The sequence below is a fragment of the Streptomyces sp. NPDC054932 genome (assembly GCF_053610205.1).
On record NZ_JBSGXU010000010.1, the window covers coordinates 1 to 56,319 of the forward strand.

At 71.4% G+C, this 56,319-nt stretch carries 51 protein-coding genes and 1 pseudogene (1 of these 52 only partly in view); 20 read left to right on the forward strand and 32 right to left on the reverse strand.

Going from position 1 to position 56,319, the window contains the following annotated elements; genetic code table 11:
* Window positions 1–137: 137 nt before the first annotated feature.
* The 3 genes from ACWGE1_RS04620 to ACWGE1_RS04630 all read right to left on the reverse strand — a co-directional run bounded on the left by ACWGE1_RS04620 (window position 138) and on the right by ACWGE1_RS04630 (window position 5,584).
* The gene (locus ACWGE1_RS04620) at window positions 138–1,583 is read right to left on the reverse strand and encodes an aldehyde dehydrogenase family protein (RefSeq protein ID WP_453419099.1); all 1,446 of its coding nucleotides are present in this window, start codon (window positions 1,581–1,583) and stop codon (window positions 138–140) included.
* 175 nt (window positions 1,584–1,758) lie between these two features.
* Window positions 1,759–3,339, reverse strand: coding sequence for a PucR family transcriptional regulator (locus ACWGE1_RS04625; RefSeq protein ID WP_453419100.1), 1,581 nt, complete (start codon window positions 3,337–3,339; stop codon window positions 1,759–1,761).
* A 148-nt stretch (window positions 3,340–3,487) separates the two neighbouring features.
* Entirely contained in the window at window positions 3,488–5,584 is a 2,097-nt protein-coding gene (locus ACWGE1_RS04630; RefSeq protein WP_453419101.1) for an ATP-binding protein, read from the reverse strand.
* Window positions 5,585–5,836: 252 nt separating this feature from the next.
* Between ACWGE1_RS04630 and gabT the strand changes: the two genes are divergently transcribed.
* Both gabT and ACWGE1_RS04640 read left to right on the forward strand, forming a co-directional pair.
* A complete protein-coding gene (gene gabT / locus ACWGE1_RS04635; RefSeq protein WP_453419102.1) occupies window positions 5,837–7,183 on the forward strand; it encodes a 4-aminobutyrate--2-oxoglutarate transaminase in 1,347 nt (448 codons plus the stop codon).
* Window positions 7,184–7,577: 394 nt separating this feature from the next.
* Window positions 7,578–8,153, forward strand: a complete 576-nt coding sequence (locus tag ACWGE1_RS04640; protein WP_453419103.1) for a phosphatase PAP2 family protein — start codon at window positions 7,578–7,580, stop codon at window positions 8,151–8,153.
* Here the strand turns inward: ACWGE1_RS04640 and ACWGE1_RS04645 are convergent.
* From ACWGE1_RS04645 to ACWGE1_RS04680, 8 genes are all read right to left on the reverse strand, one after another.
* Window positions 8,119–9,912, reverse strand: coding sequence for a chitinase (locus ACWGE1_RS04645; RefSeq protein WP_453419159.1), 1,794 nt, complete (start codon window positions 9,910–9,912; stop codon window positions 8,119–8,121). The genes ACWGE1_RS04640 and ACWGE1_RS04645 overlap by 35 nt on opposite strands.
* An 82-nt stretch (window positions 9,913–9,994) precedes the next feature.
* Window positions 9,995–10,459 (reverse strand): hypothetical protein, encoded by a 465-nt coding sequence (locus tag ACWGE1_RS04650; protein WP_453419104.1) that lies wholly within the window; start codon window positions 10,457–10,459, stop codon window positions 9,995–9,997.
* A gap of 166 nt (window positions 10,460–10,625) precedes the next feature.
* Complete coding sequence (locus ACWGE1_RS04655) at window positions 10,626–12,044, reverse strand: NAD(P)/FAD-dependent oxidoreductase (protein ID WP_453419105.1); 1,419 nt, start codon at window positions 12,042–12,044, stop codon at window positions 10,626–10,628.
* 42 nt (window positions 12,045–12,086) lie between these two features.
* On the reverse strand, window positions 12,087–12,893 hold the full coding sequence (locus ACWGE1_RS04660; protein ID WP_453419106.1) for an ABC transporter permease: 807 nt from the start codon (window positions 12,891–12,893) through the stop codon (window positions 12,087–12,089).
* Window positions 12,893–13,834: an ABC transporter permease gene (locus ACWGE1_RS04665; RefSeq protein WP_453419107.1), complete on the reverse strand. Its 942-nt coding sequence runs from the start codon at window positions 13,832–13,834 to the stop codon at window positions 12,893–12,895. The genes ACWGE1_RS04660 and ACWGE1_RS04665 overlap by 1 nt, the downstream gene beginning before the upstream one ends.
* Window positions 13,831–14,979, reverse strand: coding sequence for an ABC transporter ATP-binding protein (locus ACWGE1_RS04670; protein ID WP_453419108.1), 1,149 nt, complete (start codon window positions 14,977–14,979; stop codon window positions 13,831–13,833). The genes ACWGE1_RS04665 and ACWGE1_RS04670 overlap by 4 nt, the downstream gene beginning before the upstream one ends.
* A gap of 123 nt (window positions 14,980–15,102) precedes the next feature.
* A complete protein-coding gene (locus tag ACWGE1_RS04675) occupies window positions 15,103–16,353 on the reverse strand; it encodes a polyamine ABC transporter substrate-binding protein (protein WP_453419109.1) in 1,251 nt (416 codons plus the stop codon).
* A gap of 69 nt (window positions 16,354–16,422) precedes the next feature.
* Window positions 16,423–17,940: a gamma-aminobutyraldehyde dehydrogenase gene (locus ACWGE1_RS04680; protein ID WP_453419160.1), complete on the reverse strand. Its 1,518-nt coding sequence runs from the start codon at window positions 17,938–17,940 to the stop codon at window positions 16,423–16,425.
* A 194-nt stretch (window positions 17,941–18,134) separates the two neighbouring features.
* On the opposite strand from ACWGE1_RS04680, the gene ACWGE1_RS04685 reads away from it, so the two are divergent.
* The gene (locus tag ACWGE1_RS04685) at window positions 18,135–18,689 is read left to right on the forward strand and encodes an NADAR family protein (RefSeq protein WP_453419110.1); all 555 of its coding nucleotides are present in this window, start codon (window positions 18,135–18,137) and stop codon (window positions 18,687–18,689) included.
* Between the two features lie 481 nt (window positions 18,690–19,170).
* Window positions 19,171–20,760 carry a TROVE domain-containing protein gene (locus ACWGE1_RS04690; protein ID WP_453419111.1) on the forward strand — a complete coding sequence of 530 codons (1,590 nt, stop codon included), beginning with the start codon at window positions 19,171–19,173 and terminating at the stop codon, window positions 20,758–20,760.
* Between the two features lie 10 nt (window positions 20,761–20,770).
* On the opposite strand, the gene ACWGE1_RS04695 is transcribed toward ACWGE1_RS04690, so the two are convergent.
* Window positions 20,771–21,457 carry a DUF4190 domain-containing protein gene (locus ACWGE1_RS04695; protein WP_453419112.1) on the reverse strand — a complete coding sequence of 229 codons (687 nt, stop codon included), beginning with the start codon at window positions 21,455–21,457 and terminating at the stop codon, window positions 20,771–20,773.
* A gap of 111 nt (window positions 21,458–21,568) precedes the next feature.
* Between ACWGE1_RS04695 and ACWGE1_RS04700 the strand changes: the two genes are divergently transcribed.
* The 5 genes from ACWGE1_RS04700 to ACWGE1_RS04720 all read left to right on the forward strand — a co-directional run bounded on the left by ACWGE1_RS04700 (window position 21,569) and on the right by ACWGE1_RS04720 (window position 26,524).
* Complete coding sequence (locus tag ACWGE1_RS04700) at window positions 21,569–22,594, forward strand: adenosine deaminase (RefSeq protein WP_453419113.1); 1,026 nt, start codon at window positions 21,569–21,571, stop codon at window positions 22,592–22,594.
* A 36-nt stretch (window positions 22,595–22,630) separates the two neighbouring features.
* A complete protein-coding gene (locus ACWGE1_RS04705; RefSeq protein WP_453419114.1) occupies window positions 22,631–23,320 on the forward strand; it encodes a glycerophosphodiester phosphodiesterase in 690 nt (229 codons plus the stop codon).
* Window positions 23,321–23,340: 20 nt separating this feature from the next.
* Window positions 23,341–24,486 (forward strand): sensor histidine kinase, encoded by a 1,146-nt coding sequence (locus tag ACWGE1_RS04710; protein ID WP_453419161.1) that lies wholly within the window; start codon window positions 23,341–23,343, stop codon window positions 24,484–24,486.
* Window positions 24,483–25,160, forward strand: coding sequence for a response regulator (locus ACWGE1_RS04715; RefSeq protein ID WP_453419115.1), 678 nt, complete (start codon window positions 24,483–24,485; stop codon window positions 25,158–25,160). The genes ACWGE1_RS04710 and ACWGE1_RS04715 overlap by 4 nt, the downstream gene beginning before the upstream one ends.
* A gap of 149 nt (window positions 25,161–25,309) precedes the next feature.
* Window positions 25,310–26,524 carry a serine hydrolase domain-containing protein gene (locus tag ACWGE1_RS04720; protein ID WP_453419116.1) on the forward strand — a complete coding sequence of 405 codons (1,215 nt, stop codon included), beginning with the start codon at window positions 25,310–25,312 and terminating at the stop codon, window positions 26,522–26,524.
* On the opposite strand, the gene ACWGE1_RS04725 is transcribed toward ACWGE1_RS04720, so the two are convergent.
* From ACWGE1_RS04725 to ACWGE1_RS04735, 3 genes are all read right to left on the reverse strand, one after another.
* A complete protein-coding gene (locus ACWGE1_RS04725; protein ID WP_453419117.1) occupies window positions 26,514–27,059 on the reverse strand; it encodes a hypothetical protein in 546 nt (181 codons plus the stop codon). The two genes, ACWGE1_RS04720 and ACWGE1_RS04725, sit on opposite strands and share 11 nt — an antisense overlap.
* A 75-nt stretch (window positions 27,060–27,134) precedes the next feature.
* A complete protein-coding gene (locus ACWGE1_RS04730; RefSeq protein WP_453419118.1) occupies window positions 27,135–28,313 on the reverse strand; it encodes an ABC transporter substrate-binding protein in 1,179 nt (392 codons plus the stop codon).
* Between the two features lie 92 nt (window positions 28,314–28,405).
* Window positions 28,406–29,845: a gamma-aminobutyraldehyde dehydrogenase gene (locus ACWGE1_RS04735; protein WP_453419119.1), complete on the reverse strand. Its 1,440-nt coding sequence runs from the start codon at window positions 29,843–29,845 to the stop codon at window positions 28,406–28,408.
* Between the two features lie 168 nt (window positions 29,846–30,013).
* On the opposite strand from ACWGE1_RS04735, the gene ACWGE1_RS04740 reads away from it, so the two are divergent.
* The 10 genes from ACWGE1_RS04740 (at window position 30,014) to ACWGE1_RS04785 (ending at window position 39,831) form a co-directional block, all read left to right on the forward strand.
* Window positions 30,014–30,517 (forward strand): Lrp/AsnC family transcriptional regulator, encoded by a 504-nt coding sequence (locus ACWGE1_RS04740; RefSeq protein ID WP_007266859.1) that lies wholly within the window; start codon window positions 30,014–30,016, stop codon window positions 30,515–30,517.
* A complete protein-coding gene (locus ACWGE1_RS04745; protein ID WP_453419120.1) occupies window positions 30,502–31,881 on the forward strand; it encodes an aspartate aminotransferase family protein in 1,380 nt (459 codons plus the stop codon). The genes ACWGE1_RS04740 and ACWGE1_RS04745 overlap by 16 nt, the downstream gene beginning before the upstream one ends.
* 185 nt (window positions 31,882–32,066) lie before the next feature.
* Window positions 32,067–32,825, forward strand: coding sequence for an ABC transporter ATP-binding protein (locus tag ACWGE1_RS04750; RefSeq protein ID WP_453419121.1), 759 nt, complete (start codon window positions 32,067–32,069; stop codon window positions 32,823–32,825).
* Window positions 32,807–33,880 carry a hypothetical protein gene (locus ACWGE1_RS04755; RefSeq protein WP_453419122.1) on the forward strand — a complete coding sequence of 358 codons (1,074 nt, stop codon included), beginning with the start codon at window positions 32,807–32,809 and terminating at the stop codon, window positions 33,878–33,880. Before ACWGE1_RS04750 ends, ACWGE1_RS04755 begins: the two co-directional genes overlap by 19 nt.
* Window positions 33,881–33,906: 26 nt before the next feature.
* A complete protein-coding gene (locus ACWGE1_RS04760) occupies window positions 33,907–34,998 on the forward strand; it encodes an LOG family protein (RefSeq protein WP_453419123.1) in 1,092 nt (363 codons plus the stop codon).
* Between the two features lie 80 nt (window positions 34,999–35,078).
* The gene (locus tag ACWGE1_RS04765; RefSeq protein ID WP_453419124.1) at window positions 35,079–35,984 is read left to right on the forward strand and encodes a hypothetical protein; all 906 of its coding nucleotides are present in this window, start codon (window positions 35,079–35,081) and stop codon (window positions 35,982–35,984) included.
* A gap of 98 nt (window positions 35,985–36,082) precedes the next feature.
* Entirely contained in the window at window positions 36,083–36,724 is a 642-nt protein-coding gene (locus ACWGE1_RS04770; RefSeq protein ID WP_453419125.1) for a hypothetical protein, read from the forward strand.
* Between the two features lie 122 nt (window positions 36,725–36,846).
* Window positions 36,847–37,110 (forward strand): ferredoxin, encoded by a 264-nt coding sequence (locus ACWGE1_RS04775; RefSeq protein ID WP_453419126.1) that lies wholly within the window; start codon window positions 36,847–36,849, stop codon window positions 37,108–37,110.
* The gene (locus tag ACWGE1_RS04780) at window positions 37,107–38,510 is read left to right on the forward strand and encodes an NAD(P)/FAD-dependent oxidoreductase (RefSeq protein WP_453419127.1); all 1,404 of its coding nucleotides are present in this window, start codon (window positions 37,107–37,109) and stop codon (window positions 38,508–38,510) included. The genes ACWGE1_RS04775 and ACWGE1_RS04780 overlap by 4 nt, the downstream gene beginning before the upstream one ends.
* Before the next feature lie 73 nt (window positions 38,511–38,583).
* Window positions 38,584–39,831: a cytochrome P450 gene (locus ACWGE1_RS04785; RefSeq protein WP_453419128.1), complete on the forward strand. Its 1,248-nt coding sequence runs from the start codon at window positions 38,584–38,586 to the stop codon at window positions 39,829–39,831.
* A 19-nt stretch (window positions 39,832–39,850) separates the two neighbouring features.
* On the opposite strand, the gene ACWGE1_RS04790 is transcribed toward ACWGE1_RS04785, so the two are convergent.
* The 9 genes from ACWGE1_RS04790 to rpsB form a co-directional block, all read right to left on the reverse strand.
* Window positions 39,851–40,918 carry an ABC transporter ATP-binding protein gene (locus tag ACWGE1_RS04790; RefSeq protein ID WP_453419129.1) on the reverse strand — a complete coding sequence of 356 codons (1,068 nt, stop codon included), beginning with the start codon at window positions 40,916–40,918 and terminating at the stop codon, window positions 39,851–39,853.
* Window positions 40,918–42,534, reverse strand: a complete 1,617-nt coding sequence (locus tag ACWGE1_RS04795) for an ABC transporter permease (protein WP_453419162.1) — start codon at window positions 42,532–42,534, stop codon at window positions 40,918–40,920. Before ACWGE1_RS04795 ends, ACWGE1_RS04790 begins: the two co-directional genes overlap by 1 nt.
* Before the next feature lie 95 nt (window positions 42,535–42,629).
* Window positions 42,630–43,730, reverse strand: a complete 1,101-nt coding sequence (locus ACWGE1_RS04800; protein ID WP_453419130.1) for a thiamine ABC transporter substrate-binding protein — start codon at window positions 43,728–43,730, stop codon at window positions 42,630–42,632.
* Between the two features lie 252 nt (window positions 43,731–43,982).
* Window positions 43,983–45,095 carry a 23S rRNA (adenine(2503)-C(2))-methyltransferase RlmN gene (gene rlmN / locus ACWGE1_RS04805; RefSeq protein ID WP_033222940.1) on the reverse strand — a complete coding sequence of 371 codons (1,113 nt, stop codon included), beginning with the start codon at window positions 45,093–45,095 and terminating at the stop codon, window positions 43,983–43,985.
* A 93-nt stretch (window positions 45,096–45,188) separates the two neighbouring features.
* On the reverse strand, window positions 45,189–46,265 hold the full coding sequence (locus ACWGE1_RS04810) for a phosphatidate cytidylyltransferase (protein ID WP_453419131.1): 1,077 nt from the start codon (window positions 46,263–46,265) through the stop codon (window positions 45,189–45,191).
* Entirely contained in the window at window positions 46,265–46,822 is a 558-nt protein-coding gene (frr, locus tag ACWGE1_RS04815) for a ribosome recycling factor (RefSeq protein ID WP_030016386.1), read from the reverse strand. The genes ACWGE1_RS04810 and frr overlap by 1 nt, the downstream gene beginning before the upstream one ends.
* A gap of 94 nt (window positions 46,823–46,916) precedes the next feature.
* Window positions 46,917–47,696 (reverse strand): UMP kinase, encoded by a 780-nt coding sequence (gene pyrH / locus ACWGE1_RS04820; protein WP_030016384.1) that lies wholly within the window; start codon window positions 47,694–47,696, stop codon window positions 46,917–46,919.
* A 162-nt stretch (window positions 47,697–47,858) separates the two neighbouring features.
* Window positions 47,859–48,695: a translation elongation factor Ts gene (gene tsf / locus ACWGE1_RS04825; protein ID WP_453419132.1), complete on the reverse strand. Its 837-nt coding sequence runs from the start codon at window positions 48,693–48,695 to the stop codon at window positions 47,859–47,861.
* Between the two features lie 135 nt (window positions 48,696–48,830).
* On the reverse strand, window positions 48,831–49,700 hold the full coding sequence (gene rpsB, locus ACWGE1_RS04830) for a 30S ribosomal protein S2 (protein WP_453419133.1): 870 nt from the start codon (window positions 49,698–49,700) through the stop codon (window positions 48,831–48,833).
* Window positions 49,701–49,951: 251 nt separating this feature from the next.
* Between rpsB and ACWGE1_RS04835 the strand changes: the two are divergent.
* Window positions 49,952–50,305: pseudogene (locus ACWGE1_RS04835) on the forward strand (peptidoglycan DD-metalloendopeptidase family protein); the annotation flags it as partial.
* A 155-nt stretch (window positions 50,306–50,460) separates the two neighbouring features.
* Here ACWGE1_RS04835 and ACWGE1_RS04840 read toward each other — a convergent pair.
* From ACWGE1_RS04840 to lepB, 8 genes are all read right to left on the reverse strand, one after another.
* Window positions 50,461–51,018, reverse strand: a complete 558-nt coding sequence (locus ACWGE1_RS04840; protein WP_453419163.1) for a TetR/AcrR family transcriptional regulator — start codon at window positions 51,016–51,018, stop codon at window positions 50,461–50,463.
* Window positions 51,019–51,070: 52 nt separating this feature from the next.
* Window positions 51,071–51,907 carry an RNA polymerase sigma factor WhiG gene (gene whiG, locus ACWGE1_RS04845; RefSeq protein ID WP_453419134.1) on the reverse strand — a complete coding sequence of 279 codons (837 nt, stop codon included), beginning with the start codon at window positions 51,905–51,907 and terminating at the stop codon, window positions 51,071–51,073.
* Window positions 51,908–52,116: 209 nt separating this feature from the next.
* Window positions 52,117–53,292, reverse strand: a complete 1,176-nt coding sequence (gene dprA, locus ACWGE1_RS04850) for a DNA-processing protein DprA (protein ID WP_453419135.1) — start codon at window positions 53,290–53,292, stop codon at window positions 52,117–52,119.
* Entirely contained in the window at window positions 53,289–54,920 is a 1,632-nt protein-coding gene (locus ACWGE1_RS04855) for a YifB family Mg chelatase-like AAA ATPase (protein ID WP_453419136.1), read from the reverse strand. The genes dprA and ACWGE1_RS04855 overlap by 4 nt, the downstream gene beginning before the upstream one ends.
* Window positions 54,920–55,291, reverse strand: coding sequence for a YraN family protein (locus tag ACWGE1_RS04860; protein WP_453419137.1), 372 nt, complete (start codon window positions 55,289–55,291; stop codon window positions 54,920–54,922). Before ACWGE1_RS04860 ends, ACWGE1_RS04855 begins: the two co-directional genes overlap by 1 nt.
* Before the next feature lie 109 nt (window positions 55,292–55,400).
* Window positions 55,401–55,709 carry a DUF2469 domain-containing protein gene (locus tag ACWGE1_RS04865; RefSeq protein ID WP_005311352.1) on the reverse strand — a complete coding sequence of 103 codons (309 nt, stop codon included), beginning with the start codon at window positions 55,707–55,709 and terminating at the stop codon, window positions 55,401–55,403.
* Window positions 55,710–55,764: 55 nt separating this feature from the next.
* Window positions 55,765–56,271: an NUDIX hydrolase gene (locus ACWGE1_RS04870; protein WP_453419138.1), complete on the reverse strand. Its 507-nt coding sequence runs from the start codon at window positions 56,269–56,271 to the stop codon at window positions 55,765–55,767.
* Window positions 56,261–56,319, reverse strand: partial view of a signal peptidase I gene (lepB, locus tag ACWGE1_RS04875; protein ID WP_453419139.1) — the final stretch only. It continues 724 nt past the right edge of the window; 59 of the gene's 783 nt are visible here — the last part of the coding sequence; its start codon lies beyond the right edge, outside the window; it ends in the stop codon at window positions 56,261–56,263. Before lepB ends, ACWGE1_RS04870 begins: the two co-directional genes overlap by 11 nt.

A 56,319-nucleotide genomic window follows, 5' to 3' on the forward strand; every position in this document is an offset into this window, starting at 1 on the left:
CTACCGATCGGTGCTACCTGTGAGTCGTACCCGTTTCGGGGACCCGGGAAAAGGCCCGAGCGGGTGGCCCGGAAAAGGGGGACGGCCGGAGCCCCCGCACAGTGGGCTCCGGCCGTCGGCTCTTGGGCCGTACGAGATCAGATGTCGAGGCCGGTGAGGACCAGGACCCGCTCGTAGGTGTAGTCGTCCATCGCGTAGCGGACGCCCTCGCGGCCCACGCCGGACTGCTTGACGCCGCCGTACGGCATCTGGTCGGCGCGGTAGGACGGCGCGTCGCCGATGATCACACCGCCGACCTCGAGCTCACGGTGGGCCCGGAACGCGGTCTGCACGTTGCGGGTGAAGACGCCGGTCTGCAGACCGAACTTCGAGTCGTTGACGGCGGCGAAGGCCTCGTCGGTGTTCTCGACCTTCTTCAGCGTCAGGACCGGGCCGAAGACCTCCTCGGTGGCGAGCTTGACGCCGTCCGGCACGTTGGCGAGGACGGTGGGCTCGTACGAGGCACCCTCGCGCTTGCCGCCGGTGAGCAGCTTGGCCCCGGCGGACACGGCCTCGTCGACCCAGGACTCGACGCGCTGGGCGGCGGCCTCGGAGACGAGCGGGCCGACGTCGGTGGCCGAGTCGGAGGGGTCACCGGTGACCTGCGCCTGGACCTTCTCGACGACCTTCTCGACGAGGCGGTCGTAGACGGAGGCATCGGCGATCACGCGCTGCACGGAGATGCAGGACTGGCCGGCCTGGTAGTTCGAGAAGGTCGCGATACGGGTCGCGGCCCAGTCGAGGTCGGCCTCGGAGGACCAGTCGTCCAGGACCACGGCCGCGGCGTTGCCGCCGAGCTCCAGGGTGCAGTGCTTGTGGGGCACCGACTGCTGGATGGCGTAGCCGACGGTGTCGGAGCCGGTGAAGGAGATCACGGGCAGGCGCTCGTCCTTGACCAGGGCGGGCATCTTGTCGTTGGCGACCGGCAGGACCGACCAGGAGCCGGCCGGGAGGTCGGTCTCGGCGAGCAGCTCACCCAGGATCAGGCCGGACAGCGGCGTGGCCGGGGCGGGCTTGAGGATGATCGGCGCGCCGACGGCGATGGCCGGGGCCACCTTGTGGGCGCACAGGTTCAGCGGGAAGTTGAACGGCGCGATGCCGAGGACCGGACCCTTGACGAAGCGGCGGGTCAGCGCGAGACGGCCGACACCACCGGCGTCGGTGTCCAGGCGCTGGGCCTCTCCGCCGTTGAAGCGGCGGGCCTCTTCGGCGGCGAAGCGGAAGACGGACACCGCACGGCCGACCTCACCGCGGGCCCACTTGACGGGCTTGCCGTTCTCGGCGGAGATCAGCTGGGCGATCTCCTCGGTGCGCTCGACCAGCCGCTTGGACACGTGGTCCAGGGCCGCGGCCCGTACGTGCGCGGGGGTCGCGGAGAACTCCGCCGTCACGGCGTACGCCGCGGCCACGGCCTCTTCGACCTGCTCGTCGGTGGGCACGCTGACGGCGGCGACCAGCCGGCCGTCCCACGGGGAGTGGACGTCGAAGCTGTCCTCGCCGGTGGCCTGGCGGCCGGCGAGCCAGAAGGCGTGGGTGGAAGTCATGCGAATCCCGGCCCTTCGGAAGTGTGCGGTGGGTCCTGACCCCTCCACCGTAGGACTCCGTCGGCGTTTCGGCGTTTGTCCCTGATGGAGCGGCGGGTCGTCGCGCTTCGCCGCTTTGTCACTGTCCCTCCCGCCGCGCGCGCCTGCGCCGCGGCGGGAGCGGACCGTCCGGCTTCTAGGAGGGCGTCGAGGTGGCCTTGAGGGCGAGCCACAGCTCCATGCGGACGTCCGGGTCCTCCAGGGAACGGCCGAGGATCTCCTCGACCCGTTTCATCCGGTAGCGCAGCGTGTGCCGGTGCACGCCGAGGTCGGCGGCGGCCGCGTCCCACTGCCCGTGGCGGGACAGCCAGGCCTGGAGCGAGGCCACCAGGTCGCCGCGCCCGGTCGCGTCGTGCTCCCGCAGGGCGCGCAGGGTGCCGTCCGCGAAGGCCCGTACGGCGTCGTCGGCCAGCAGTGGCAGGACCGAGCCCGCCGCCATGTCCTCGTGCTCCACCATCGGCCGGCCGCGCCGCCGGGCGACGGCCAGGGCCTGGTCGGCCTGCTTGAGGGCCGCAGCCACGCTGCCCGGGCCGGCCGCGGCGGACAGGCCGACCACCAGCTCGTCGGGCTCCGGCCCGGCCGCGTCCCGGCCGCGCCGTGCCTCCAGTACCTCGGCGTGCTCCACGCACGCCTGTACGGCCGAGCCCCCGTCGGCGGCCAGGACGACGAGCCGGCCCGCCTCCGGGACGACCAGCAGCGCCTCCCCGGTCCGGGCGGCCGCCGACTCCACCGTGTCGGACAGCTGCGCGAGCCCTTCCGGCTGCGCCGTCCCCGCCAGGGCCGGCTCGGCCACGATCAGCCGGAACGGCGCCTCCAGCAGGGCCCCGTAGAGGTCACCCGCCACGGACCGGGCGTGGTCCGCCTCGCCCGCCAGCAGCATCCGCAGCACCGCCGCCCCCAGCCGGGACTCGGCGTCGTGCAGTGAGCGCGAGCGCTCGGTGGTGAGGGTGAGCAGGGCGACCGCGGAGTGGACGGCGTACCGCTCGGCCGTGCCCAGCGGGGCCGCGGTACCGACGGCGAGCGCGCCGCGCGCCCGCCGGCCCGTGCCCAGGGACTGCAGTTCCACGCGGTCCTCGGCTCCGCCGACCACGGCGCTCGCGGGCGCCGGGCGCTCCCGCAGCCGCTCCACGTCGGGGGTGAGCCGGGCGGCGCGGCGCGCGGCCCAGTCGGGCGCGGCCGCGACGACCGCGCCCGAGGTGTCGTACAGCGCCGCCCAGCCGTGCACGTGGGCCGCCAGTCTCGTCAGCAGTTCGGCGGGCCCGTCGACGGAGAGCGCGGCGCGCGTCAGCTCCCGCTGGGCCTCGAAACCGGCGGTGACGGCCCGGTACTGGTCCGCCGCGAGGGCCGCGGAGACGGCCTTGCTGATCGCCAGGAAGGGGGTCCGCCGCGGTACCTCCAGCAGCGGCATGTCCTCGGTCCGGGCGGCCTCGACCAGCGCCTCGGGGATCTCCTCGTAGTTGACGCCGATCGCGAAGCCGATGCCGACGACCCCGGCCGCGGCGAGGCGGCGGACGTAGCGGCGCATCTCCTCCGGGTCCCCCGCGTCCAGCTTCATCGCGGTGATCAGGAGCAGCTCTCCGCCCTCCATGTAGGGGACGGGGTCGGCGAGCTCACTGACGTGGGCCCAGCGCACCGGTGTGTCGAGGCGGCCCTCCCCCGCCCGGACGCTGAGCTTGAGCGCCGAGTGCTGGACGAGTGAGGCAAGGGTGAGCGGCATCGGTTACCAGTGGCCTTAGCGGGAGGGGGCGGCGGGGCGGTGGACCGGCAGGAGCAGGAGGGAAGTCACCGCGACCGCCGACGGTTTTCGCCGTGCCGTACGAACGGCTCCCCTCGATTCTGCCACCTCGTACGGGTCGGAGTGCGGGTCAGGACGTTCCGGCCAGGCGGACGAGGAGCGGAGCCGCCCGTTCCCCGCGGACCGAGGTCAGCGACAGCACCGCGTGCCCCGGCGGCACCGCGTGCGCCAGGTCCGAGGCGGACCACCGCTCCCGCTCCACCTGGCGCACGGTCACCGCGTCCGTGGTGACCGCCTTGCCGGTGACGAGCTTGCGGAAGGAGTGCATCAGCCGGGTCAGCGGCTGATCGGCGAAGACGGTGCGGTGGGTGACGTCCCGCGTCTCCACCCACTCGGTGCCCCATGCCTCGGCGAAGCGCTTGCCGTCCCAGGTGGTGACCCCGGAGAAGGCCATCCGGCAGCCGACCGCCCCGAGCAGCGGCGTCCGCAGTGCCTCCGGTACGTCGTCCAGGGTGCGCAGGGTGAGCAGGACGCCCGCATGCGCCGAACGCAGCCGCTGGACGCCCCGAACGGTCTCGGCGGTCAGGGTGTGCGAGGCGTCGTCGAAGGCGAGGAAGGCGAAGAGGGAACGGTCGGTGCGGGCGGCCGCGGCGGCGTTGAACTGGGCGAGCAGCAACCGGGCCAGCATCCGGGAGGCGTCGGCGTGCCCGCGCTCGGGCAGGTCCACCCGGACGCGGATCGGGTGCTCCAGGGCGCGCAGCGAGAACGGCCGCCCCTGGCCGGTGGTGTCGAAGAAGCCGGCGAAGGCGGGCCGGTCCAGCAGGGCCACCCGGTCGGCGAGGGCCGGTCCGGGGTCCGCGTGCGCCCCCTGCTGACGGGCCCGGGCGTCGAGCTCGCGCAGCATCGCCTGCTGCCCGGCGAGGTCGCGGCGCAGGGTGTCGAAGGCGGTGGGGAGCCCGTCGAGGAGCTCGCGCAGCTCGGGCACGGCCGGGAAGCGGTCGTACGCCGCCCGGAACGGCCCGAGGAGCTGGGCGAGAGCGGTCGCGGCGCGGCGTACGTCGATCCCGGGGACGTCCCCGACGAAGGCCTCGGCGAGCAGGGTGGCGGCCTCGTCGGGGTCGGTGGTGCCGCCGTAGAGGTCGAGGTCGTAGACGGAGGCGGGGTCGCCGACCCGGACCACGACGTCGAAGGCGGCGTCCGGCCCGAGCTGGGCCCCGGCCGCTCCGACGGCGACGACGGCGGCCTGGCCGGCGAGCGCCTGCAGCGAGAGCGACTCGACGACGGGCCGCACCAGCTGCCGGGTCTTGCCGGTGCCGGAGGGGCCGACGGCGAGCAGGGAGGTACCGAGCACGTCGGGGTCGAGGGCGAGCGAGGTGCCGCGGCGGGAGTACGGGTTGCGGACGCCGTCCTCGACGGTGCCGAGCAGCACCTGCCGGGCGAGCAGGTCGTGCCGGGCGGCCCGCACGGGCAGGTCCCGCGCCCCGGACGGGTGCACGCAGGCCCCGGCGCCCTTGTCGCGCACGGCGTCGGCGAAGGCCCGCAGGCGCGAGGGGTCGACGCGCACGGAGTCCCACGCCCGCCGGATCCGGGCGTAGTCCACGTCGTTCATCCGCCCACCCCCGGCCTCCGCCTCCAACCGCTCGGCAACCTCCCCCAGCCCGGCATCCCGCAACTGGGGCCACCGCGCGGGGTCGTCGGGGCCGCCCGTCTCGGGCCGGGCCGATTCGGCGGACTGCAGGGGCCGCACGGCCCGGCTGCGAAGCACCCGGCGGAGCAGCTCGGGCCACCGTCCGAGGCGCCCGAAGCCGACGACCAGGATTCCGATGACAATGCCGTACCAGACGTACGCGGCGACGACGGCGGCGTTGTTGTGGGCCCAGGAATCGGGCGTGAACATGTACAGCGGCCAGAGCCAGAACCCACCGAGGTAGCGGTTCACCAGCAGTGACCACAGCAACAGGCCGGCCAGCAAGGAGATCAGTGCCCCGCTGACCAGCTGGCGGGTGGGAGTCTCCTCGGGCTCCTCGGCGGCCCGCGGCACGTGCCCGTACGTCCATACGCCCGGCCCGTCCGAGGAGCGCGGGAAGCGCAGCCAGTCCCCGAGCGTCGGCCCGGCCGCCGGCGCGTGCGAGGGCTTCGGGGGGAGGCCGGAGGGCGGCGGAGCGGCCGGTCTCGGGACGTGCCCCGCCCGGGGCGGACGCGTCTCGTGCGTGCCTTCGGTGTCCATGAAACCCCTGCCCCCTGCCCGTGCCTGGCTTGCGTCGCTCAATGTAGTTGCCCGGCGCCAGCCATGGGCCCGTACCCGTGCTCCGATTCGCCGCGCCGTCCACAAGAGGGGCGCACGCGTCCTTCCTATGGCCGTCACGGACAAGGACACGCGGAGATCACTACCGAACGGAGCATGCAGGACCCCCTCTCCCGGGCCTAGCCTGCGGACAAAGAGACAAGTGCGTCCGAAAACACCCCCCAGGAGCCCTCTATGACCGCTGTCCCGCAGGAGCGCAAGATCGTCACCGCGATCCCCGGCCCCAAGTCGCAGGAGCTGCAGGCACGCCGCCTCCAGACGGTGGCCGGTGGCGTGGGCTCCGTACTGCCCGTCTTCACGGCCCGCGCGGGCGGCGGCATCATCGAGGACGTCGACGGCAACCGCCTGATCGACTTCGGCTCCGGCATCGCCGTGACCTCGGTCGGCGCCTCCGCCGAGGCCGTGGTGCGCCGCGCCTCCGCGCAGCTCGCCGACTTCACCCACACCTGTTTCATGGTCACGCCCTACGAGGGCTACGTCGAGGTCTGCGAGGCCCTCGCCGAGCTGACCCCGGGCAACCACGCCAAGAAGTCGGCCCTGTTCAACTCCGGCGCCGAGGCCGTCGAGAACGCCGTCAAGATCGCCCGTTCGTACACCAAGCGCCAGGCCGTCGTCGTCTTCGACCACGGCTACCACGGCCGTACGAACCTCACCATGGCGCTGACCGCGAAGAACATGCCGTACAAGCAGGGCTTCGGTCCGTTCGCCCCCGAGGTCTACCGCGTCCCGGTCGCCTACGGTTACCGCTGGCCCACCGGCGCCGAGAACTGCGGCCCCGAGGCCGCCGCCCAGGCGATCGACGCGATCACCAAGCAGATCGGCGCCGAGAACGTCGCCGCGATCATCATCGAGCCTGTCCTCGGCGAGGGCGGCTTCATCGAGCCGGCCAAGGGCTTCCTGCCCGCGATCGTGAAGTTCGCCAACGACAACGGCATCGTCTTCGTCGCCGACGAGATCCAGTCCGGCTTCTGCCGCACCGGCCAGTGGTTCGCGTGCGAGGACGAGGGCATCGTCCCGGACCTGATCACCACCGCCAAGGGCATCGCGGGCGGTCTGCCGCTCGCCGCCGTGACCGGCCGCGCCGAGATCATGGACGCGGCGCACGCGGGTGGCCTGGGTGGCACCTACGGCGGTAACCCGGTGGCCTGCGCCGGTGCGCTCGGCTCCATCGAGACCATGAAGGAGCTCGACCTCAACGCCGCGGCGAAGAAGATCGAGTCCGTCATGAAGGCCCGCCTGACGGCCATGCAGGAGAAGTACGACATCATCGGCGACATCCGCGGCCGCGGCGCCATGATCGCGATCGAGCTGGTCAAGGACCCGGTGTCCAAGACCCCGTTCCCGGAGGCGGCCGGCGCGCTCGCGAAGGCCTGCCACGCCGAGGGCCTGCTCGTCCTCACCTGTGGCACCTACGGCAACGTGCTCCGCTTCCTCCCGCCGATCGTCATCGGCGAGGACCTGCTGAACGAGGGCCTGGACCTCATCGAGGCCGCGTTCGCGGCCATCGGCACGGCCATCTGATCGAACGCATAGAACGTGCGCACGCTGCGACCGGTTACTACCGGCGGTAACGGGCGGACGCTGTGAAGAAGCTGTGGGGGGCCGATGGCGGGAGCGCGATCCTGCTGTCGGTCCCCCTTTCGCTGCCGTACGGTTTCTGCAGATGAGTGAGACACCCCGCTCCCGGGAAACCAGGGGCGACACCAGTACTGGGCTTCCCCAGCACCGTACTGGGCATGCGTTCGCGCACACTCCTCACCGATCGGACAGCCGTTCGCCCCAAACCCCCCGGGGCGCCCGGCAACACGATCCGGGCGGCCGTCCCGGAACCATCCCCCCTGTTCCGGGACGGCCGGCCACTCCTCTCCTGATCGCCGCGGTCTGCGGCCTCCTCTTCTCCCTGGTCACCTGGCAGGTGCTGGTCTCCGGCCCGCTGCTGACCCCGGACCACGCGTTGAGCCGCGCCCTCGTGCGCGCCGTCCCGGACTCCGTCACCGAGCGCCTCTCGGACCTCGGCAACATCCCGGTCGCCGTGCCCGTCCTCGTGCTGGCCATGGCCTACGCGGCACGCCGCGGGCGCGCGCTCGCCGCCGGGGCCGCGGGCCTGGCCATGGCCCTGGTGCCGGCCCTGGTGATCCCGTTCAAGGAGTGGACCGCCCGGCCGGGGCCGCTGGAGCCCTGGGCCGCCGGCTACTTCCCCTCGGGTCACACGGCCACCGCGGCCGTCGCCTACCTCGGCGCGGCCCTGCTCGTGCGCCCGTACACCCGCCGGGCATGGCCGGCGGCCGCCGCCCTGGTCCTCACGGGGGCGACGGCCGTCGGGCTGGTCCTGCGGGGGTGGCACTGGCCGCTGGACGTGCTGGCCAGCCTGCTGCTCTGCGCTCCCCTGCTGCTCGGCGTGGCATGGGCCGACCGGCTCGGCCGGGCCCGTCGGGCCGGCGGTCGGGCCGGTCGGCTCAGCCTCCGAAGTACGCGTCGAAGTTCCGGCTGAACTCCCAGCCCCCGAAGCGGTCCCAGTTGATCGACCAGGTCATCAGGCCGCGCAGCCCCGGCCAGGTGCCGTGGGTCTGGTAGCTCCCGCAGTCGGTCTTCTTCGTCAGGCAGTTCAGGGCCTTGTTGACCTCCGCGGGCGAGGTGTGGCCGTTGCCCGCGTTGGTCGTGGCCGGCAGGCCGATGGCGACCTGGTCCGGGCGCAGGGCCGGGAAGACCCGGGCGGTGTTCCCGGCGACCGGGAAGCCTGTGAGCAGCATGTCCGTCATGGCGATGTGGAAGTCGGCGCCGCCCATGGAGTGGTACTGGTTGTCGAGGCCCATAATCGGTCCCGAGTTGTAGTCCTGGACGTGGAGCAGGGTGAGGTCGTCGCGCAGGGCGTGGATGACCGGGAGGTACGCACCGGCGCGCGGGTCCTGGCCGCCCCAGGGCCCGGAGCCGTAGTACTGGTGGCCCAGCTGGACGAAGAAGGTCTCCGGCGCCATGGTCAGGACGAAGTCCGGGCCGTACCTGGCCTTCAGGGTCTTCACGGCCGAGATCAGGTTGACGACCACCGGGGTGGTCTGGGTCCGGAAGTCGGTGTCCCCGGTGGCCAGGGACAGGGAGTGGCCCTCGAAGTCGATGTCCAGGCCGTCGAGGCCGTACTCGTCGATGATCCGGCTGACGGAGGAGACGAAGGTGTCGCGGGCGGCCGTGCTCGCGAGCTGGACCTGGCCGTTCTGGCCGCCGATCGAGATCAGCACCTTCTTGCCGGCCGCCTGCTTGGCCTTGATGGCCGCCTTGAACTCGGCCGGGGATTCGACGTTCGGGCATTCCGCGACCGGGCAGAGCCGGAAGCGGATGTCGCCCGAGGTCACCGAAGTGGGTTCGCCGAAGGCGAGGTTGATGACGTCCCAGGAGGCGGGCACATCGGCCATCCGGACGTATCCGGAACCGTTGGCGAAGCTCGCGTGCAGGTAGCCGACCAGCGCGTGCGCGGGAAGGCCGCCGCCCCCGCCGCCGCCACTGCCGGGCGTGGTCGCGGAGGCGGGCGCGCTCTGCGGGGAGGCGCCCGCCGCGTTCACCGCGCTGACCCGGAAGGTGTACGTGGTGGCCGCGGCGAGCCCGGTCACGGCCGCCGAGGCGGAGGTGACGGAGAGGGGCGCCGCGCCGTCCCGGTGGACGGTGTACGAGGTGGCTCCGGGCACCGCCGACCAGGACAGCGCGACCGAGCTCGACGAGGTGGCGGAGGCCGTCAGGCCGGTGGGGGCGGCCGGGATCTGGGGCTGGCCGGGACCGCCGGGGTCCGGGCCGACCAGGGTGAGGTCGTCGGTGAAGTGGGCGGGCTGGCCGTACCAGCCGTGGGTGTGGACCGTCACCGAGGTCGTCGACGGTCCGGTGCGGAAGGTGGTGGTCAGCTGCTTCCACGCACCCGGTGACTGCGTCCAGGCCGACACGTCCGTGGTGCCGGTCCCGGTCGCGCCGAGGTAGACGTACGCGCCCTGCACCCAGGCGCCGAGCGTGTACGTCGAGTCGGGCCTGACGGTGACGCTCTGGGAGCAGCGGGCGTTGTCCTGTCCGGCCGGGGTGGCCCTCAGGGCGGAACTTCCGCCGTGGACGGGTGTGGTGACGGCGGCTCCGCTGCCGCCCGAGCAGCTCCAGCCGTCGAGGCCGGCCTCGAAGCCGCCGTTGCGCACGAGGTCGGCGTCGGCCGCCGCGGCGGGCGGTCCCGCGGCGAGGAAGCCGGCGACCGCGAGGGCGGCGGCCGTGAGGAAGGGTATGGCTCTGCGCACAACTGCCTCCGGTGCATGGGGGGATGGAGGGGGTCAGCGGCGCCCAAGATGGTCCAGACCAATACCCTTGTCAAGACTTCCGGCCTCCCTTCGTCAGCACGCGCGCGGCCGCCTCGTGCATCGCGAGCTCCAGCACGGCCGGGTCGGTGAGCGTCCCTTCGCCGTCCGGGAGCACCAGCCAGCGCACGCCGCCCGTCGCCCGGCCGGGATACGGGACCACGATCCAGGTCCCGCGCCCGGCCCCCCGTACACCCGTGCCGATCCACCGGGACGTCGTGCCCGCGGGCACGAAGAAGCCCAGCCGCGCGTCGCCGAAATCGGCGAGCACCGGGCCGGGCAGGTCGTTGAGCAGGCGGAGCACGTCGAAGGTGGGCCGCCCCAGCTCCGCGGGCAGGATCAGCACGTCCCAGCGCCGGCCGGCGGGCAGGAGGGCGACCCCGAGGGGGTCGCGCTCCCACTCCCGCCGGCAGGCGTCCGGATCCGGCGCCACCGATACCAGCCACTCCACTGCCGTCCTGGCCCCCGGGATCGCCATCGCCCGGCCTCCGTTCCCTGTAGGTGAGGGGTTCTCACCCGGAGAGAGCGGGGCGGGGCGCAGCTATGACGCGGGTTTCGTCACTCCATGGCAGTGAACCGGGTCACACGGTGACCCGCGCTCCGCGCCGGGGGCGCGGGTCGGTGGACCCCGCCGGGGGCGGCCCTCAGCTGTCGAAGCCGAGGCCGAACCGGTCCAGCGTCTTGAGCCACAGGTTCCGGTGTCCGCCGCGGGCGTCCGCGCGGGCCAGCGACCACTTGGTGAGCGCGATTCCGGTCCAGGCGAACGGCTCGGGCGGGAACGGCATCGGCTTGGACTTCACCATCTCCAGCTGCGTGCGCTCGGTGGAGAGGCCGTCCAGCAGGTCGAGCATCACGTCCGCGCCGAACCGGGTGGCACCGACCCCGAGGCCGGTGTAGCCGGCCGCGTAGGCCACCTTCCCCGAGTGCGCGGTGCCGAAGAAGGCGGAGAAGCGCGAGCAGGTGTCGATGGCGCCGCCCCAGGCGTGGCTGAACTTCAGCCCCTCCAGCTGCGGGAAGGCGGTGAAGAAGTGCTCCGCGAGCCTGAGGTAGGTCTCGGGGCGGTGGTCGTACTCGGAGTCGAGCTTCCCCCGGTAGGGGTAGATCGCGTCGTAGCCGCCCCACAGGATCCGGTTGTCGCGGGTGATCCGGAAGTAGTGGAACTGGTTGGCGCTGTCGCCGAGCCCCTGCCGCCTCTTCCAGCCGATCGCGGCCAGCTGGGCCTCGTCGAGCGGCTCGCTCATCAGCGCGTAGTCGTAGACCGGGACGGTGAACGGGCGGACCCGCCGGACCAGCGAGGGGAAGATGTTGGTACCGAGGGCGACCCGGCGCGCGAGGATGGTGCCGTAGGGGGTCGTGACGGTCATTCCGGCGCCGGCCGGGGCCAGTTTGAGGCCGCGGGTGTTCTCGTAGATCCGCACCCCCAGCTCCAGGCAGGCCCGCTTGAGGCCCCAGGCCAGCTTCGCCGGGTTGAGCATGGCGACGCCGTCGCGGTCCCAGAGGCCCGCGAGGAAGGTCGGGGAGTCGACCTCGGCGCGCACCGCGTCGCCGTCCAGCCATTCGGAGCCGTCGGCGAGGCCCAGGCGCAGCGCCTCGTCGTGCAGTTCGCGCAGCTCCTCGACCTGGTGCGGCTCGGTGGCCACGTCGATCTCGCCGGTCCGCTCGAAGTCGCAGTCGATGCCGTAGCGGGCGACGGCCTCCTCGATGGCGTCGAGGTTGCGGGCGCCCAGCTCCTCCAGCTTCGCCAGCTCGCCGGGCCAGCGGGCCAGCCCGTTGCTGAGGCCGTGGGTGAGGGAGGCGGCGCAGAATCCGCCGTTGCGGCCGGAGGCGGCCCAGCCCGCCTCCTTGCTCTCGATCAGTACGACGTCCCGTCCCGGGTCGCGCTCCTTGGCGAGCAGCGCGGTCCACAGCCCGCTGTAGCCGGCGCCGATGACCAGCAGGTCGCATCGCTCGTCGGAGGTCAGCGCCGGCTCTGCGGCGGGCTTGCCGGGGTCGTCCAGCCAGTACGAGACCGGCTTCGCTTCGGAAAGGGATTTCGCAACACTACGCATGGCGACTGGGGCCATGGCTTCCAACTCCCTACGGAACTGATGACGTGCTTTTCCGAACTACTTCGGTTGTGCCTTCTTGCGGCGGTTGCCGACCATCTGGCCGGCGAGGACCACCAGCACCGCGATGACGAACATCGCCGTACCGATGACGTTGATCTGCACGGGCGTACCGCGCTGGGCCGATCCCCACACGAACATGGGGAAGGTGACGGTGTTGCCCGAGTTGAAGTTGGTGATGATGAAGTCGTCGAAGGAGAGCGCGAAGGAGAGCAGCGCGCCCGCCGCGATACCGGGTGCCGCGATCGGCAGGGTGACCCGTACGAAGGTCTGCACCGGGCCGGCGTAGAGGTCGCGGGCGGCCTCCTCCAGCCGCGGGTCCATGGACAGGACACGCGCCTTGACGGCGGCGACGACGAAGCTGAGGCAGAACATGATGTGCGCGATCAGGATCGTCCAGAAGCCCAGCTGGATGCCCATGTTGAGGAAGAGCGCGAGCAGCGAGGCCGCCATCACGATCTCGGGCATGGCCATGGGCAGGAAGATCAGCGAATTGACCGCCCCGCGGGCCCGGAAGCGGTAGCGCACGAGGGCGAAGGCGATCGCGGTGCCCAGCGCGGTCGCGACGAGGGTGGACCAGAGCGCGATCTGGAGCGAGAGGGACAGGGAGCCGCACATGTCGGCGACCCCGCAGGGGTCCTTCCACGCGTCGAGGGAGAACTCCTGCCAGGCGTAGTTGAACCGCCCGGTGGGGTTGTTGAAGGAGAAGACGGTGACGACGACGTTCGGCAGGATCATGTACGCGAGCGTGCCGAGGCCCGCGATGACGACCAGGTTGCGCCGGAGCCAGGTGAGGGAATTGCGCATCAGACCAGGTCCTCCGTCCCCGCTCGGCGGATGTAGATGGTCACCATGATCAGCACGATGGCCATGAGAATGAAGGACAGCGCGGCCGCCGTCGGGTAGTCGAGGATCCGCAGGTACTGCGACTGGATGACGTTGCCGATCATCCGGGTGTCCGTGGACCCGAGCAGTTCGGCGTTGACGTAGTCGCCGCTCGCCGGGATGAAGGTGAGCAGGGTCCCGGAGACCACGCCCGGCATGGAGAGCGGGAAGGTCACCTTCCGGAAGACCGTGGCGGGGCGGGCGTACAGGTCCCCGGCCGCCTCGTGGAGGCGGGTGTCGATGCGCTCCAGCGAGGAGTACAGCGGCAGGATCATGAAGGGGAGGAAGTTGTAGGTCAGACCGCAGACCACCGCGAGCGGCGTGGCCAGCACCCGGTCCCCCTCGGTCATGCCGAGCCAGCTCGTGACGTCGAGGAAGCCGATGCTGTTGAGGACGGCGACCACCGGGCCGCCGTCGGCCAGGATCGTCTTCCAGGCCAGCGTGCGGATCAGGAAGCTGGTGAAGAACGGGGCGATGACCAGGACGAGGAGCAGGTTGCGCCAGCGGCCGGCCTTGAAGGCGATCAGGTAGGCCAGCGGGTAGCCCAGCAGCAGGCACAGCGCGGTCGCGGTGCCCGCGTAGAGCAGGGAGCGCAGGAACTGCGGGTAGTACTCGGTGAAGGCGTCCCAGTAGGTCCCGAAGTGCCAGGTGACCTGGAAGCCCTCTTCGAGGGAGCCGGTCTGCACCGAGGTGGAGGCCTGGTAGACCATCGGCAGCACGAAGAACACCAGCAGCCACAGGATGCCGGGGAGCAGCAGCCAGTACGGGATCAGCCGCTTGCGCAGGGACGCCTTGTGCACCGGGGGTTCGGTGGGGGCGGGCGCCTGGGGAGGCGGCGCCGTCTCCACGGCGGGGCCGGTCATGCGCCCTCCTCCACCGTCTCGATGCCCGCGTCGATGTCCTGGGCCGCGTCGAGACCGAAGGTGTGCTCCGGGTTCCAGTGCAGGACCACCTCGGCGCCCGGGACCAGGCGGGTGTCGCGCTCGATGTTCTGGACGTAGACCTCGAGCTCGGGGCAGACGGGGCTGTCGATGACGAACTGCGTGGAGACTCCGATGAAGGAGGAGGCGGCTATGCGCCCGGTGATCTTGTTCCGGCCCGTCGCGATGGCGTTCTCCTCCTCGGCCGGGACCAGGGACACCTTCTCCGGGCGCACACCGACCAGCAGCTTTCCGCCGGTCCGGGGCGTGGTCGAACATCGGGCGGCGGGCAGCCGGAGGGTGGTACCGGAGGCGGAGACGACGACCTCGGAGCCGGCGGAGTCCACCGATGCCTCGATGAGGTTCGAGGTGCCGAGGAAGTTGGCGACGAAGGTGGTGCCCGGGTTCTCGTACAGCTCGGCGGGGGCGCCCAGCTGCTCGACGCGGCCGCCGTTCATCACGGCGACCGTGTCGGCCATGGTCATGGCCTCCTCCTGGTCGTGCGTGACGTGCACGAAGGTGATGCCGACCTCGGTCTGGATCCGCTTGAGCTCCAGCTGCATCTGGCGGCGCAGCTTGAGGTCGAGGGCGCCGAGCGGCTCGTCGAGGAGCAGCACCTGCGGGTGGTTGATCAGGGCGCGGGCGACGGCGACGCGCTGCTGCTGGCCGCCGGAGAGCTGGTGCGGCTTGCGCTGGGCGAACTGGCCGAGCTGGACCAGCTCCAGCATGTCGTCGACCTGCTTCTTGACCGACTTGATGCCGCGGCGGCGCAGCCCGAAGGCGACGTTCTCGAAGATGCTCAGGTGCGGGAAGAGCGCGTAGCTCTGGAAGACCGTGTTGACCGGGCGCTTGTACGGCTGGAGGTCGGTGACCTCCCGGTCGCCGAGGTGGACCGTGCCGGTGGAGGGCTCCTCCAGGCCGGCGATCATGCGCAGGGTGGTGGTCTTCCCGCAGCCCGAGGCGCCGAGCAGGGCGAAGAAGGAGCCCTGGGGGATGGTGAGATCCAGCGGGTGCACGGCGGTGAAGGTCCCGTAGTGCTTGCTGATCCCGGAGAGGCGGACGTCGCCGCCCGCGGTCTTGTCAGTCATGGATGGTCCCGGGGTTGGGTGGGGCAAGGGGTCGAAGGCTCGGCGGAGCCGGCCGGGCAGCGCCGCCGCCGGAGTCGTCCGGCGGTCGGCGGCCCGGTCCGGCGGGTCGCCGCAAGGCGTGCGTCAGGCGCCGATGAGCTTGGCGAACTTCTCCTCGTACGCCGTCTCTTCCTCGCTGGTGAGGGAGCGGAAGGCGTGGGCCTTGGCGGCCATCGCCTTGTCCGGGACGATCAGGGGGTTGTCCGCGAGCGCGGGATCGATCTTGGCCAGCTCGTCCTTGACGCCCTCGACCGGGCAGACGTAGCTGATGTACGCGGCCAGCTGGGCCGCGATGGGCGGCTCGTAGTAGAAGTCGATGAGCTTCTCCGCGTTGGCCTTGTGCCGGGCCTTGGCGGGGACCAGGAGGTTGTCGCTGGAGGTGATGTACCCGGGGGCGGGAATGGCGTACTTGATGTCCGGGTTGCCGGCCTGGAGCTGGATGATGTCCCCGGCCCAGGCGAGGCAGGCGGCGAGGTCGCCCTTGTCGAGGTCGGAGGTGTAGTCGTTGCCGGTGAAGCGGCGGATCTGGTTCTTGTCCACGCCCTTCTGGAGCCGGCCGATCGCCTCGTCGAAGTCGGCGGTGGTGAAGGTCGCCGGGTCCTTGCCCTGGTCGAGCAGGGTCATGCCGACGGTGTCGCGCATCTCGGTGAGGAAGCCGACGCGGCCCTTGAGGGAGGGGTCGTCGAGCATCTGGGTGACGGAGTCGACCTTCTTGCCGCCCGTCGCCTTCTCGTTGTAGGCGATGACGGTGTCGATGCCGGTCCAGGGGTAGCTGTACGCCCGTCCCGGGTCCCAGTCGGGGGTGCGGAACTGCGGGATCAGGTTGGCGTAGGCGTGCGGGAGGTGCGAGGGATCCAGCTTCTGCGCCCAGCCGAGGCGGATGATGCGGGCGGCCAGCCAGTCGGTGACCACGATCAGGTCGCGGCCGGTGTCCTGGCCGGCCGCGAGCTGGGGGCGGATCTTGCCGAAGAACTCGACGTTGTCGTTGATGTCCTCGGTGTACTTGACCTTGATCCCGGTCCGCTTGGTGAACTCCTCCAGCGTGGGACGGCTCTTCTCGTCCTCGCTGGTGTCCATGTACTCGGTCCAGTTGGAGAAGTTGATCTCCTTCTCCCCGGCCGAGTGGTCGTCGGAGGCCACGGCCGCGTCGCCCTCGCGTTTGGCGGGCGGGATCCCGCACGCGGCGAGGGTGGACAGCCCGCCGAGGGTGAGCGCTCCGACTCCGGAGGCGCGCAGCAGCGAGCGGCGGGTGAGGGCGCCGCGCCCGCTGTCAAGGCTGCGCCGCATCGCGGCGAGTTGCGCCGCCGAGAGGCGGTCGGGCTCGAACTGCTCCATGCGCTGTGCCCTTTCGGGAGGTGTACCGCTGGTCAGGCGGTGGGCCCACGCGGCGATAGCCGCAGATGGTTACGGACGGTCCCCGAAGATCGTGCGGTGCCAGTCCTTCTCGGCGACCGCGGTGTTGTCGTACATCACGTGCTTGACCTGCGTGTACTCCTCGAAGGAGTAGGTCGACATGTCCTTTCCGAAGCCGCTGGCCTTGTAGCCCCCGTGGGGCATCTCGCTGATGATCGGAATGTGGTCGTTGACCCAGACGCAGCCCGCCTTGATCTCGCGGGTGGCCCGGTTCGCCCGGTAGAGGTCGCGGCTCCAGGCGGAGGCCGCGAGCCCGTAGGGGGTGTCGTTGGCCAGCTCGATCCCCTCGTCGTCGGTGTCGAAGGGCAGCACGACGAGGACCGGACCGAAGATCTCGGACTGGACCACCTCGCTGTCCTGGGCGGCGCCGGCGATGAGGGTGGGCCGGTAGTACGCGCCCCCGGCCAGGTCCCCGGCCGGGATCTCGCCGCCGGTGACGACGGTGGCGTAGCCGCGGGCGCGCTCGACGAACCCGGCGACCCGGTCGCGCTGGGCGTGCGAGACCAGCGGGCCGAGGTCGGTGGTGGGCGCGAAGGGGTCGCCGAGGCGGACGCTCTCCATCAGCTCGGCCACGCGGGCGACGAAGGCGTCGTGCAGGGGGCGCTGGACGTAGGCGCGGGTGGCGGCCGTGCAGTCCTGGCCGGCGTTGATGAGGGAGGCGGCGACGGCGCCGTGCGCGGCGGCCTCCAGGTCGGCGTCGTCGAAGACGAGGAAGGGGGCCTTGCCGCCGAGCTCCAGGTGGAGCCGCTTGACGGTGGCGGTGGCGATCTCGGCGACCCGCTTGCCGACGGCGGTGGAGCCGGTGAAGGAGGTCATCACCACGTCGGGGTGGCCCACCAGGTGCTCCCCGGCCTCCCGGCCGGCGCCGGTGACGATGTTGATCACGCCGTCCGGCAGGCCCGCGTCCTTGGCCGCCTGCGCGAACATCAGGGAGGTCAGCGGGGTGAGCTCGGCGGGCTTGAGGACGATGGTGTTGCCCGCGGCGATCGCCGGGAGGATCTTCCAGGCGGCCATCTGCAGCGGATAGTTCCAGGGTGCGATGGAGCCGACGACCCCGATGGCCTCGCGGCGTACGTACGAGGTGTGGTCGCCCGAGTACTCGGCGGCCGCCTGCCCCTGCAGGTGCCGGGCCGCGCCCGCGAAGAAGGCGGTGTTGTCGATGGTCCCCGGTACGTCGAACTCCGTGGACAGCTTGATCGGCTTGCCGCACTGGAGGGACTCGGCGTACGCAAAGTCCTCGGCCTGCTCGGCCAGTACGGCGGCCAGTCGGTGCAGGGCGTCCGAACGCTCGCCGGGGGTGGCGCCGGACCAGCCCGGGAAGGCCCTCCTGGCGGCGGCGACGGCGTCGTCGACGTCCGCGGTGCTCGCGAGCTCGTAGGTGAGGACCTCGTCGCCGGTCGCCGGGTCGACCACGGTGTGTGACCGACCGGAGGTGCCGGGCCTCAGCTGCCCGTCGATGTACTGCGCGCCGTCTGCGAAGCGGTCTTTGACCTGGAAGCGGTTGCCCATCACGCTCTCACGCTCTCCGTAGCTACAGTTCGAGCTACAGCTCGAATTGAGTGCCGATCCTGGCAGAGGTGGTGCCCTCGGCCAAGTGATTCCGTTGTTGCCTTTTGATTACGCGACGGAATCGGTCGACCATGTGTCGAGGCACACCGAAAAACCCGTACGAAGTGTCAGTGGCGACTGCCAGACTCGCGTGCATGGAGATGATCGACAATCTGATCAAGCAGGTCAGCCGTGGTGAGCGGGTGAAGTACCTGCCGTTCTGGGGGCACCGCCCGCGGCCGGACGGCAGTCTCGGCCCGAGCTGCCTCAGCCAGTGGTGGCCCTCCGCCTTCACTGTCGGTGACGTCCGTTATGCGACCGCGGAGCACTGGATGATGGCCGGCAAGGCCCGGCTGTTCGGCGACGCCGAGGCCGAGCGCGCCGCGCTGGAGGCCAGGAGCCCGGCCGAGGCGAAGAAGGTCGGGCGGCTCGTGCGCGACTTCGACAACGCGGTGTGGGAGCGGGAGCGCTTCGCCCTGGTGGTGGAGGGCAGCGTGCACAAGTTCGACTCCGACCCGGCACTGCGCGGGTACCTGCTGGGCACCGGGAACCGGGTGCTGGTGGAGGCGAGCCCGATGGACCGGATCTGGGGCATCGGGCTGGCGGCCGACGACGAGCGCGCCCTGGACCCGGCACGCTGGCGGGGGCTGAACCTGCTGGGCTTCGCCCTCATGGAGGCCCGCGCGCAGCTGCGCGACACCGGCGCGTGACCGGAGCGGCGCCGGGTCGCGGCCGAGCTCAGAAGTATTGCGTGGCGGGCAAGGGAGGCCGTGCCCTAACGTGATCCTCGTCCAGGTGCGCAGGCGAGACCTACTTCGAGTGTCGCGGGTTCGACCCCCGCCACCGGCTCCGGCCGGTGTAGCTCAGCAGGTAGAGCACCGCGTGGTTTCGCCGACGATGTTCTCCGGACACCTACGTCACGCACCTCCCGGTGCGCGGGCTGCGGCTCCTTCCTTCCAGAGAATCCAAGCCGCCGCCACCTTGATCTCGGGAGGCACGCGTGCGGGATGCCCGGTGCGCAGGCAACGGTTACTTCTTCCATTCAGCGGGTCGCGGGTTCGAGTCCCGCCCGGCTCCGGCCGGTAGCTCAGATGGTGAGAGCAGCTGACACAAGTCCGTCGCCGACTTCGGATCTCGGGCATCCCGCACGTCACGCCTCTCCCCAATCGCTTTGAATTCGGGGGGATTCACATGGCTCGTTTCAACCTGCGCCGGAGCCGGTCGGCATCCGCCGCGCCCACCTCACCCGTCCGCTCCACCGGACCCGCCCGCACCCACCAGGGCGGCTCGGGCCATCTGCGCGACGCGCGCTCCGAGCTGTTCCTGCTCGCCGTCGCCAACTTCGTGACGCAGCAGACCGCGTACGAGAGCGGCGAGGCACGCGACGACCGCTTCTCGGCGCTCGTGCGCACCCTCGCCGTCGAGGATCCCGTGTGGACGGCCGGACTGCTGGGCTGGCTGCGCGGGGACGCGAACATGCGGACCGCCTCGCTCGTCGGCGCCGCCGAGTACGTGAAGGCCCGGCTCGACGCGGGCGCCACCGACGGGCCTTCGAACCGCCAGGTCGTGGACTGCGTCCTGCAGCGCGCGGACGAGCCCGGTGAGCTGCTGGCCTACTGGACGGCGACGTACGGGCGGAGCGTGCCCAAGCCCGTCAAGCGCGGTATCGCCGACGCCGTGCGCCGGCTCTACTCCGGCACCTCGCTGCTGAAGTACGACACCGACTCCAGGGCCTTCCGCTTCGGTGACGTCCTCAACCTCGTCCACGCCTCCCCCGACCCGGCCAAGCCCTGGCAGGGCGAGCTGTTCCGCCACGCCCTCGACCGCAGGCACCATCCGGAGAGCGCGCAGATCCCGGCGGGCAACCGCACCCTCGCGGCCCACCGGGCGCTGATGGAGCTGCCGGTGGAGCAGCGGCGTGCCGTGGTCACCGCCCCGGACGCAGCGGAGCGGCTCGCGGAGGCGGGCATGACCTGGGAGGCGCTGGCCGGTTGGCTGCAGGGACCGATGGACGCGACCGCCTGGGAGGCGGTCATTCCGTCCATGGGTGCGATGGCGCTGCTGCGCAACCTGCGCAACTTCGACCAGGCCGGGGTCTCGGACGCGGTGGCCGCGCAGGTCGCGGCGAAGATCTCCGACCCGGAGGTCGTCGCCCGGTCCCGGCAGTTCCCCTTCCGCTACCTGGCCGCCTATCAGCACGCACCCTCGCTGCGCTGGGCGTACCCGCTGGAGCAGGCGCTCGGCCACTCGCTGGCCAACGTACCGGCGCTGCCCGGCCGGACGCTGGTCCTCGTCGACCGGTCCGGGTCGATGTGGTCCCCGCTGTCGGACCGCTCCCGGCTCAACCGGGCGGACGCCGCGGCCGTTTTCGGTGCGGCGCTGGCGCTGCGGGCCGAGCAGGCCGACCTGGTGCAGTTCGGTACGACCAGCCAGGCGGTCCAGTGCCTGCGGGGCGAGTCGGTGCTGAAGGTGCTGGAGCGGTTCGGTGATCTCGGGGGGACCTACACGGCCAAGGCCGTGAAGAAGCACTACCGGGGCCACGACCGGGTGCTGATCGTCACCGACGAGCAGGCCGCCGCGTACGGCTACGGCGGGGATCCGACGGCCGAGGTGCCGTCCACGGTCCCGGTGTACACCTGGAACCTGGCCGGCTACCGGGTGGGGCACGCACCCTCCGGCGGAGCGAACCGGCACACCTTCGGCGGGCTCACCGACAGCGCCTTCCGGATGGTGTCCCTGATCGAGGCCGGCCGCGACGCCGACTGGCCGTGGGCGTCCTGAGACGGCCCGGTCAGATCTTCTCGCGCACCCGGGAGTTGTCGTAGGGGCTGTCGTAGGGCGAGTCGTCGACCGAGCCCCGGTCCATGAAACCGGCGAACATGACCGCGATCATCAGGGCGCCCAGCACGATGCCGATCGCGCCCAGAATGATGCCGGCGAGCGCCATCCCGCCGTTGTCGGCCTCGCCGCGGCTCGCCTTGCCGCGGCCGAGGACGCCGAGGACGACCGCCGTGATCCCGAGCGCGATCGCTATGAAGCTGGTGATGCAGCCGACGACGGCGACGATGCCGAAGACGAGCGCGGCGATGCCGAGGCCGTTGCTGCGCTGCGCCCCGTAGGGCGGGTAGGAACCGTGGCCCGGATGTCCCGGGTATCCCGGGTACCCGGATTGAGCGGGATATCCGGGGTAACCCGCGTCCCCCGGGTACCCGTAGCCGGGCTGGGCCGGATACCCGTACGCGGGTGTCGCGGGCGGCCCGGTCATCGGTATCGGGGGCTGGGTTGCTGCCGGGGCCCGGTCCGGGGCGGGCGGGAGGAGCTGGTGGCCCGGCATCCCGGCGAGCGTGGGCTGGTCGTGCACGGACGGCGGGCCCGACACGCCCGGCGCGCCGTGCTCCCCCCGCGCCTTGCCCAGCTCGACCGCCGGCCGCTCCGGCGGCGCCCACGGGTCTCGCGGCTCGGGACTGCTGTCGGTCATACGGCGCCCCCCTCTCGTACAGCCATGCTAAGCGCTGCCACCGACAGTCACGGGCGTGCCTACGATGAATCCCGACCTGCCCGCACCCGCGTCCTCCCGGAGGCACTCCCCATGACCGACCTGCACCCCTTCATCGCGGGGCTGCCCAAGGCCGAACTCCACGTCCACCACGTCGGCTCGGCATCCCCGCGCATCGTGGCCGAGCTCGCCTCCCGGCACCCCGACTCGAAGGTCCCCACGGATCCCGAGGCCCTCGCCGACTACTTCACCTTCACCGACTTCGCGCACTTCATCGAGGTCTACCTGTCGGTGGTCGACCTGGTCCGCACCCCGGACGACGTCCGCACCCTCACCTTCGAAGTCGCCCGCGACATGGCCCGGCAGAACATCCGCTACGCCGAGCTGACCATCACCCCGTACTCCTCCACCCGCCGCGGCATCGACGAGAAGGCCTTCATGGAGGCCATCGAGGACGCCCGCAGGGCCGCCGAGGCCGAACTCGGCGTCATCCTGCGCTGGTGCTTCGACATTCCGGGCGAGGCCGGCCTGGAGGCCGCGGCCGAGACCGCCCGGCTCGCCGTCGACCACCGCCCCGAGGGCCTGGTCTCCTTCGGCCTCGGCGGCCCCGAGATCGGCGTCCCGCGCCCGCAGTTCAAGCCGTACTTCGACGCGGCCCGCGCCGCCGGCCTGCGCAGCGTCCCGCACGCCGGCGAGACCACCGGCCCGGAGACGATCTGGGACGCCATCCGCGAGCTGGGCGCCGAGCGCATCGGCCACGGCACCAGCGCCACCCAGGACCCGGAGCTGCTCGCGTACCTCGCCGAGCACCGGATCGCGCTGGAGGTCTGCCCGACCTCCAACATCGCCACCCGCGCGGTGACCGACCTCGACCGGCACCCGGTGAAGGAGATGGTCGCCGCGGGCGTCCTCGTCACCATCAACAGCGACGACCCGCCGATGTTCGGTTCCGACCTCAACAACGAGTACGCGGTGGCCGCCCGCCTCCTCGACCTCGACGAGCTCGGGCTCGCGCAGCTCGCCAAGAACGCCGTCGAGGCCTCCTTCCTGGACCCGGCCGGCAAGGCGAAGCTGAGCGCGGAGATCGACACGTACACCGCCGAATGGCTCGCGCGCTGACCCCTCCCCGGCAACTGCGCCCCTGAGAATGGGGACATGAGCACTCTGACTGCCGTCGGCCACCGCGGCGACCCCTACCGCGTCCGTGAGAACACCCTGGCCTCGATCCGCTCCGCCTTCGCGCGCGGGGCGGACGCCGTCGAGATCGACGTACGGCTGACCCGTGACGGGGTGCCGGTCCTGCTGCACGACGAGACGCTCCAGCGGCTGTGGGGCCATGACGTACGCCTCGACGACGTCGCGGCTCCACAGCTGCGGGAGCTGACGCAGGGCGGGGTGCCCACGCTGCGCGACGCACTGATGGCCGCGGGGGCGGGCCTGCTGATGCTCGACCTCCCGGGCGCCACGCCCGAGGCGGTACGGACCGTCGTCGGCCAGGTCCGTGAATGCGGGGCGCGCGAGCGGACGTCCTACTGCGCCGGCCCCGACACGATGCTGGCGGTGCGCGCCGCCGATCCGGGCGCGGAGATCGCGCTGACCTGGACCACGCTGAACCCGCCGCGGCGCGCGCTGATCGATGCCGTGGCGCCGCGCTGGCTCAACTACCGCTTCGGGCTGGTGGACCGGGAGCTGGTGGACGCGCTCCACCGGGACGGCCTGCTGGTGTCGGCCTGGACCGCGGACACCCGGCGGACGGTGAAGGCACTCGTCGCGGCCGGGGTCGACTCGATCACCACGAACCGGCTGGACGTGCTGACGGCGGTACGGGCCGGGCTCGGGCGGTGATACGGGTCCTCGGGGAGCACATCCGGCGCGCGGATCCCCGCTGGCAGGACCTCGGGCTGATGCTGTTGGTGCAGGTGGCGACGACGATCCCGTTCGTCGTGCCGCGGGGGCCGGGCGACTCGCCGGCCACCGGGGCGGCGTACCTGCTGACCATGCTGATCAACGTGCCGCTGGTCTGGCGCCGGCGGGCTCCGGTGTGGGTGATGTTCGCCGTGATCGCGGCCGGTTCGGTCTACCGGCTGTCGCTGGACGGTCCCGGGCAGCCCCTGCCGTACGCGCCGCTGATCGCCGTCTACACGATCTCGCTGCTCTGCCCGCCGCGGGTGCGCCTCGTGATGGGGGCGGTCGTGGTGGTGGCCATCGTGGGCTCCGTGGCGCTGAACACCACGACGGCCAGGGAGCTGCTGTTCTCGCTGTTCGTCTTCGGGGCGGCGTTCGCGCTGGGCCGGCTGCAGGCCACCCGGCAGGCGTACACGGCGGCCGTCGAGGACCGGGCGGCGCAGCTGGAGCGCGCGAACCGGATCGAGGCGGAGCAGGCGGCGGCGCGCGAACGGGCGCGGATAGCGCGGGAGATGCACGACATCCTCTCGCACGCGGTCAGCATCATGATCGTGCAGGCCGAGGCGGGTCCGGTGGCGGTGCGCAGGGCACCGGCTCGGGCCGAGGCGGCCTTCGAGGCGATCGCCGAGACCGGGCGGGACGCGATGGCGCAGCTGCGCACGATGCTGGGTGTGCTCCGGACCGAGGAGGCGGGGGCTCCGCGAGCACCGCAGCCCGGAATCGGGGCGCTGCCGGCGCTCCTGGACCGGGTGCGGGCGAGCGGGCTGCGGGTGTCGTACGAGCGCTCGGGCGAGGTGCGCGAGCTGCCGGCGGCGCTGGAGGCGACGGTGCACCGGGTGGTGCAGGAGGCGCTGACGAACGTGGTGAAGCACGCCGGGGCCTCGGCGGTGGACGTACGGCTGGAGTACGGGCCGGGGGCGCTCACGGTGACGGTGACGGACAACGGCCGGGGACCCGGTGAGGGGTCGGGAGGGCACGGTCTGATCGGGATCCGCGAGCGGGCGGCGGCGCACGGCGGGACGGCGCGGACCGGTCCGGGCCCGGACGGCCGGGGCTTCTCGGTGCGGGTGGTCCTTGTAGCCTCGCCGCAGGAGGTGGGGAGTTGACGATCCGTGTGGTGGTGGCCGACGACCAGGAGCTGGTGCGCAGCGGGTTCGCGATGATCCTGGACGTCCAGGAGGACATCGAGGTCGTGGCGGAGGTGGGGGACGGCCGGGCCGCGGTGGAGGCGGTGGACCGGCTCGCTCCGGACGTGGCGCTGCTGGACATCCGGATGCCGGAGCTGGACGGGATCGAGGCGTGCCGGGCGATCTCGGCACGGAGCGCGTGCCGGACGGTGATGCTGACGACCTTCGACTCGGACGAGTACGTGTACGAGTCGCTGCACGCGGGGGCGAGCGGGTTCCTGCTGAAGGACGTGCGGCGGGACGATCTGGTGCACGCGGTACGGGTGGTGGCGGCGGGCGAGTCCCTGCTGGCGCCGTCGGTGGCGCGCAGGCTGATCGAGGAGTACACGACGGTGACGGGGGCTGCGGCGCGGGCCGAGCTGCCGGCGGGCCGGCTGGACGTACTGACGGCGCGGGAGCGGGAGACGCTGCTGCATCTGGGGCGGGGGCTGTCGAACGCGGAGATCGCGGCGGCGCTGGTGGTGAGCGAGCACACGGTGAAGTCGCATGTGGGGAACGTGCTGGCCAAGCTGGGTCTGCGGGACCGGATCCAGGCGGTGATCTGCGCGTACGAGACGGGCCTGATCGCGGCGGGTACTCCCGCTGGGGAGTGAGGCGACGGCGTGTCGCATCCCTCGCGCCGGTGAGTTGTCGTACCGGTGAAGACCCCTCTCGCTGGTGATCCGCAACTACCTCTGCGACCAGGAGCATTGAGGTCATCGGGGCACACGGCCCCGGTTCTCGCAGGGGGAGCACCTCAACCATGAACGCAACGACACGCGCACTGATCGCCACGGCCCTGGTGCTGGGGATCGCCTCCGGTCCTGCCGTCGCGCATGCCGCGCACGCTCCGGCCGCCACGGGTGCGGCCCCGGCGCCGGCTTCCTCGGGCGCGGCCGCGCCGGTGTTCTCGACGCCGCCGAACGCGGCGGCGCTGGAGAAGGCGATCGCCGGGCTCGGCGCCGGGCACAGGGACGCGACGGCCGCGCTGGTCCGCGTGGGCGGTACGAGCGGCAGCTGGCAGGGGCACTCCGGGGTGGCCGATGTCCGGACGGGGCGGGAGGCACTGGAGCGGGCGCGGTTCCGGGCGGGGTCGGTGACCAAGACCTTCACTGCGGCAGTGGTGCTCCAGCTCGCCGCCGAGGGGCGGGTGGAGCTGGACCGCCCGGTGCAGGAGTACCTGCCGGGCCTGCTGCCGGGGACCTTCCGGCCCGTCACCGTGCGGCAGCTGCTGAACTACACGAGCGGTATCCGCCCGGCCGACGGTCCGGGTGACACCTTCGAGGACGCCTATGCCCACCGGTTCGACCGGGACGACCCGCGGGCTCTGATCGCCAACGCGGTCGCCAAGGGGCCCGAGTTCGACCCGGGGACCCGGCAGCACTACCTCAACATCGACTACACGATCCTGGGCGTACTCATCGAGAAGGTGACGGGCAGCTCCTACGAACAGGCCCTGACCACCCGGATATTCAAGCCGCTGGGACTGCGCGACACCTCGCTTCCGCGCCCTGCGCAGACGCGGATACCGGGACCGCACCACCGCGGCTACCAGGCGGTGACCCGGGCCGACGGCACCCGGGAGCTGGTGGACGTGACGGAGTGGAATTCCTGGTCCAACTGGGCCGCCGGGGACCTGATATCGACCACTGCGGACCTGGAGCGATTCACCGTGGCCCTGTTCAGCGGGCGGCTGGTGCCGAGGGCGCAGCTGGAGGAGATGTTCACGGTGCCCGAGGTGAAGGACTTCGAGAGCGGGGAGGACGCGGCGCAGACGGCGGGGCTGAAGCGGCTGGTCCTGCCGGACGGCACGGTGACCTACGGCAAGACGGGCTCGCGCCACGGCTACAGCACCGTCATCGGCGGCACCCGCGACCTGTCGCGCACCCTCGTCCATTCGGTCAACTCCGTGGACGCCAAGGGGCAGGACACGAACCGAGTGGCCTTCGACATCGTGATGGCGGCGTTCAGCCGGTAGCGGGCCGGCCACCGGCCGCGGCCTCGGCCAGGGCCCCGACTCCGGTCCCGGCCTCGCGGTCCGGCCGGGGCGGCTCCGGCATGGCCTCCAGGCGCTTGATCATGCGATGGAGCACCAGCAGGGGGATCACTCCGAAGACCCCGAACGCCATGTCGATGACGCTCCACCAGAAGGGGATGCCGCGGATCGGGCCGCAGATCAGGGCCAGCGGTATCACTCCGGCGCAGGCGATCATGCCGGCCTCGACGATCCAGATGTTGCGGACCGGGTCGCGGTGGACCCCGTAGAAGAAGACGGCGATGACCAGGTGGGCGAAGGCGAGCCAGTCGGTTCCGTAAAGGAGGAAGGGGTAGTCGGCATCGGCCCGGTCCAGCCCGTCACCCACGCGCCGCAGCCACTCGTTGTCGATCAGCGCATTGGCCCAGCGGAGCTCACTGACCAGAGGGAAGGCCGTGAGGCCGCTGAGCACAAGGCAGATGAGGAACAGGGTCAACCAGGCACGGATCCGCCGCTGGAGGGCGCTTCTCTCGCTCATGACAGGAAGCCTACGCCTGTTTCTGAACGCGTTCAGCCAAAATGCTGAACATGTTCAGTTCGTGGGAGTCGCCGGTCAGAGTCCGACGATCGCGTTCCAGCGCCTGGCGAGGGACCGGCGCTCGGCCGAGGAGATGTCCCTGGCCACGACCAGCCTCTTGCGCATGTCCTCGTCGGGGAAGATCAGCGGGTTCTCGGCCAGTTCGGCGGTTTCCCTGTCGTCGGAGCCGGCCAGGACCTCCCGGGCGGCAGGGACCGGGCAGACGTAGTTGACGGAGGCGGCGAGCGAGGCCGCCACCTCCGGGTCGTAGTAGTAGTCGATGAGGGCCTCGGCGTTGGCCTTGTGCCGGGCCAGGTTGGGGACGAGCAGGCTCTCCGCCCAGAGCTCGGCCCCCTCCTCGGGGACGACGAACTCGATGTCGGGGTTGTCGGCCCGGAGCTGGATGGCGTCACCGGAGTAGGCCTGACAGGCGAGGACATCGCCCTTGCTCAGATCGGAGGTGTAGTCGTTGCCGGTGAACCGGCGGATGTGCTTCTTCTTCACCATGTTCTCGACCTGGTCGCACATCCGGTGGAAGTCGGACTCGGTCCAGCGGGTGACGTCCACGCCGTTGCCCTGCATCAGCAGGGCGAAGGACTCGTCGAGGCCCGAGAAGAGGGTGACCTTGCCCGCCAGGTCCGGTTGCCACAGGTCCTTGACCGACCTGATCTCCCGGCCCAGGGCCCGGCGGTTGTAGGCGACACCGGTGATCCCCGACTGCCAGGGGACGGTGTGCAGCCGCCCCTCGTCGAAGGCGGGAGAGCGCAGTTGCGGGTCCAGATGCCTGGTCACATTGGGCTGGGCCGACCGGTCCAGCTTCTGGGCCCAGCCCAGGTGGACGAAGCGGGCCGCCATCCAGTCACTGACCACGATCAGGTCGTGGCCGGTCTCCTGGCGGTTCATCAGGGCCGGGCTGACCTTGCCGAAGAACTCGTCGTTGTCGTTGATCTCCTCGGTGTACCGGACCTCGATGCCCGTCAGTTCCGAGAAGGCCTCCAGTGTCGGGCGGCGCTCCTCGTCCTCCTCGTCGGTGTCGATGTAGAGCGGCCAGTTGGAGAAGGCGACGCTCCGGTCCCGCTCGGAGCGGTCCGGGCCCTCGCGCCGCCCCTCGGGGACGTACGCGGCGGGCACACCGCAGCCGGAGAGGGCGGCCGACAGGCCCGCGGCACCGAGGCCGTACAGCGCAGAACGGCGGGAGAAGGCGAGTTCAGGCATGGGCACAGCCTCGGGGAACGCGGAAGGGCGGGCAATAGACATGTTGTCTACTGCCCGCCCCGTCAACGCTGTGCTGTGATCGATGCGGCCGATCAGCCGTCGAGCGAGGTCATCACGTGCTTGATGCGCGTGTAGTCCTCGAAGCCGTAGGCGGAGAGGTCCTTGCCGTAGCCGGACTTCTTGAAGCCACCGTGCGGCATCTCGGCGACGAGCGGGATGTGGGTGTTGATCCACACGCAGCCGAAGTCGAGGTTCCTGGACATCCGCATCGCGCGGCCGTGGTCCTTGGTCCACACCGAGGAGGCGAGGGCGAACTCGACGCCGTTCGCGTACTCCAGGGCCTGGTCCTCGTTCGTGAAGGACTGGACGGTGATGACGGGGCCGAAGACCTCGTTCTGGATGATCTCGTCGTCCTGCTTGAGGCCGGAGACCACGGTCGGGGCGTAGAAGTAGCCCTTCTCGCCGACCTGGTGGCCACCCGCCTCGACCTTGGCGTGGGCGGGGAGGCGCTCGATGAAGCCCGCGACCTGCTTCAGCTGGTTCGGGTTGTTCAGCGGGCCGTACAGCACGTCCTCGTCGTCCGGCTGGCCGGTCTTGGTGTCGGCGGCGGCCTTGGCGAGCGCAGACACGAACTCGTCGTGAATCGACTCGTGCACGAGCACACGGGTCGCGGCGGTGCAGTCCTGGCCGGCGTTGAAGTAACCGGCGACCGCGATGTCCTCGACGGCCTTGGGGATGTCGGCGTCCTCGAAGACCACGACCGGGGCCTTGCCACCGAGCTCCAGGTGGACGCGCTTGACGTCCTTGGAGGCGCTCTCGGCGACCTGCATGCCCGCGCGCACCGAGCCGGTGATGGAGGCCATCGCCGGGGTGGAGTGCTCGACCATGGCCTTGCCGGTCTCCCGGTCGCCGCAGATGACGTTGAAGACGCCCTTGGGCAGCACCGAGTCGATGATCTCCGCCATCAGCACGGTGGAGGCCGGGGTGGTGTCCGAGGGCTTGAGCACGACGGTGTTGCCCGCCGCGATGGCCGGGGCGAACTTCCACACGGCCATCATCATCGGGTAGTTCCACGGCGCGACCTGGGCACAGACGCCTACCGGCTCACGGCGGATGATCGAGGTCATCCCCTCCATGTACTCGCCGGCCGAGCGGCCCTCCAGGAGCCGTGCGGCACCCGCGAAGAAGCGGATCTGGTCCACCATCGGCGGCAGCTCCTCGCTGGCCGTCAGGGCCAGCGGCTTGCCGGTGTTCTCCGACTCGGCGGCGACGAGCTCGTCCGCGCGCGCCTCGAAGGCGTCCGCGATCTTCAGCAGCGCCTTCTGGCGCTCCGAGGGGGTGGTGTCGCGCCAGCCCGGGAAGGCGGCCGCGGCGGCGGCCATGGCGGCATCGACATCGGCCTGGCCCGAGAGCGGGGCGGTGGCGTACACCTCGCCGGTGGCCGGGTTGACCACCTCGGTGGTCCGCCCGTCGGCGGCGTCCTTGAACTCCCCGCCGATGTAGTTGCGCAGACGACGCAGTTCGGTGGTCACTACAGCCACACTCCTGATCACATGTCCAACGATTGAGACGATTACCAAGCCTAGCCTCTCGGCAGAGGCTTTCGACAGACCCGAAGGCCACCAACTACGAAATCAGTGAGATCTGAGTCGTCAAACAACGGATTTCATTGATTCCGCCTTGCGGAACAGACGACCCTCGTGCACAGTGAGGTCGTGGTCAGTCGAAGCGCAGATTCCAGGAACAGACAACCGTCCCCTTCGGTCGATGCTGTGTCCCTGGCGATCATCGAGCAACTGCAGGAGGACGGTCGCCGTCCCTATGCATCGATCGGCAAGGCCGTCGGCCTGTCCGAAGCAGCCGTGCGCCAGCGGGTGCAGAAGCTGCTCGACCAGGGCGTCATGCAGATCGTCGCCGTCACCGACCCGCTCACCGTGGGCCTGCGACGCCAGGCCATGGTCGGCATCAACGTCGAGGGCGACCTCGACCCGGTGGCCGATGCGCTGACCGCCATGGCCGAGTGCGAGTACGTGGTGATGACCGCCGGGTCGTTCGACCTGATGGTGGAGATCGTCTGCGAGGACGACGACCACCTGCTCGAAACGATCAACAAGAAGATCCGCACGCTCCCCGGCGTGCGATCAACCGAAAGCTTCGTTTACCTGAAGCTGAAGAAGCAGACCTACATGTGGGGAACCCGATAACCGTGAGCCAGGACCTCTCCAAGACCGCGTACGACCACCTGTGGATGCACTTCACCCGCATGTCGTCCTACGAGAACTCCCCCGTCCCCACCATCGTCCGGGGCGAGGGCACTTACATCTGGGACGACAAGGGCAAGCGCTACCTCGACGGTCTCGCCGGACTGTTCGTGGTCAACGCCGGTCACGGCCGCAAGGAACTGGCCGAGGTCGCCTACAAGCAGGCCCAGGAACTCGCGTTCTTCCCCATCTGGTCGTACGCCCACCCCAAGGCCGTCGAGCTCGCCGAGCGCCTCGCCCACTACGCCCCGGGCGACCTGAACAAGGTCTTCTTCACCACCGGTGGCGGTGAGGCCGTGGAGACCGCCTGGAAGCTCGCCAAGCAGTACTTCAAGCTGCAGGGCAAGCACACCAAGTACAAGGTCATCTCGCGTGCGGTCGCCTACCACGGCACTCCGCAGGGCGCCCTGTCCATCACGGGCCTGCCGGCCCTCAAGGCCCCCTTCGAGCCGCTGGTCCCCGGCGCGCACAAGGTGCCGAACACCAACATCTACCGCGCCCCGATCTTCGGCGACGACCCGGAGGCCTACGGCCGCTGGTGCGCCGACCAGATCGAGCAGGAGATCCTCTTCGAGGGTGCCGACACCGTCGCCGCCGTCTTCCTGGAGCCGGTGCAGAACGCCGGTGGCTGCTTCCCGCCGCCGCCCGGGTACTTCCAGCGGGTCCGCGAGATCTGCGACGAGTACGACGTCCTGCTCGTCTCCGACGAGACGATCTGTGCGTTCGGCCGCCTCGGCACGATGTTCGCCTGTGACAAGTTCGACTACGTCCCGGACATGATCACTTGCGCCAAGGGCATGACCTCGGGCTACTCCCCGATCGGTGCCTGCATCATCTCCGACCGCCTCGCGGAGCCGTTCTACAAGGGCGAGAACACCTTCCTGCACGGCTACACCTTCGGCGGCCACCCGGTCTCCTCGGCGGTCGCGCTGGCCAACCTCGACATCTTCGACAAGGAAGGCCTCAATCAGCACGTGCTGAACAACGAGGACGCCTTCCGCTCGACGCTGGAGAAGCTGCACGACCTGCCGATCGTCGGCGACGTCCGCGGCAACGGCTACTTCTACGGCATCGAGCTCGTCAAGGACAAGGTCACGAAGGAGTCCTTCACGGACGAGGAGACGGAGCGCGTGCTCTACGGCTTCCTCTCCAAGGCGCTCTTCGAGAACGGCCTGTACTGCCGGGCCGACGACCGCGGTGACCCGGTCATCCAGCTCGCGCCGCCGCTGATCGCCGACCAGGGCACCTTCGACGAGATCGAAGGCATCCTGCGCTCGGTGCTCACCGAGGCATGGACCAAGCTGTAACCGGTCGCTGAGCCGTCCGAGCCGCAGTAGTCCGACCACACGGCCCGGATCCCCCGTTCGAGTGAGAACGCGGGGGTCCGGGCCGTGTGCTGTCACCATCCAAGCGGTTCATCTCTTTACATCTCAGTGCGGCGCCAGTGACTTCATCCGGTTCCGCTTCGTTCCCTCGGACGGAGGTGTACGCCATGGTGGCTCCACCGGACATTGCCCCGCCTGACAATGACGTCCTGTGGGCTCGGTCCCTTCACTACTCCCACGACAGCTCCCCCGCCCTCGTCGAGGTCTCCGTCGCGGTCCGCCAGGGCGAGATCCTCGCCCTGACCGGCCCCCGCGGCAGCGGCAAGACCACGCTGCTCCGCTGCCTGTCCGGGCAGCTGCGACCCCAGCAGGGCGAGGTCTGGTTCAACAGCGTCCCCGTGCACACCATGGGCAGGCTCATCCGTGAACGGCTGCGCCGCGACCGGTTCGGCTGGATCGGCCCCGAGCCCCAGCTGCTGCCCGAGCTGAAGGTCTGGGAGAACGCGGCCCTGCCGCTGCTGCTCGCCGGGGCCTCCCACCGCAGCGCCCGCAACGCCGCCTGCGAATGGCTGGACCGCCTCGACATCGGCGGCTTCGCCCGCAAGCGCCCCGGCGCGCTGAGCCGCGCCGAGTCCCAGCGCGTCGCCCTCGCCCGGGCCCTGGTCAACGAGCCCGCGGTGATCTTCGCCGACGAGCCCACGGCCCCGCTGCACCGCACCGAGCGGGCCCTGCTGCTCCGTGCGCTGACCACCGCGGCCCGCTCCCACGACATCACCGTGCTGCTGGCCACCCACGACGAGGCCACCGCGGCCGTCGCGGACCGCCGGATCGGCCTGCTGGACGGCCGCCTCGCGGGTGCGGCGGCCGCCGTCTCCCCCGTCGCCGACACCACGGAGGACCAGGCCGCGTGCTCGCTCTCCGCCTAGCCCGTGGTTCCCGGCCCCTCGTCCAGCTGCGGCGGCTCCTCGTCGCCGCCGCCTCGGCCGGGACGGGCTTCCTGCTGCTCTACGTACTCGCCGGGGCCGTGGCCCAGCCCGCCGGATCGTTCCCTCGCCTGCTGTGGGCCCTGATCCCGCTGGCCGTCACCGTCCACTTCGCCGTCGTCGTGGCCCGGGCCGACCCCGCGACCCAGCCCCGCGAGGGACTGGACGCCGCCGGGCTGGGACCCGTTCGGCTCATGCTGGTCGCCGCCGTCTCGACCGCCGTCGCCTGTGCCCTCGGCGCCGCCCTGGCCCTCGCCGCCTTCCTCCACCTGCGCGGGGATCTGGCCGGGCTGCCGTTCGACGGGGCCGGGGCGAAGCTGCTCCACGCCGACCAGCCGCTGCCCGTGGCGGGCGCCCTCACCCTGCTGGTCCTGATCCCGCTGACCGCCTCGGCCGCCACCGCCCTCGCACTGCGCCCGCACCCGCCGCTGGCCCCGCAGACCGGACTGCCCTGGGGCATCGCACTGACCGCATGCGGGCTCGCGGTCCTGGCCTACGCCGGCCGGGGCGGCGCCGGGATGCTCCTCGGCTGGTCGCTGACCGCGGTCGGGCTCGCCCTCGCCGGACCGGGGCTCGCCTACGCCTGCGGGAGCCTGGTCCAGGCCGTGCGCCCGGGCGCGCTCCGGCTGCTCGCCGGGCGGATCCTCCAGGAGGAGGCCCCCCGGATCGGCCCGCCGCTGGGCGTGCTGTGCTCGGTGATCGCGGGGGCCCTGACCGCCCTCGCCCTGCGCGACCGGGGCGGCCTGCCCGTCCCGCTGGGCCCGCTGACCTGGCCGACCGCCGCCCTGGTGACCCTGTGCGCCGCCGCGACCCTTCTCACATCCGTGGTGGAGGCCCGCCGGAGCCGGGAACCCGCACGCACGGCCCTGCTCGACCTCGGCGCCCCCTCCAACGTCCTTCGCACGGCCGCGAGTCTGCGGGCCACGGCGCTCCTGGCCGTGTGCGCGACCCTCAGCTGGGGTGTGGCGCAGCTGACGTCGCTGGCACTGACCCGCTGAGCCGGGCAGCCCTTAGGGTGGGCCGAATGGTCAACCCAGACATCGAGATCGAGACGCTCGCCGAATTCGACCAGGTCGTGGCACGCGGCTCGCTCAGCGGCTACCGGATCCAGTCCGTCAACCTCATGGAGCGGACCTTCGCGCTGCTGGCCGCCGACACCTCGGCGGCCGTGTTCCTGGGCTGCCCGATGGAGCCCGACGCGGCGGTGAAGGTCCGCGCCGACGGCGCGCTGGTCTTCCCGCCCGTGCCGGACCTGCCGTTCGACCCGTACCGGGGCCTGCTCTACACGCCCGAGGAGCTCTTCACCGGGCTGCCCGACGGGTACGGGGTCACCCCGGACGCCGAGGCCTACGCCTGGTTCCAGGAGACGAAGTCCGACGGCGACGTCTTCGCCTCGATGCTCCGCTCCGTCCACGACGACGCCATCTCCGACGCCCTCGACGAGCACCTCGCCGGTGTCCGGGTCGTCGGTGTGATGGGCGGCCACGCCATGGCCCGAGGCGGTACGGACTACCGCGGCGCGGCTGAGCTGGGCCGGGCGCTGACCCGGTCCGGGCTGACGGTGGCCACCGGCGGTGGCCCGGGTGCGATGGAGGCCGCGAACCTGGGCGCCTACCTGGCCCCGGCCCCGGACGAGGCCCTCGCCGAGGCCCTGGAACTGCTGTCCAAGGCCCCTTCCTTCGCTCCGTCGGTGTCCGAGTGGGCGCGCGCGGCCTTCGCCGTGCGCGAGCGCTTCCCCGCCGGCGGGGACTCGGTGGGCATTCCGACCTGGTTCTACGGGCACGAGCCGCCGAACGCCTTCGCGGGCCACATAGCGAAGTACTTCGCGAACGCCACCCGCGAGGACGGGCTGCTGGCCCGCTCCAACGCGGGCGTGGTCTTCCTGCCCGGCGCGGCGGGCACCGTCCAGGAGATCTTCGACAACGGGACGCCGAACTACTACGAATCCCGGGGCGAGCCGGCACCGATGATCCTGGTCGGCCGCACCCACTGGACCGAGCACCTTCCGGCCTGGCCCCTGCTCCGGGCCCTGGCGCGCGGCCGTGCGATGGAGTCGCGCATCGCGCTCGTCGACTCGGTGGACGAGGTCCCGGACGTCCTCGCGTCAATGAGCTGAGTTCCGGAAGCAACTTCCCGGCCCGTTCTGACGTCTGGCAGAGGTACCGCAAAACCTGCCAGACGTGAACGGAGCCCTTGGTGCTCATAGGCCTGCTGACCGCTGTCGCGGCGTCCATCTGCTACGGCACGGGGTCCGTGCTGCAAGCCGTCGGCTCGCGCCGTGCCGCACGCATGTCCCCCACCGCCGCCGGGGTGACCGCCCACGGCGGCCCCAACCTGTCGTCCACCGCGAAGGCGGCGATGACCTGGGAATTCATCGTCGGCACGATCCTGGACTTCGTGGGCTTCGGACTCGGTGCCCTGGCCGCCCGCCTGCTGCCCCTCTTCCTCTCCCAGACGGTGATCAGCGCCAACCTGGTGATCACGGCCGTGCTGAGCGTGAAGATGCTGGGCATCCGGCTGAGCCGCAAGGAATGGACCTCGATCGGTGTCGTCTGCACCGCGCTGGTGCTGCTCGCGACGGCCGCCGGTCACGAGGGCGGCCACCACGCGCCGATGTCCACGCACTGGTGGCTGCTGGGGATCACCCTGCTGCTGATGGTGGGCGGCACGGTGGCCGTACGCCTCCTCGGCGGCGGGGCCGCGATCCTGGCGGGCCTGCTGTCGGGCCTGGGCTTCGGCGCGCTCGGCGTCGGCGTCCGGATCCTCAACGGCGTGGACCCGTTCGACCCGGTCGCCTTCCTGACCGACCCGGCCCTCTACGCCATCCTGGTGGCGGGCGTCGGAGGCATGTACCTGCACACGGTCGCCCTGCAGATCGGCTCGGTGAACGGCGCCACGGCGGCCCTGGTCGTCGGCGAGACGGTCCTCCCGGGCGCGATCGGCGTCCTGTGGCTCGGCGACGCCTCCCGCCCGGGCCTGGCCTGGCTCGCGGTTCTCGGCTTCGTCCTGGCCGTCGCCGGAGCGGTGGCCGTCGCCTGGTACGGCAAGCACGATGCGGCCGAGGAGGAGAGCGCGGACCCGGTGCCGCAGCCGGTCGGCTGACCCACCGGCCGGCCGGGCCCACTCACCCGGTCGGCCGCCCCCGGTGGTGGCGCGGCAGCAGCTGCCGCTTGCTGGACCGGGGGAGAGAGTGAGGGTTCATGAAGCCCACGACCGATCGGTTGGACACACCGCGCGCGGCCGGAATGGCCGGAATCGCCTTCGCCCTGCTGCTCGCGGCGGCGATCGTCCTGATGCGGATCGCCGTCCCGTCGGGCGACGCCAGCACGCCCATCGCCCAGGACCGGCGCTGGGCGGTCCAAGTGGCACTGGAGATCGTGCCCTTCGCGGGGATCTTCTTCCTCTGGTTCATGGGCGCCCTGCGCGCGCACACGGGCGCGGCCGAGGACCGGTTCGTCGCCACCGTGTTCCTGGGCAGCGGATTCATCTTCGTGGCCACCCTGTTCGCCGCCGCCGCGGCGGCGGGCACGGTGCTGGCCGAGGAGACGCCCTCCGATTTCGGCCGCCACTACGCCTACACCCTCCTCGCGACGTACGCCATGCGGATGGCGGCCGTCTTCGTCCTCGCGACCTCGACCATCGGGCGGATGCTCGGCGTCTTCCCCCGGCCGCTCGCCCTGCTGGGCACCGTCGTTGGTCTGCTCCTGCTCGTGATCGGTTCCGGAGTGCCCTGGTCCGAGCTGCTGTTCCCGGCCTGGGCGCTGACCGTCAGCCTGTATGTCCTGCGGGTCCGGCGCGGCACCGCCCGAAGGACCCCTCCGGACCGCACCGACCCGCCCTGACCTGGTGATCCTTTCTCCGGCAGGCGCCCTCCGGGTGCCGCGTGCATGCTGGTGGGAAGGGGAGGACCCGGGGGTTCCGGGGGGTGACGGGGATGGACAGCCGAGGGAAAGGCAGAACCGTCATGAGGCTTGTCGTCGACCTCAACCGCTGCCAGGGATACGCGCAGTGCGCTTTCCTCGCACCCGATGTCTTCGCCATGCACGGCGACGAGTCGCTGCTGTACAACCCGGACGCCGATCCCGAGCAGCGCGAGAACGTCCTGCGTGCCGTGGCCGCCTGTCCGGTCCAGGCCATCCTCCTGGAGATCACGGACGAGGACATGGCGAACATGGCTGCCCGGGATGCCGTGGCCGGAGCCGGATCTCGTTCGGGAGGCCCTCGGTGACCGGTGCAGCAACACACGACGGATCCCTGGAACACCTCAAGCGCGAGGGCCGCATCGTCATCGTCGGCGCTTCGCTCGCGGGGCTGCGGGCCGCCGAGACGATGCGCGAGAAGGGCTTCGCCGGTTCGCTCACGATGATCGGCGACGAACCGTACGAGCCGTACGACCGGCCCCCGCTGTCCAAGCAGGTCCTGCTGGGCAACGCGGTCGCCGACCACACGGCGCTCCCCCGCCGCCGGACGATCGACGCCGACTGGCGCCTCGGAGTCCCGGCCACGGGCCTGGACATGGCCGCGCGCCGGGTCCGGCTCGGCAACGGCGACGAGGTCGAGTACGACCGGCTGCTGATCGCCACCGGCGTGCGCGCCCGGCCCTGGCCCAATCCGGAGGAGGGCGCCCTCAAGGGTGTCTTCGTGCTGCGCACCCGCGACGACGGTGAAGGCCTGCAGCGCGCCCTTGCCGCCGGCCCCGGCCGGGTGCTGGTCATCGGCGCCGGGTTCACCGGGTCCGAGATCGCCTCCGCCTGCCGGGAGCGCGGCCTGGACGTCACCGTCGCCGAACGGGGCGAGGCGCCGCTGGTCGGCGCGCTGGGCGGAGTCATCGGCCAGGTGGCTGCCGAGATGCACAAGGAGAACGGCGTCGACCTGCGCACCGGGGTCATGGTGACCTCGCTGGAGGGCGATCCCTCCGGGCGGGTCCGCGCCGCCCACCTCTCCGACGGGTCCACCGTGGAGGCGGAGGTGGTGGTCGTCTCGCTGGGCGCGCAGCGCAACACCGAGTGGCTCTCCGGCTCCGGGCTGGGCGCGGGTCCCCGGGGCATCGCCTGCGACGCGGGCTGCAGGGCCTTCGACATCCGGGGCATCGTCACCGACGACATCTACGTGGCGGGGGACGTGGCACGTTCCCCGCACGCCCTGTTCGGCTACCAGTTCCTGTCGCTGGAGCACTGGGGCAATGCCGTCGCACAGGCCGACACCGCCGCGCACAACATGCTCAGCGAGAGTGCCGACCGCCGCCCCCACCTGTGGGTTCCGGCGTTCTGGTCCTCCCAGTTCGGCGTGAACATCAAGTCGGTCGGAGTGCCGCCGATGGGGACCGAGATCCTCATCACGCAGGGCTCGCTCGCCGAGCGCCGGTTCGCGGCCGCGTACGGATACCAGGGGCGCCTGATCGCCGCCGTCACCTTCGACAACTGCCGGTGGCTGCCGTTCTACGAGCAGCAGATCGAGGCCACCGCGCCGTTCCCCCCGCCGTTCTCCACGGTGGACCGCAGGCCCGAGGGGAACAAGGCGGTACCGGCCGACTTCCCCGACCCGTCGGTCCCCACCCACGGGCCGACCATCACGCTGAGCGGCTATTCGCCGGCCGACCGGAAGATGACCTTCACTCCCGGAAGATGACCTTCGCCCCCGCGCACCACTGGCCGCGCCGCGACCGCACCGGGCGCTCCCCCGAGGATCACGAGGACCTGTCATGACACAAGCCCTGCTGCGGGAGATCATCGACTACGCGAACCGTGCGAATCCGTACCCCCTGTACGAGGAACTCCGCAAGACACCGGTCTCCCACGACGGGGACGGCCCGTACGTCATCAGCACGTACTACGAGATCCACAGCCTCCTGCACGACCCGCGGATCAGCTCCGACGCCAAGAACCTGAAGGCGACCGGGGACGACCCGCTCGGGGAGCAGCCCGACGAGGAGGGGGCGACCCTGCCCCCGTCCTTCCTCAAGCTCGACCCGCCCGACCACGACCGCCTGCGGCGGATGACGAACCGTCCGTTCGGCCCGCCGCACGCCCCCCACCGGGTGCACGACATGCGCGACGAACTCGGCGGCCTCGTCTCCGGGCTCATCGACGGCATCGTGGAGACCGGACAGCTGGACCGGATCGACCTGGTCGACCAGTTCGCGTACCCCTTCCCGGTCACGGTCATCTGCCGGCTGCTCGGCATCCCCCGGGAGGACGAGCCCCGCTTCCACGTGTGGGCGGAGACCCTGGCCGCCAGCCTGGACCCCGACCCGGACGCGGACCCCACGAAGCACGGCCAGGGTGCGATGGACGCCCGCATGGAGCTGGGCATGTACCTGGCCGGGCTGATCGAGGAGCGCCGCAAGAAGCCGGGCGACGACATGCTGTCCCAGCTGGCGACGGCGGACGGCCCGGACGGCGCGATGACCACCATGGAGGCGCTCAGCACCTCCGCGCTGCTGCTGATCGCGGGCCACGAGACCACGGTCAACCTGATCACCAACGGCATGCTGACCCTGCTGCGCCACCCGGACGTACTCGAGCGGCTGCGCGGGGACGCGGACCTGGCGGTCCCGATCGTCGAGGAACTGCTGCGCTACGAGCCGCCCGTGCAGCTGCTGCCCCAGCGCACCACCCTCTCGGACATCGAGGTCGCCGGGGTGACCATCCCCCAGGGCGCGTCCCTGTGGCTGATGCTGGCCTCCGGGAACCGCGACCCGAAGCGCTTCGAGGACCCCGACCGCTTCGACCCCGACCGCAAGGACATCCAGCACCTCGGCCTCGGCAGCGGCATCCACAGCTGCTTCGGCGCTCCGCTGGCCCGGCAGGAGGCCCAGCTGGCGCTGAGCGAGCTGGCCCGCCGGCTGGAGAACCCGCGACTGCTGGAGGATCCGCCCCAGTACCGCCAGAACGCGGTCCTGCGCGGCCCCCGCCACCTGCCGATCGCCTGCGACGGCATCCGTCCCTAGCTAGGGAGTGTCTTGCCGATCAGGCCGGGCCCGATCGACCTGATACCCCCTGGACACCGTCCGGCGGCAGGACGACCACCTCGGCGGGGGTGAAGGTCACCGCGACCCGGTCCCCCACGGCCGGCGCCCCCGCCAGGCCGCACTCGGCCTCCAGCACCGGCCCCGCCTCCGGCCGCAGCAGCAGCGCGACGTGGGTGCCGCGGAAGGTGCGGGAGACCACCTCGCACCGCAGACCCGCGGCGCACAGCACGACCCCCGCCGGGCGGATCAGCAGCCGCTGCTCCCCTTCGGGGGATCCGGCCGGTACCGGGACCCGGCCCCACGCGGTGGCGGCCCCGGTGCCCGAGACCACCGCCGGGATCACGTTCTCGAAGCCGAGGAAGCGCGCCACGAATTCCGACGCGGGCCGCTGCCACACCTCCAGCGGGGTCCCGGCCTGCGCGATCCGGCCGTCCCGCATCACCACCACCCGGTCGGCCAGGGCGAAGGCCTCGCCCTGGTCGTGGGTGACGGCCAGTACCGTCGTGCCCAGCCGGGAGAACAGCCCCCGCAGCTCGACCACCAGCCGCTCCCGCAGGCCCCGGTCCAGCTGCCCGAGCGGTTCGTCCAGCATCAGCAGCCGCGGCGACGGCGCCAGCGCCCGGGCCAGCGCCACCCGCTGCTGCTCGCCGCCCGACAGGGAGGCGACCGCCCTGCTCTCGGCCCCGGGGAGCCCGACCAGTTCCAGCAGTTGAGTGACCCGGTCCGCGCACGAGGCCCGCCCGGCGCCCCGCATCCGCAGCCCGAAGGAGACGTTCGCGCCGACGTCGCGGTGCGGGAAGAGCTGGTGGTCCTGGAACATCAGGCCCACGCCGCGCCGGTGCACCGGTACGCCGGCCTGGTCGGCCCCGCCCAGCAACACCCGGCCCCCGGAAACCTGCTGGAGCCCGGCGACGACCCGCAGCAGCGTGGACTTGCCGCTTCCGCTGGGTCCCAGCACGCAGACGATCTCGTGCTCGGCGACCGCGAGGTCCACGCGGTCGAGGGCGTACGCGGCCTCCCGCTCACCGAAGCGGACCGACACGCCTTCCAGCTGAAGCAGTGTCATCAGAACTCTCCGGAGGTCTTGTCGGGTCGCAGTCGCTCCAGCAGCAGCAGGGACACCGCGCACACCAGCATCAGAATCGTGCTCAGGGCCATCGCCTGCCCGTAGTTCAGCTCGCCGGCCCGCCCCAGCAGCCGCGCCACGGCAACCGGCAGCGTCGGCCGGTCCGCCCGCGCGATGAACACGGTCGCGCCGAACTCCCCCAGTGACACCGCGAAGGCGAAACCGGCCGCGATCAGCAGCGCCCGCCGCACCAGCGGCAGGTCCACCTCCCGCCAGGCCCGCAGCGGCGACGCGCCGAGCACCGCGGCGGCCTCCCGCAGCCGCCCGTCCACCGCGCGCAGCACCGGCAGCATGGTCCGTACGACGAAGGGCACGCCCACGAGCGCCTGCGCCAGCGGGACCAGGATCCACGAGGTCCGCAGGTCCAGCGGCGGCTCGTCCAGGGTGATCAGGAAGCCGAAGCCCACCGTCACCGCGGACACCCCGAGCGGGAGCATCAGCAGCGCGTCGAAACCGCGTACGAAGCGGCCCCCGCGCCGGGTCAGTGCCGCGGCCGCGAGCCCCCCGATGAACAGGGCGATCGCGGTGGCGGCGAGGGCGTACTGCAGGGAGTTCCAGATCGCCTCCAGCGGCGCCACCAGGAAGGTCCCGCCACCGGCGCCCGCGTCCTGCAGCGCCCGGTAGAAGCCGAGGCCGTAACCCCCGGGAGCGTCGAAGGACCGTTCGACCAGCACGCCCAGCGGCAGCACGATCAGCAGTGCCACGGTCAGCAGTACGCCGCCCAGCACGGTGCGCTGCGCCCAGCCGTGCGGCCGGTGTGTCGTACGGCCCGGATCGACCAGCCGCAGCGCGGTCTCGCGCCTGCGCACCGTCCAGGCGTGCACGGCGAGGATCGCGCCGATCGCGGCGAACTGCACCATCGTCAGCACGGCGGCCGTCGGCAGGTCCAGGAGCTGCGCGGTCTGCCGGTAGACCTCCACCTCCAGGGTGGAGTAGGCGGGCCCGCCGAGGATCAGTACGACGCCGAAGGAGCTGAAGGTGAACAGGAACACCATCAGCGAGGCGGCGGCCACCGCCGGGGCCAGTGCGGGCAGTGTCACCCGCCGCCAGGCGGTGAACCGCCCGGCGCCCAGCACCCGGGCGGCCTCCTCCTGGCGCGGATCCAGCTGGGCCCACAGCCCGCCGACCGTGCGGACGACGACGGCGTAGTTGAAGAAGACGTGCGCGAGCAGGATCGCCCAGACGGTGGTGTCGAGCCGGACGCCCAGCAGTTCGTCCGTCAGCCCGCCCCGCCCCAACAGTGCGAGGAAGGCGGTCCCGACCACCACGGTCGGCAGCACGAAGGGAACGGTCACCACGGCCCGCAGCAGCTGTTTGCCCGGGAACTCGAAGCGCGCGAACACATAGGCCGCGGGGAGCGCGATCACCAGGGTGAGCAGGGTGGAGGCGAATGCCTGCCAGGTGGTGAACCACAGCACGTCCGCGATGTCGGGCCGGCTCAGCACCTCCGCGAACCGGCCGAACTGCCACCCCTCGTCCGTCTTGAGCCCGCGCCCGACGATCGCGGCGACGGGATAGGCGAAGAACAGCCCGAAGAAGGCGAGGGGGACGGCCATCAGGCCGAGCCGCACGGCTGTCGTCCGCGCCCCCTCGCGGGGGCCGGGGCCCGGCGCGGCGCCCCCCGACGCCGCGCCCGGCTCCTTGGTACCGCTTACTTCACGACGAGCGCGGTCCATGCCTTGACCCACTGCTCACGGTTCTTGGCGATGGTCTCCGGAGCCACGTTCTCCGGCTTCTCGATGACCACGCCGTGCTTGGTGAACAGCTCCGGCAGGACGGCGTCCTTGGTCACCGGGTTCACGAACATCTGGAGCGGCATGTCCTCCTGGAACTTCTTGCTGACCAGGAAGTCCACGAGGGCCTTGCCGCCCTCCTCGTTCTTGGCGCCCTTCAGCAGACCGGCGAACTCGATCTGCCGGAAGCAGGTGCCGGTGGAGACGCCCGTGGGGGCCTCGGCCGGCTGCGGCTCGCCGTACAGGACCTCGACCGGCGGGCTGGAGGCGTAGGAGACGACCAGCGGGCGGTCGCCCTTGGCCTTCTTGCCGCCCGCGGAGCCGGAGAAGCGCTCGTTGTAGGCCTGCTCCCAGCCGTCGACGACCTCGACGCCGTTGGCCTTCAGCTTGCTCCAGTAGTCCTTCCAGCCCTCCTCGCCGTACTTGCCGACGGAGGCGAGCAGGAAGCCGAGGCCGGGCGAGGAGGTCGCGGCGTTCTCGGTGACCAGCAGGTTCTTGTACTCCGGCTTGATCAGGTCGTCCAGCGTCTGCGGCGGGGCGATCTTCTTCTCGGCGAAGTAGGCCTTGTCGTAGTTGACGCAGATGTCACCGGAGTCGATCGGGGTGACCCGGTGCTCCTTGTCGAGGACGTACTCGGGCTTCACCCCGGCCAGACCCTTGGCCTCGTACGGCGTGAAGATGCCGTTGTCGAGGGCGCGCGAGAGCAGGGTGTTGTCCACACCGAAGAAGACGTCGCCGCGCGGGGAGCCCTTGGTGAGGATCTCCTGGTTCAGCGCCGTGCCCGCGTCCCCGGACTTCAGCACCTTGACCGTGTAGCCGCTCTGCTGCTCGAACTCCTTGAGGACCGTGTCGGTCACGTTGAAGGAGTCGTGGGCGACGAGGGTGACGGACTTGGACTTCGGGGCGTCGCTCGCGCCCGCAGGCTTGTCCTTGGCGTCGCCACCGCCGCAGGCGCTGAGCGTGGTGACGCCCAGCGCGGCCGCGAGCGCGGCGCCCGCGATCTTCTTGGTGGTGCTCATTGGTGAATTCCTCCTGGGATGTCCAGGAGAAGACGCGGCCCTGCCCGGCGCCTGTATGAGCGGACGCCGGGCAGGGCGCAACAGCAAGAGTGGTGACCGAACTTCCTACCCCGAATGACCGGGGCGAGGTTCAGAGGGTCTGCGGATGACGGATACCGCACTCTCAGCGCTGTGGCGCTCCCCTGTCGGAATATGAAATTGGTTCGGCCACAGGGTACCCCGTGGCCGAATCGCTTCGAACAGAAGCGGAATCTAGCGCTCCGAGGCGGCCAGCTGGCCGCACGCGCCGTCGATCTCCTGGCCCCGGGTGTCCCGTACGGTCACGGGCACACCGTGTCGGGCGATGGCCTCCACGAATGCCTTCTCGTCCTCGGGCCGCGAGGCGGTCCACTTGGAGCCCGGCGTCGGGTTCAGCGGGATCAGGTTGACGTGCACGCGCTTGCCCTTGAGCAGCTTGCCCAGGAGGTCACCGCGCCAGGCCTGGTCGTTGATGTCACGGATCAGGGCGTACTCGATCGAGATCCGGCGGCCGGACTTCTCTGCGTACTCCCAGGCCGCGCCGAGCACCTCGCGGACGTTCCAGCGGGTGTTGACGGGGACGAGGGTGTCGCGCAGTTCGTCGTCGGGCGCGTGCAGCGAGACGGCCAGCCGGCACTTGAAGCCCTCGTCGGCGAAGCGCAGCATGGCCGGGACCAGACCGACGGTGGAGACGGTGATACCGCGCTGCGACAGGCCCAGGCCGTCGGGCTCCGGGTCGGTGAGCCGGCGGATGGCGCCGACCACGCGGTTGTAGTTGGCCAGGGGCTCGCCCATGCCCATGAAGACGATGTTCGACAGGCGCGCCGGGCCGCCGGGGACCTCGCCGTCGCGCAGCGAGCGCATGCCGTCGACGATCTGGTGCACGATCTCGGCGGTGGAGAGGTTGCGGTCGAGGCCCGCCTGGCCGGTGGCGCAGAACGGGCAGTTCATGCCGCAGCCGGCCTGCGAGGAGATGCACATCGTGACCCGGTCGGGGTAGCGCATCAGCACGGACTCGACGAGCGTGCCGTCGTGCAGCTTCCACAGGGTCTTGCGCGTGGTGTCGTCGTCGCACGAGATGTGCCGGATGACGCTCATCAGGTCCGGCAGCAGCTCCTGCTGGAGCTTCTCCCGCGAGCCCGCCGGGATGTCGGTCCACTCGGCCGGGTCGTGCGCGTACCGGGCGAAGTAGTGCTGGGAGAGCTGCTTGGCCCGGAACGGCTTCTCGCCGATCGCGGCGACCGCCTCGCGGCGCTCGGCCGGGGTCATGTCGGCGAGGTGCCGGGGCGGCTTCTTGGCCCCGCGGGGGGCGACGAAGGTGAGCTCTCCCGGAACGGGGCGGGCCATGGCAGGTACTCCTTGTAAGACGAAAGGCGCGCCGCAGAAGCAGCGCGCCTTCCAAGAGTAACCGCCCGGCGTCCTGCGACGCCTTTTCGCAGGTCAGCCGGTGCCCACGAAGGCCGCCAGCAGCAGCCACACCACCGGAGCGGTCGGCAGCAGGGAGTCCAGCCGGTCCATGATGCCGCCGTGTCCCGGCAGCAGGGTGCCCATGTCCTTGATGCCCAGGTCCCTCTTGATCATCGACTCGCCCAGGTCGCCCAGGGTGGCGCTGACCGCGACCGCGAGGCCGAGCAGCAGGCCCTGCCACCAGGAGCCGCCGTCGATCAGGAACTCCATGCACAGCGCGCCGGCCGCCATCGCGAAGGCCACCGCGCCGAACAGCCCCTCGCGGGTCTTGCCGGGGCTGATGCGCGGCGCGAGCTTGTTCTTGCCGAAGCGCCAGCCGACCGCGTAGGCCCCGGTGTCGCTGACCACGGTCAGGAGCAGGAAGGTGATCACACGCTGGGGACCGTCGTCGGCGGTGAGCAGCATCGCGACGAACGTGGCCAGGAAGGGCACGTAGAACGCCGCGAAGGCGCCCGCCGTGACGTCCTTGAGGTAGTCCTCGGGCGGTTCGGTCATCCGCCACACCAGGACGGCCAGCACGGTCAGGGCCATGGCGACCCAGGCGCCCTCGGCCCCCCGGACGTATCCGGCGATGACCATGGCGGCGCCGCCGACCGCGAGCGGGACCAGCGGGGCCTTGATGCCCTTCTGCTCCTGCAGCCGGGAGGTGAGCTCCCAGAGTCCGACGACGACCGCGACGACGATGACGCCGACGAAGACGGCCTTGACGATCAGCAGCGAGGCGAAGATCACCGCGCCGAGACCGACGCCGACCCCTATGGCGGCGCGCAGGTCCCTCCCCGCGCGCTTCTTCGGCGGCGGGGGTGAGGAGTCCTGCGGACGCTCGGCATGCGGAGGCGGGGGGCTGGGCATGGGCTCCTGCGGCGGCGTATCGGCGCGGAAGAGGGGGCCGCCGTCGGCGGCGACCCCCCGATCGCGTGCTTCCCGGTCGTCGAAGTCACGGCCGGCGGCATCGGGCACGATGGGCATGGGCCGAGTGTGCGGGCCCGCCTGCGCATCGTATGCGGGACCCGCCGGAACCGGCTCCGGCTGCCAGGAAGAGTCGTTCATCAGACTTCGAGGAGCTCGGCTTCCTTGTGCTTGAGGAGCTCGTCCACCTGCGCGACGTACTTCGCGGTGGTGTCGTCGAGCTCCTTCTCCGCGCGGCGCACCTCGTCCTCGCCGGCCTCCTTGTCCTTGACCAGCTTGTCAAGGGCGTCCTTGGCCTTGCGGCGGACGGCGCGGAGCGAGATCTTCGAGTCCTCGGCCTTGGTGCGCGCGACCTTGATGTACTCCTTGCGGCGGTCCTGCGTCAGCTCGGGGAAGGTCACCCGGATGATGCTGCCGTCGTTGCTCGGGTTGACACCGAGGTCGGAGTCGCGGATGGCCTGCTCGATGTTGCGCAGGGCGCTCTTGTCGAACGGGGTCACGATCGCCATGCGCGGCTCGGGCACCGAGAAGGAGGCGAGCTGGTTGATGGGCGTGATGGCGCCGTAGTACTCCGCCACGATCTTGTTGAACATCGCCGGGTGCGCACGGCCGGTGCGAATCGCGGCGAAGTCTTCCTTGGCGACGACGACGGCCTTTTCCATCTTCTCCTCGGCCTCGAGGAGGATCTCTTCGGTCACCACGTGCTCCTGCATGTCAGAAATGGATGGTTCAGGCGGGCGGGCGGGCCCGGCGGGCCCGGACAGGGGCTCGCTCGGTCCGGCTGCGGACTGCTCAGGCCCGGGTTTCCTGGTCGCTCACGAGCGTGCCGATCTTCTCACCCTTGACGGCGCGGGCGATATTGCCCTCGGCAAGCAGCTCGAACACCAGGATCGGCAGCTTGTTGTCGCGGCAGAGCGTGATCGCGGTGGCATCGGCGACCTTGAGGTCGCGGGAGAGGACCTCGCTGTACTCAAGCGCGTCGAACTTCACCGCGTCCGGGTTCTTCTTCGGGTCGGAGTCGTAGACCCCGTCGACACCGTTCTTGCCCATGAGCAGGGCCTCGGCGTCGATCTCCAGGGCGCGCTGGGCGGCCGTGGTGTCGGTGGAGAAGTAGGGCATGCCCATACCGGCGCCGAAGATGACGACGCGGCCCTTCTCCAGGTGCCGCACGGCACGCAGCGGGATGTACGGCTCCGCGACCTGCCCCATGGTGATGGCGGTCTGCACGCGGGAGTCGATGCCCTCCTTCTCCAGGAAGTCCTGGAGCGCGAGGCAGTTCATGACGGTACCGAGCATGCCCATGTAGTCGGACCGGGCCCGGTCCATGCCGCGCTGCTGGAGTTCGGCGCCGCGGAAGAAGTTGCCGCCGCCGATCACGACGGCGATCTCCGCGCCGTCGCGGACCACCGCGGCGATCTCACGCGCGATGGCGTGGACGACGTCGGGGTCGACGCCCAGTCCTCCGCCACCGGAGAAGGCCTCGCCCGACAGCTTCAGCATGAAGCGGCGGCCCTTCTTGTCCTGGTCGCTCTTGTCGTCGGATGCGGTGTGGGGGTCCACGCCCTGATTCATGGAGATCTCCTCGTGCACATACGAAGAAGGCCATTGCCGGTGGGTCCTTGCGGTTCCCTCTACGGCAATGGCCTCCTCGTCAGATCTGCGGTCGCCTCGCGCGAGCGCGGACGACTGCCTCAGACCCTACCGGGGTCCGGTGTCCGTCGCGTACGGACGGACTCAGATGCCGACCTTGATGCGCGAGAAGCGCTTCAGGGTGACACCGGCCTCGTCCAGAACCGTCTGGACGGACTTCTTGTTGTCCAGGGCGTACGCCTGGCCGAGGAGGGTGGCCTCCTTGAAGAAGCCGTTGACGCGACCCTCGACGATCTTCGCGATGGCGGCCTCGGGCTTGCCCTCGGCGCGGGTGACCTCTTCGGCGATGCGACGCTCGGACTCGACCTTCTCGGCCGGAACGTCCTCGGCGGACAGCCACTGCGGGGCGAACGCGGCGATGTGCTGCGCGATGCCGCGGGCGACCTCGGCGTTCTCCTTGTCGAGCTCGACCAGGACACCGATCTGGAACGGCAGGTCGGGCATCGTGCGGTGCATGTACGCGGTCACGTAACCGTCGGTGAACTGCGCGAAGCGGTCCAGGACGATCTTCTCGCCGAGGTTGGCGTTGGCCTCGTCGACGAAAGCGGTGACGGTCTTGCCGGGCTCGATCTCGGACGCGAGCAGCGCCTCGATGTCGGCCGGGGAGGTGGCGGCCACGTGGGCGGCCAGCTGGTTGGCGACGGCCAGGAACTTCTCGCCCTTGGCGACGAAGTCGGTCTCGCACTTCAGCTCGACGATGACACCGGAGGTGTTGTCGTCGGCGATGAGGGAGACGACCGCGCCGTTCTCGGCAGAACGGCCCTCGCGCTTGGCGACGCCCTTCTGACCCTTGATGCGGAGGGCTTCCTGGGCCTTCTCGACGTCACCGTCGGCGTCCACGAGCGCGTTCTTGCAGTCCAGCATGCCGGCGCCGGTGAGCTCGCGGAGCTTCTTGACGTCAGCGGCGGTGTAGTTCGCCATGAGTCTGTGATTCTCTCTCGAAGTCGTAGATCTACGGGTGAACGGCGGAGGCGCCGCGCTTTTGGCGCGGCTCCCCCGCCGTCATCGTCCGTGCTGCGAGTGCCCGGCGCATGAACGCCGGGCGCTCTCAGTGGGTCAGGCCTGCTCGGCGTCGGCGGCCGGGGCGGCCTCGGCGGCCGGGGCAGCCTCGACGGCGGCGTCGGCGGCCGGAGCCTCGTCAGCCTTCTTGTCACCCTCGAGCAGGTCGCGCTCCCACTCGGCGAGCGGCTCGGCGGCGGCCTTCTCGCCCGGCTTCGAGTCGCCGGTCGCAGCGCCGGAGCGGGCGATGAGGCCCTCGGCGACGGCGTCGGCGATCACGCGGGTGAGCAGGGTGACGGAACGGATCGCGTCGTCGTTGCCCGGGATCTTGTAGTCGACCTCGTCGGGGTCGCAGTTGGTGTCGAGGATCGCGACGACCGGGATGTGGAGCTTGCGCGCCTCACCGACGGCGATGTGCTCCTTCTTGGTGTCGACGATCCAGACGGCGCTGGGGACCTTCGACATCTCGCGGATACCACCGAGGGTCTTCTCCAGCTTGGTCTTCTCGCGGGAGAGGACCAGGAGCTCCTTCTTGGTGAGACCCGAGGCGGCGACGTCCTCGAAGTCGATCGCCTCAAGCTCCTTCAGACGCTGAAGGCGCTTGTAGACGGTGGAGAAGTTGGTGAGCATGCCACCCAGCCACCGCTGGTTGACGTACGGCATACCAACGCGCGTCGCCTGCTCGGCGATGGCCTCCTGGGCCTGCTTCTTGGTACCGACGAACATGATGGAGCCACCGTGCGCGACGGTCTCCTTCACGAACTCGTAGGCGCGGTCGATGTACGACAGCGACTGCAGCAGGTCGATGATGTAGATGCCGTTGCGCTCCGTGAAGATGAAGCGCTTCATCTTCGGGTTCCAACGGCGGGTCTGGTGACCGAAGTGGACGCCGCTTTCCAGCAGCTCCCGCATCGTGACGACGGCCATGGCCATCTCCTTGGTTTCTCGGTTTGGTTCCTGACGCCCCACCGCGCCCTGCCCCCATGAGGGGACCGAGAGACGCTGTCACCTGGCTGTTTCAGCCTGGTGCCGGGGCGTGCGAAGTCGACCCGGTGACCCGGATCGCCACAAGAAGTGTACGTGACCCGGCGGTATGCCGGGTGACGCCGTTGTCCACAGCGCCCGGGCCGTCCACAGGCCAGGGCGCCGGTCCGGGCCCGCGCGGGAGCCTGTGGTGCATGACGACCTTGCTGCTCAGCCTGCTCCTGGCCCTGGCCCACCTGGCCCAGCCGGCCGCTCCCACGGTCCGCCCGCTGCCGGCTCCGCTGTCGGTGGCCCGCTGGTGGGAGCCGCCGCCGACCCCGTACGCGGCCGGTCACCGCGGGGTGGACCTGTCCGCCCCGGTGGGCGCGGAGGTCCGGGCGGTGGCGTCCGGGCGGGTCCACCACGCCGGCCCCGTCGCCGGCCGCGGGGTCCTCTCGATCGCCCTGCCGAACGGGCTGCGCACGACCTACGAGCCGGTCCGGCCGCTGGTCACGGAGGGCGAGCAGGTCACGGCAGGCCAGGTGGTGGCGGTCCTGACGGAGGGCGCGCACTGTCCGGGGCCCTGCCTGCACTGGGGGCTCCTGGCGGGCGAGACCTACCTCAACCCCCTCATCCTGCTCCCCCGCTCCACGACCCGCCTCCTGCCGACGGGCAACACCGCCGGCGACCGGGGCGCGGGGTCCGGTGCGGAGCCCCGGGGACCTCAGCCCCGGACGCCCCGCAGGGCCATGGCGACGGCGGCTTCCGTCACGACGGCGGGATCCTCCGCCGCGCCGAGCTCGATGCGTCGTACGGCCGCGTCCACGACCCCCTGCAGCAGCATCGCGGCCAGCCTCGGCTCCGCCTGGCCCAGGCCGCTCAGCGCCTCGACGATCATCGCCACGAGCCCGCCGTGGGCCGCTCGGATCTTCTCGCGGGCCCCCGCGTCGAGCTCGCTGGCCGAGATGGCCACCACCGCCCGGTGCCGCCGGTCGCCCACCAGGCCCAGCTGGCTGCGGACGTAGGCCTCGATCTTCTCCTCCGGCGACGGGGCCTGCTCCATCGCCGCCTCGATCTCGGCGGCCCAGACGGGGAAGTCCACGGCGCACAGTTCCTCGACCACGGCGGCGCGGGAACGGAAGTATTCGTACACGGAGGACCGGGCGAGGCCGGTCCGCTCCGCGAGGGCGGGGAAGGTCAGCGCCTCCGTCCCGCCTTCGGACAGCAGGGAACGCGCAGCGTCCAACAGGGCGCCGCGCTGCATCGACCGGTGCTCGGCCACGGAGGCCGCTCGAATCCTGGGCACACATCCACTCTACGGAGGTACCGCAAGCTCACCTCCCCACATCCGCCAACTTCGCGCGCAGTTGCAGCACGGACTTGGTGTGGATCTGGCTGACCCGGCTCTCGGTGACGCCCAGGACGTTGCCGATCTCGGCGAGCGTGAGGCCCTCGTAGTAGTAGAGGGTCACCACGGTCTTCTCCCGCTCGGGCAGGGTGTTGATGGCCCGCGCCAGCAGCCGCCGCAGCTCGCGGTCCTCCGCCACCGCCACCGGGTTGTCGGCGGCGGTGTCCTCCAGGGTGTCCATCAGCGAGAGGCGGTCGCCGCCCTCTCCGCCGACGTGCAGCAGCTCTTCCAGGGCGACCACGTTGGCCAGCGACAACTGGCTGAAGACGGTGTGGAGATCCTCCACCCCGATCCCCATCTCCCCGGCGACCTCGCTCTCCGTCGGGGTGCGCCGCAGCTGGGCCTCCAGCGTGGCGTAGGCGCGCTCCACGGCGCGCGCCTTCTGCCGGACCGAGCGGGGGATCCAGTCCAGGGCCCGCAGTTCGTCGATCATCGCGCCGCGGATCCGGGTGATCGCGTAGGTCTCGAACTTGATCGACCGGTCGATGTCGAACTTCTCGATGGCGTCGATCAGTCCGAAGACCCCGGAGGAGACGAAGTCGGCCTGTTCCACATTGGGCGGCAGACCCACGCTGACGCGGCCGGCGACGTACTTCACCAGGGGCGAGTAGTGCAGGATCAGCTGCTCCCGCAGCCGCTCGTCACCCGATTCCTTGTACGAGCGCCACAGCACCTCCAGGGACGAGGGCGCGGTGGACCGCACGCCGCCGCGGGCAGCGGGGGGCAGCGCAGCGCGGTCGGACCCTGAGGTGTGCTGGGGCATGCTTCGCCTTTGCCGGAGCCGGATTCCTTGGGAGCGTAGCGTGACGAGATTGTCGCGGTGCGCGAAGAGTACGGGATGGCGCAGGGGCCGGGGGGCGCCCGAACTCGCGCGGACGACCCGGGACCGGCGCCTGGCGCTCGGTCCCGGCGACCGCCACCGGGAAGACCGCGTCTCTCATCGGTTTCACTCTTTCACCGGAACACCCCAGGTCAACGACCGCCTCGCCGGGCGGCTCCGGTTTGTGTGCCTCCTCCAGCAGTTTGTCTGCTCAACTGCCAGCCGTCGCCCTGCCGTTCGACGAACCCCAGAGAGTGAAGTTCGTACAGTCTGCCGATGACTTCATCGGCTCCGTTGCCGGAGGCAAGTGCCAGCTCGGCCACGTCCGCGGGGCGGCCGGCGGGCACCGCTTCGAGCACCCGGGCGGTGTCCCGGTCCAGCAGGTCCCGGGCGAGGACCGGACCGCGCCGCTCGGGAGCCAGCTCGCCCATGGCGCCGACCAGCTCGACCACCTCGGCCGCGTCGGTGACGAGGGCGGCCTCGCCGCGCAGCAGTTCGTGCACCCCGGCGGAGAGCCCGCTGGTGGCGGGGCCGGGGACGCCCATCGTGAACCGGCCAAGGCGCTGCGCCCGCCGCGCCGTGACCAGGGAGCCGCTGCGGTGCGCCGCCTCCACGACGACCGTGCCCCGGGTCAGGGCGGCGATGACCCGGTTGCGCAGGACGAACCGGCTGGGGGTCGGATGGCTGCCCGGTGGCAGCTCGCCGAGGATCAGCCCCTGCCCTGCGATCCGGCCGAGCAGCCCGGCGTGTCCCCGCGGATAGGCCACGTCCACCCCGCAGGCCAGCACCGCCGCGGTCGCTCCGCCCGAGGCGAGGGCGCCCCGGTGGGCGGCGCCGTCGATCCCGAACGCGGCGCCGGACACCACGACCCAGCCCCGCTCGGCCAGCCCCGCGGCCAGGGTCTGGGCCATGTGCGCGCCGTACGGGGTGCAGGCGCGGGCCCCTACCACGGAGACCGAACGCAGTGCCCAGGTGCGGAGGTTCGGCCGCCCCCGCAGCCACAGCCCGACGGGCCGTTCGTCGCCGAGGTCGTCGAGCTGGGTCGGCCACTCCGCCGATCCCGGGTACACGAACCGGCCGCCCGACCCGGCGGCCAGCGCGAGGTCCCGCCCGGGGTCGGCCAGCGCCGCCCGTCTGCGGTACGTGGCGAGTCGCTCGGGTCCCACCCCGGAGGGGGTGCCGGGCTCCGCCCCGGGGTCGGTCAGCAGCCGCATCAGCCCCGCCGCGCCGAACTCCCGCAGCCACCGCCCGCCGTGCACGTCCCCGGGCTCCAGCACCCGGGTGAGCGCCGCCCGCGCGAGCAGTTCCGCGTCCCTGGCGCCGGTCACGTCCGGTCCCCCTGCAGCGACAACGCCCCGCGGGCGATCCCGGTCCGCAGCTCCAGCGCCACGGCCACGTCGAGTGCTTCGGGCCGGTCCCGTCCCCGCAGGTCGGCCACGGTCCAGGCGACCCGGAGCACCCGGTCCAGCCCGCGCGCGGTCAGCAGCCCCCGCTCCAGATCGCGCTCGGCGGCGGCCAGTGCTCCCGGTGCCGCCTGCCACCGGGTGCGCAATTCCTGCCCGGGCACCTCGGAGTTGAGCCGCCACGGCGTGTCGGCGAGCCGGGCCGCGGCGCGCTCCCGGGCCTCCCGCACCCGGTCGGCGACCGCCGCGGTGGACTCCCCGCGGCCGCCCTGCCCCAGCAGGTCGCCGCGGGTCACCGGCTCGACCTCCACCCTCAGGTCCACCCGGTCGAGCAACGGTCCGGACAGGCGCCCCTGGTAACGCCGGATCACCGAGGGCGGGCATTCGCACCCGGCGCCGTGCAGGGTGTGGCGCCCGCACGGGCACGGGTTCGCGGCGAGCACCATCAGGAACCTGGCGGGCAGCCTCACCACCCCGGCGGCGCGGGCGATGACCACGTGCCCCGATTCGAGGGGCTGCCGCAGCGCGTCCAGCGCCCGGCTGTGGAACTCCGCGGCCTCGTCCAGGAAGAGCACGCCCCGGTGGGCCAGGGAGACCGCCCCCGGCCTGGGGATCCCCGTCCCGCCGCCGACCAGGGACTGCATGGTCGCCGAATGGTGCGGTGCGCAGTAGGGGGGCCTGGCGACCAGCGGCTCGCCGGGCGGCAGGATTCCCGCGACCGAGTGGACGGCCGTGACCTCCACGGAGTCCTGACGGGTGAGCGGCGGCAGGAGCCAGGGCAGTCGCTCGGCCAGCATGGTCTTGCCCGCTCCGGGCGGTCCGCTCAGGAAGAGGTGGTGTCCTCCGGCCGCCGCCACCTCCAGCGCGCGGCGCGCCGTGTGCTGCCCGGCCACGTCGGCGAGGTCGGGGAAGTCGCCGCCGTCCCGCCCGGGACGGCCCCGGGCGAGCCCCGTGCCCAGGCCCGCCCCCGGGACGAGCAGTCCGGCCAGTATCGGGTCCGGCCGGCCCGCCGGGTCGCGAGGCTCCTCCTCCGGGACCTCCCCGCCGGTCAGGACCGCGATGAGCTGACGCAGGCTGCGCACGCCGAGCACCGAGACGTCCGGTACGAGCGCGGCCTCGGCCGCGCACTGCTGCGGCACCACCACCTGCCGGTATCCCGCCTCCGCCGCGGCGAGGACGGCGGGCAGGATCCCCCGGACCGGGCGCACCCGGCCGTCCAGCCCCAGCTCCCCGATGAGGACGAGGTCGGCGATCGCGCCGGGGTCGACCACCTCGGCGGCCCCGAGCACGGCCGCGGCGACGGCCAGATCGAATCCGGCGCCGGACTTCGGTACGGAGGCCGGGCTGAGCCCGACCGTGAGCTTCTTCTGCGGCCAGGCCGCCCCCGAGTTGACCACGGCCGCCCGCACCCGGTCCCGGCTCTCGACCAGGGTCTTGTCCGGCAGCCCCACGAGGGTGAAGGCCGCCACCCCCGGCTCCAGGTCGGCCTGTACCTCGACCACGACGCCGTCGACACCGACCAGGGCCACCGAGCAGGCCCGCGCGAACCCCATCAGGCCGCCCCCCTGACGTGTTCCACCAGGGGAGCGCCGCGCCGCGGCAGCAGCACCCCGACGAGGTCGATGCGCACCCCGCCCGGGGGTGGTCCGCCGTGGTCGGCGAGCCAGCGCCCGGCGAGCCCGCGCAGGCGCTCGGCCTTGGCGGGTCGCACGGCGGCCATGGGATGCTCGAACTCCCCCGCCCGGCGCGTCTTGACCTCGCACACGACGAGCGCGTCCCCGTCGCGGGCGACGATGTCGATCTCCCCGGCCCTGCACCGCCAGTTCCGCGCGATCACGGTCATCCCGGCCTCGGTCAGCCGCCGTGCCGCGAGTTCCTCGCCGTACCGCCCCAATGCCTGCTGTGCCACGCTCTTCGCGTTCATCCGGCACCACCTCCGGCACCGACGGTCCCGCGCCCCCGCCCACCTTGTGGATCTTGGTGGACAATCCGGCCGTTGTGGACAACCGCCTCACCCTTGCGGGTGAGGCGGCTCAGCTGCCGGGCAGTTCGAGATCGCTCTTGTTGAGCTCCTCGATGTTCACGTCCTTGAAGGTCAGCACCCGCACCTGCTTCACGAAGCGGGCCGGGCGGTACATGTCCCAGACCCACGCGTCGGCCATCGAGACCTCGAAGAACACCTCCCCCTGGACCGAGTGCACCTGCATCTCGTAGTCGTTGGTGAGGTAGAAACGGCGTTCCGTCTCGATCACATACTTGAACAGCCCGACGACGTCGCGGTACTCCCGATAGAGCTTCAGCTCCATCTCGGTCTCGTACTTTTCGAGGTCCTCGGCACTCATGGCATGTTCCCCTTCAGCCGTGCGTCCCCCTATTGTGCGCCAGGCCCATGTGCCCCTAAACGATTTCCGGGGCCAGGACCACCGGCTCACCCGGAGGACCGTCGTCGAGCAGCGTACGGAGCAGCTCGGCGAGTCTGGTCGGGTACACCGTCTCATGGGCTGCGAGAAGTTCCTCGGAGGTCCACCACCTGGCTCCGGTGACGCTGCGCCGCTCGAGCTCGGTCAGGCCGCCCATCTCGGTGGCGGTCTGGGCGGTACGGGCCAGGAAGTACCACTCGTCCTGCTCCCAGCGCCGCCCGTCGAAGGGGAAGGAGCAGTACCGGTGCCACAGCACCGGGCCCAGCTCCACCTCGGTGATCCCGGTCTCCTCCGCCAGCTCGCGCAGTGCGGCCTGCTCCCGGCTCTCCGTCCCCTCCAGCCCGCCGCCGGGGGTGAACCACCAGTCGTCCGACGGGTCGGCCGGTTCGAAGCCGTGCAGCAGCAGGATCCGGTCCGCCGGGTCCAGCAGGATCACCCGCGACACCTTCCGGTGGCCGTGCTCCCCGGCCGGGTCAGCTGACACCGGCCGGCTCCCGCCGCCGCGCGCGCCCCAGTACCCGTGCGACCGGCC

Bases quoted from the DNA above. Each gene is read 5' to 3' on its own strand.
- ACWGE1_RS04620 (WP_453419099.1), bottom strand. From the start codon at position 1,583: ATGACTTCCACCCACGCCTTCTGGCTCGCCGGCCGCCAGGCCACCGGC.
- ACWGE1_RS04625 (WP_453419100.1), bottom strand. From the start codon at position 3,339: ATGCCGCTCACCCTTGCCTCACTCGTCCAGCACTCGGCGCTCAAGCTC.
- ACWGE1_RS04630 (WP_453419101.1), bottom strand. From the start codon at position 5,584: ATGGACACCGAAGGCACGCACGAGACGCGTCCGCCCCGGGCGGGGCAC.
- gabT (WP_453419102.1), top strand. From the start codon at position 5,837: ATGACCGCTGTCCCGCAGGAGCGCAAGATCGTCACCGCGATCCCCGGC.
- ACWGE1_RS04650 (WP_453419104.1), bottom strand. From the start codon at position 10,459: ATGGCGATCCCGGGGGCCAGGACGGCAGTGGAGTGGCTGGTATCGGTG.
- ACWGE1_RS04655 (WP_453419105.1), bottom strand. From the start codon at position 12,044: ATGGCCCCAGTCGCCATGCGTAGTGTTGCGAAATCCCTTTCCGAAGCG.
- ACWGE1_RS04660 (WP_453419106.1), bottom strand. From the start codon at position 12,893: ATGCGCAATTCCCTCACCTGGCTCCGGCGCAACCTGGTCGTCATCGCG.
- ACWGE1_RS04665 (WP_453419107.1), bottom strand. From the start codon at position 13,834: ATGACCGGCCCCGCCGTGGAGACGGCGCCGCCTCCCCAGGCGCCCGCC.
- ACWGE1_RS04670 (WP_453419108.1), bottom strand. From the start codon at position 14,979: ATGACTGACAAGACCGCGGGCGGCGACGTCCGCCTCTCCGGGATCAGC.
- ACWGE1_RS04675 (WP_453419109.1), bottom strand. From the start codon at position 16,353: ATGGAGCAGTTCGAGCCCGACCGCCTCTCGGCGGCGCAACTCGCCGCG.
- ACWGE1_RS04680 (WP_453419160.1), bottom strand. From the start codon at position 17,940: ATGGGCAACCGCTTCCAGGTCAAAGACCGCTTCGCAGACGGCGCGCAG.
- ACWGE1_RS04685 (WP_453419110.1), top strand. From the start codon at position 18,135: ATGGAGATGATCGACAATCTGATCAAGCAGGTCAGCCGTGGTGAGCGG.
- ACWGE1_RS04690 (WP_453419111.1), top strand. From the start codon at position 19,171: ATGGCTCGTTTCAACCTGCGCCGGAGCCGGTCGGCATCCGCCGCGCCC.
- ACWGE1_RS04695 (WP_453419112.1), bottom strand. From the start codon at position 21,457: ATGACCGACAGCAGTCCCGAGCCGCGAGACCCGTGGGCGCCGCCGGAG.
- ACWGE1_RS04700 (WP_453419113.1), top strand. From the start codon at position 21,569: ATGACCGACCTGCACCCCTTCATCGCGGGGCTGCCCAAGGCCGAACTC.
- ACWGE1_RS04705 (WP_453419114.1), top strand. From the start codon at position 22,631: ATGAGCACTCTGACTGCCGTCGGCCACCGCGGCGACCCCTACCGCGTC.
- ACWGE1_RS04720 (WP_453419116.1), top strand. From the start codon at position 25,310: ATGAACGCAACGACACGCGCACTGATCGCCACGGCCCTGGTGCTGGGG.
- ACWGE1_RS04725 (WP_453419117.1), bottom strand. From the start codon at position 27,059: ATGAGCGAGAGAAGCGCCCTCCAGCGGCGGATCCGTGCCTGGTTGACC.
- ACWGE1_RS04730 (WP_453419118.1), bottom strand. From the start codon at position 28,313: ATGCCTGAACTCGCCTTCTCCCGCCGTTCTGCGCTGTACGGCCTCGGT.
- ACWGE1_RS04750 (WP_453419121.1), top strand. From the start codon at position 32,067: ATGGTGGCTCCACCGGACATTGCCCCGCCTGACAATGACGTCCTGTGG.
- ACWGE1_RS04760 (WP_453419123.1), top strand. From the start codon at position 33,907: ATGGTCAACCCAGACATCGAGATCGAGACGCTCGCCGAATTCGACCAG.
- ACWGE1_RS04770 (WP_453419125.1), top strand. From the start codon at position 36,083: ATGAAGCCCACGACCGATCGGTTGGACACACCGCGCGCGGCCGGAATG.
- ACWGE1_RS04775 (WP_453419126.1), top strand. From the start codon at position 36,847: ATGAGGCTTGTCGTCGACCTCAACCGCTGCCAGGGATACGCGCAGTGC.
- ACWGE1_RS04785 (WP_453419128.1), top strand. From the start codon at position 38,584: ATGACACAAGCCCTGCTGCGGGAGATCATCGACTACGCGAACCGTGCG.
- ACWGE1_RS04790 (WP_453419129.1), bottom strand. From the start codon at position 40,918: ATGACACTGCTTCAGCTGGAAGGCGTGTCGGTCCGCTTCGGTGAGCGG.
- ACWGE1_RS04795 (WP_453419162.1), bottom strand. From the start codon at position 42,534: ATGGCCGTCCCCCTCGCCTTCTTCGGGCTGTTCTTCGCCTATCCCGTC.
- ACWGE1_RS04800 (WP_453419130.1), bottom strand. From the start codon at position 43,730: ATGAGCACCACCAAGAAGATCGCGGGCGCCGCGCTCGCGGCCGCGCTG.
- rlmN (WP_033222940.1), bottom strand. From the start codon at position 45,095: ATGGCCCGCCCCGTTCCGGGAGAGCTCACCTTCGTCGCCCCCCGCGGG.
- ACWGE1_RS04810 (WP_453419131.1), bottom strand. From the start codon at position 46,265: ATGAACGACTCTTCCTGGCAGCCGGAGCCGGTTCCGGCGGGTCCCGCA.
- pyrH (WP_030016384.1), bottom strand. From the start codon at position 47,696: ATGAATCAGGGCGTGGACCCCCACACCGCATCCGACGACAAGAGCGAC.
- tsf (WP_453419132.1), bottom strand. From the start codon at position 48,695: ATGGCGAACTACACCGCCGCTGACGTCAAGAAGCTCCGCGAGCTCACC.
- rpsB (WP_453419133.1), bottom strand. From the start codon at position 49,700: ATGGCCGTCGTCACGATGCGGGAGCTGCTGGAAAGCGGCGTCCACTTC.
- whiG (WP_453419134.1), bottom strand. From the start codon at position 51,907: ATGCCCCAGCACACCTCAGGGTCCGACCGCGCTGCGCTGCCCCCCGCT.
- ACWGE1_RS04855 (WP_453419136.1), bottom strand. From the start codon at position 54,920: ATGGGGTTCGCGCGGGCCTGCTCGGTGGCCCTGGTCGGTGTCGACGGC.
- ACWGE1_RS04860 (WP_453419137.1), bottom strand. From the start codon at position 55,291: ATGAACGCGAAGAGCGTGGCACAGCAGGCATTGGGGCGGTACGGCGAG.
- ACWGE1_RS04865 (WP_005311352.1), bottom strand. From the start codon at position 55,709: ATGAGTGCCGAGGACCTCGAAAAGTACGAGACCGAGATGGAGCTGAAG.